Origin of the sequence: Anaerotalea alkaliphila (assembly GCF_010179735.1) — a bacterium.
GTDB lineage: Bacteria > Bacillota > Clostridia > Lachnospirales > Vallitaleaceae > Anaerotalea > Anaerotalea alkaliphila.
In genome coordinates this window covers 1-56,159 of the sequence record NZ_JAAEEH010000014.1, presented here as the reverse complement: position 1 = coordinate 56,159, position 56,159 = coordinate 1, and the positions used below count along the sequence as shown (strand labels likewise).

The following is a 56,159-nucleotide window of genomic DNA, read 5'->3' as shown; positions in this document are numbered from 1 at the left end:
TCTGCACGGAGAGGGAGCTGGAGGCCCATGTGATCTACACCGCAGAGGGGAAGGAACAGATCCAGCAAAACCACAGCTACGACCTGATCGTGATGCAGGAAGGGGAGGCGGTCACGGTCTGCGGCAGCCGTGAAAGCTATCATGTGGACGGCATCCGAAGCCATCTGCTGGAGAAGGACAAGGGAGCGGGCAACAGGCTCCGCTTCCAGGTCCAGACGGAGGAAGAGGAGGTGGGGCCATGAGGAGGGCGTTGATGGTCCTATGGGCGGCTCTGCTGCTGGTCCTGTTCATGGTGGTCTACGGAGGCCTGGACCAGGTCCTTCCCAACACCCTGCAGGAGCAGTATGTGGCAAACTTCCAGGAAGATACGGGGGCCCGGAATGCGGTGACGGGGATCTATCTGGACTACCGCGTTTTCGACACCCTCTTCGAGGCGCTCATGCTTCTGGTGAGCGTCATCGGAATCATCCATTTTTCCGTGCATGAAGGGGAAGGAGGGGACAGGCATGGCTGAGGAATACAGGTCCAGGATCATATCCATCATCATCGGGGTGCTGTACCCCTTCATCCTGCTGTTCGGATTCTACATCATCCTGAACGGACACCTGACCCCCGGGGGAGGTTTCCAGGGAGGGGCCATCCTTTCCGCCGTCCTCATGAGCCGGTATCTGGTCAGCCCGAACCAGGACATCCGGCTGGACAGCCTGCAGATCGTGGAGAAGATGGCCTATGCCCTGATCGTCGCCGTGCCCCTGCTGTTCCTGCTGATGGGGGTCGGAGGAAGGCTGGACAAGACAGTCTACCTCGTCCTGATGAACGCGCTGATCGGCATCAAGGTCAGCTGCGGGCTCAGCATCGTGTTTTTCCGGTTCGTATTCTATGAAAGCAGGTGAGGCAATGGAGTGGATAACGGGGGAAACCGTCAGCATCCTCTTGTTTTTTATCGGATTGTTCGGCGTGGTTGGCCGAAGGAACATCATCAAGACCGTGGTTTCCATCGGAATCATGGAGACGGCCATCATCCTGTTCTTCCTGACCATCCAGGGGGAGGGGGAACGGGTGCCCCCCATTGTGCCCCTGGTGGGAGAGACGGTTGCGGATCCGCTTCCCCAAGCACTGATGATCACCGCCATCGTCATCGGGGTGGCCGTTACGGCGGTGAGCCTGACCATGTTCATCAGCCTGTACCACAAATACGGGACCACCAACTGGCACAAGGTGGAAGTGAAAAGGAGGGAACAAGACACATGATCGCACTGTACGCTTTCGTCCTCCTCCCCATCCTGTCCGCCACCCTGCTCTATCTGGCAGGAGGGAAACACGGCAAACATGCCGCCTTGCTGGTCCAGTCGCTGGCAGCAGGGGGATCCGTCTGGAACTTCCTGCAGGTGAAGGCCCATGGGCCGGTGGTGGAAGTCCTGGGGAGCTGGGAGCAGTCCGTGGGGATCGCCCTGCGGGCGGACCTGTTCTCCCTGGTGATGGTCATGCTGACCGCCTTCCTCTTTCTGGGGATGCTGCTGTTCAACTACAACAGCTACTACGTGGACAAGCTCTTCCTGTTCCTCCTGCTGGTCCTCCAAGCGCTGGTGATGGGGATCTTCCTTTCCAACGACCTGTTCAACATCTTCGTGCTGGTGGAGGTGTCCACCATCGTCGTCAGCATCCTGATCATGTTCAAGAAGGACAGCCGTTCCATTTATGACGGCATGGTCTACCTGCTGGTGAACATCCTGGCCATGACCTTCTTCCTCTTCGGGACCGCCTTCATGTACAAGATCTTCGGCAGCCTGGACCTTTACACCATCCGGAGCCGGATGCACCTGATCCAAAATCCGGCCACGCTGATCCTGCCCTACAGCTTCCTGATCACCGCCGTGGGGCTGAAATCGGCCCTGATGCCCTTGTTCAGCTGGCTCCCGAAGGCCCATGGAACCCCCAGCGCCCCTTCGGTGGTCTCCGCCATCCTCTCGGGCCTCTACGTGAAGGGAGGGATCTACCTTTTCATCCGGATCCAGGAGGTGTTCCAAGGAACCATGGACACCCAGGGATTCTTCCTCGGGATGGGGATCGTCACCGGGGTGGTGGGATTCTTTCTGGCCATTTCCCAGACGGACATCAAACTGCTGCTGGCCTACAGCACCATCTCCCAGATCGGCCTGATCATGGTGGGGGTCAGCCAGCCGGACGGGACGGCCTACTGGGGGGGCGTCTACCACATCATCAACCATGCGGTGTTCAAGTCCGCCCTGTTCCTGGGGGCCGGCATGGTCGTGGAGGAGTACGGCACCCGGAACCTCCTGGAGATCCGGGGGGTCTGGAAAAGGATGCCCCTGGTGGCGGTCACTTCCATCCTGGCCATCCTGGGAATCACGGGTGCTCCCCTCTTCAACGGAAGCATCTCGAAATACCTGATCCAGAGCGGCATGGGCGGCGGCCTCCTGGAGGCCGCCATCATCGGGATCAATCTGGGGACCGTCGTGGCCTTCTGGAAATACGCCAACATGTTCTGGAGCCCCAAGCCCCAGCGGCGGGTGCGCACGGACCCTTTCCGCAACGCCGTGCTGGCGGTGCTGGGGGTCGCTTGTTTCACCGGGGGCATCTGGGGGGCCGGTTTCATCGGATTCTTCTTCAACCACCGGATCCTCATCGACGGTGGAGCATACGGCCAGAAGGCCCTGGTCTACGTGGGAAGCCTACTGGCGGGGCTCCTGCTCTACAGGAAGGTGGTGGTGCCTTCCAAATTCCTCTCCCAGGTCAGGAAATTCGAACTGGACTTCAACAACATCGCGTTGACCATCACCGTTTTTTTCGGGATGATCACCACCTATCTGGCGTTAAAGTACATGTAGGGAAGATGGACCAAGGGAAGGCTGGAAAGCCTTCCCTTTTGGATTAGAAAAACAAAGAAAAAAAGAGGAAATGAATGAAAAAAAGAGGAAAAATGATTTTCAATCCAGAACAAAGTTAGCACTCACCCAAGGAGAGTGCTAACAGAAATTGAAAAAGGCGGGAAATGCTGGTATAAATAGAGGTGTAGAAGGGAACAAAAAGAATAGTGAAACATGGAGGTGTTACTATGTTCGGACTTACCCCTTATAGGAGAGGAAACGGTTATCTGACAAGCAACGGATTCTGGGATGTGGACAAATTCTTTGACGATTTCTTCAATGAACCTTCAATGAACGCGCCGGCTTTGAGCCCAGGACACATGCGTGTGGACATCAAGGAGACGGAGAACGCCTACCTGGTCTATGCGGACCTGCCGGGTGTGAAGAAAGAGGAGCTTTCCGTAGAGGTGGACAATGATGTCCTGTTCATCAGCGTCGAGAAGAAGGAAGAGATCGACGAGGAGAAGGAACAGTATGTGCGCAAGGAAAGAAGAAGCATGAACCTGAAACGCAGCTTCCGCCTGGAGGGCGTGGACGCGGAAGGCATCCAAGCCAAGCTGGAGGAAGGCGTCCTGACACTGGAGCTTCCGAAGAAGGAACCGGAACAACCCAAAAAGAAGAGCATCGATATCCAATAAATGCAGGAATCGGAAAGGGACGGCCCTAGGGCCGTCCCTTTCCACGTTGTCGGGAAGGTGGAAAAACAGGTTGACAGGAAACCCAAGGATGCGTAAAATTAGGGGTAAACATCCATATATCGAAATCTATGGATGCGCGCGGAGAAATCAAACAGGTGTAAAGGTGGAATAAAGGAGAATTTGGAAATGAGGAAGCGGCGGATCCATCCAAAGGCATGGACCTACACCTTCGACACGCTGAAGGAATGGGAGACCCATGTGCATGTGCTGGAAGGACGGGGGACCATCTACGTGGTCGACACCTTCTGCGGACCGGCAGGGATGGAGGAGGTCAGGAACGCCGGGGACTTGGATTGGGGCGGGAAGAAGGTGGTGGTCTTCAACACCCACTTCCACTGGGACCATGTCTGGGGGAACGGATTCTTCAACGGGGCCTGGATTGTGGCCCATGCCTCCTGCCGGAAGCGGCTGGAAGAGGAATGGGACAGCCAGATCCGGATGAACGGGGAGCACAGGATGGGCCTGGTGGAGAAGGTGCTGCCGGACCTGACCTTTGGGGAGAGCCTTTTTTTTCCGGAGGACGGATTGGAGGTCTTCCACTCCCCGGGACACACGGCGGACAGCATCTCCCTCTTCGACCGTCCCAGGGGGATCCTGTATGTGGGGGACAACCTGGAGCGGCCCCTTCCCTATGTGGAGGACAGGGACTTGGACCGGTATGTGGCCACCCTGGAAAGGTACCGAAAGCTCAGGCCCCGGCGGATCCTGGCGGGACATAGCCTGGAGCTGGACCTGGAGGACCTGGAGGGGACCATCCGCTACCTGCGCGGGCTGCAGTCCGGCGGGGACCTGGAGGTCCGGGGGGAGGCCGCGATGGAAACACACCGACGGAACCTGGAGTTCCTGGGTTGAGGGGAGGCGATGCGGATGTTGGATGACCACAAGCAGTTCACCGTATACATGAAAGCCCTGTCCGATGAAACGAGGCTTCGGATCTATTCCATGCTGGCGGGGGAGGAGCTTTGCGCATGCAACCTGCTGGAGGCCTTCAGGATCACCCAGCCCACCCTTTCCTACCACATGAAGATCCTGTGCGGGAGCGGGCTGGTGGATGTCAGGAAAGACGGCGTCTGGATGCGGTATTCCGTCAACCGGGAGAAGGCGGCCCTGCTGGGCGCCTTTTTCCAGGAGGTGGAGGCGGCAAGTCCCGGGGAGGGGCAACGCTGCAAACAGTGCTGACAGGGAAGGGAACGGGAGGAGAAGGTATGTCTGGGTTGTTTAGCCCTTTTAAGATCAAAAACGTGGAGTTGAAGAACAGAATCGTGATGCCGCCCATGTGCATGGTGCAGGCGGTGGACGGATTCGTGGAGGATTGGCATCGGATCCATTACGCCACCCGAGCCATCGGGGGCGTGGGACTGATTGTGGTGGAGGCTACGGCGGTTTCCCCCGAGGGAAGGATCCTGGACGGGGACCTGGGGATCTGGTCGGACGAGCATGTCCCGGGACTGAAGGAAGTGGCGGACCTGATCCACAAGTACGGAGCCAAGGCGGCCATCCAGCTGGGACATGCGGGACGGAAGGCCAAGCTGTCGGTGGAGCACTGCATGGCACCCAGTCCGGTCCGGTTTGACGAGGATTTCCAGGTGCCCCATGCCATGACCCTGGAGGACATCGGTCGGGTGGTGGAGGATTTCCGCCAGGGGGCCAGGAGGGCCCGGGAGGCGGGGTTCGACATCATCGAGATCCATGGCGCCCACGGCTACCTCATCAACCAGTTCATGACGCCGCTGTGCAACAAGCGGGAGGACGCCTACGGCGGAAGCATGGAGAACAGGGGAAGGTTCCTGTGGGAGGTGACCAGGGCGGTGCGGCAGGAATGGCCGGAGGAGAACCCGCTGATGCTCCGGGTTTCCAGCAAGGAGTACCACGCGGAGGGGAACACGGAATCGGATGTGGCGGGAATCATCAACCACTGCAAGCAGGAAGGCATCGACATGATCCATGTGAGCACGGGAGGCGTGCTGCCTTCCGCCGTCCTCAGCTATCCGGGATACCAGATCGAAACCGGGAAGCTGATGAAGGAGGGAACGGGGCTGCCTGTCATCGTGGGAGGCCTGGTGACGGAGCCGGGAATGGCGGACGAGATCATCTGGAACGGCCGGGGGGACCTGGTGTTCCTGGGAAGGGAGCTGCTGCGCAACCCCTACTGGCCCCTCCAGGCGGCCAGAAAGCTGAAGGTGGACATCCCCTGGCCCGCCCCCTATGTACGGAGCAAATAGAAGGAGAAACGATATGATTTCAGAGCAAATGAAAACCCTGGTGGCCAACAGCTCGGTCATCCGGGCCATGTTCGAAGAAGGGAAACGGCTGGCGGAAATCCATGGACTGGAGAACGTATACGACTTCAGCCTGGGGAATCCCAACGTCCAGCCTCCGGCCAGGGTGAAGGAAGCCATCCTGGACATCCTGGACCAGGAAGAACCCATGGCGGTCCACGGGTACATGAACAACTCCGGTTTTGAGGACGTCCGGGAGGGGATCGCCCGCCATCTGGACCAGAAGTACGGCCTGGCCCTGGGCGGGGAAAGCATCATCATGACCTGCGGCGCCGCCGGCGGCCTGAACATCACCTTCAAGTCCCTGCTGAATCCCGGGGACGAGGTGGTGGTCTTCGCCCCCTTCTTCGGGGAGTACCGGAACTATGCGGCCAACTACAACGCCAAGCTGGTGGTGGTCCCTGCGGACACCAAGACCTTCCAGCCGGATGTGGAGGGCCTGCGCCGGGCCATCACGGCTAGGACCAAGGTGGTGATCGTGAATTCCCCCAACAACCCCACCGGCGTCGTCTATACGGCGGGGACCATGGAACAGTTGGCGCAGGTCCTTAGGGAGAAGGAAGCGGAGCATGGGACGGACATCTTCCTGGTCTCCGACGAGCCCTACAGGGAGTTGACCTATGACGGGGCAGAGGTGCCTTATCTGCTCAAGTACCACAAGAACAGCATCATCGGCTATTCCTACAGCAAATCCCTGTCCCTCCCCGGGGAAAGGATTGGCTATCTGGTGGTGAATCCGGAGGCGGCCGATTTTCAGGAGCTGATGGGTGCGTTGAACGTGGCGAACCGGATCCTGGGCTTCGTGAACGCCCCCTCCCTGTTCCAGAAGGTGGTGGCCAGGAGCCTGGATGCGGAGGTGGATGTGGACTACTACAAGCGGAATAGGGACATGCTCTACGGGCATCTGACCGCCATCGGCATTTCCTGCGTGAAGCCGGAGGGCGCATTCTACCTCTTCCCCAAGTCCCCCATCCAGGATGACGTCAAGTTCTGCGAAGACGCGAAAAGGTACAACATCCTGATGGTGCCGGGAAGCGCCTTCGGCTGTCCGGGGCATGTGCGGATCGCCTACTGCATCTCCCGGGAGCGGGTGGAAAACTCCCTGGACGCCTTCACCAAGCTGATGGAGAACTACAAATGAAAGAAGCGGCTCCCGATGGGGGCCGCTTCTTTCATTTGGTTTGGAATCCGGATCCCTATAGGGAAGTCCGGCTGTTGCAGTATTCGCACTTGTAGGCCTTCGTGGCCGCATCCACCAGGAGGAAGGTGGTCTCCACATGGGGTTCCACCGAGGTGATGCAGCGGGGGTTCTTGCACTGGAGGATTCCGGTGACAGCCTTTGGAAGGGCCAGTTTGATCTTCTTCACCACCTGCTCGTTTTCGATGATGCAGATGGTCAGGTCCGGGTCGATCAGGCCCAGGACATCCAGGTCCAGGTCGATCTCGTTATCGATTTTGATCAGGTCCTTGGTGCCCAGTTTGTCGGAGGGTGCATTCTTGATCAGTGCCGTGGTGTAGTCCACCTCGTCCAGCTTCAGTTCCCGGAAGATCTTGAAGCCCAGGCCCGGCTTGATGTGGTCGATGACGATGCCCCGCTTGATTCCGTTGATGTTCAACACGCTATTCACCTCCCAATCCCAGAAGCTCCATGATCAGAGCCATCCGGATGTACATGCCGAATTTTGCCTGCTGGAAGTAGACGGCCCTGGGGTCCCTGTCCACCTCTGGGGCGATCTCGTCCACCCTGGGAAGGGGATGCATGACGATCATGTCCTCCTTGGCCAGTTCCATCTTCTCGGCGTCCAGGATATAGTAGCCTTTCAACCGCAGGTATTCCTCCTCGTTGAAGAAGCGCTCCCGCTGGATGCGGGTCATGTAGAGGATGTCCAGCTTGCCCATGACGGCTTCCAGGTCGTTGGTCTGCTCATAGGTGTTGGAGCCCAGTTCCTCCAGGATGTAGGGGGGGATGGTGAGTTCCGGAGGGGAGATGAAGACGAAGTGGAGGTTATCGTATTGGGCCAGGGCGTTCACCAGGGAGTGGACCGTGCGGCCGAACATCAGGTCCCCGCAAAGGCCGATGGTCTTGTTGGAAATGTCTCCCTTCAGGCGGCGGATGGTCAGCAGGTCCGTCAAGGTCTGGGTGGGATGCTGGTGTCCCCCGTCACCGGCGTTGATCACGGGGATGCTGCTGAATTTGGAGGCCAGCCGGGGGGCGCCCTCCTTGGGATGGCGCATGACGGCCGCATCCGCGTAGCAGCCCACGGTACGGATGGTGTCGCCGATGCTTTCCCCCTTGGCGGCGGAAGAGGAGCCGGGTTCGGAGAAGCCGATGACCTGGCCGCCCAGCCGCAGCATGGCCGCCTCGAAGCTGAAGCGGGTGCGGGTGGAGGGTTCGTAGAACAGGGTTGCAAGGATTTTGCCTCTGCCGCGGTCCGAAAACCGCTGGGGAGCCTCCACGATCCGCTCCGCCAGCTGGAAGAGGGATTCCAGTTCTTCCAGGGACAAGTCGGTTGATTCGATGATATGTCTGCCTTTTAGCATTCGATCTCCTTTTTTCTATAGGTTTGGAAAAGGTGGGTGGAAGAGGTCCCGGGTCAGATGATGGTGTAGTTCAGGAGCAGGTACAGGCCGTAGAGGGACAGCATGACGACGCCCTCCCTCCTGCCCAGGTGCATCTTCTTGGCCTTGCAGAAGATCCGGAAAAGGAGCACGATCAGCAGCATGGCCGGAATCTGGAGCTTGTAGAATTCCAGGGGGACCACCAGGCCGGCGGGGGTTGCGGCTGCCGCGGCGCCCACCACGAACAGCACGTTCAAGATATCGGCGCCGATGATGTTCCCGATGGCCAATTCCCCATGGCCCTTCCGGGCGGCGGTGATGGCGGTCATCAGCTCGGGCAGGCTGGTGCCGAAGGCCACCAGGGTGGCGGCGATGACGCTCTGGGGAATCCCAACCCGCACGGCCGCCAGCTCCACACTGGGAATCAGGAGCTTGGAGGAGAGGATCACCAGGGCGCCGCCGCCGATGAGTTTGGCCAGCATCAGGAAGAGGGGGGATTGGTCCGCCTCCAGTTCGGTGCTGGTGTGGGAACTGCGGGCCCAATGGATGGAGGTGAAGATGTAGGCCGCCAGCAGGGCCAGCAGCAGGAAGCCCAGCCATTGGTGGATCCGGCCGTTGGCCTCTCCCAGGGAGAAGAAGGGGAGGCTGATGACGGAGAGCAGCAGCACCGCTCCGATCTGGACCCGCCCCTGGTGGTTGATGGAGACGGGATCCACATACAGCTTGCCCAGCATGGCGGCGACTCCGATGATCAGGGCGGAGTCGGCGATGATGGAACCGATGGCGTTGCCCAGGGCAAGGTCCGCATTTCCGTTGATGGCTGCCAGGACCGATACGGAAGCTTCCGGAAGGGTGGTCCCCAGGGAAACGATGGTGGCGCCTACAATCATTTTGGGGATCCCCCACTTGAGGGAGAGGCTGACGGCCTCGTCCACCAGCAGGTCGGCACCTTTGGAAAGGGCGAGCAGGGTGGCGAAGATGATCAAAAAGAGCCAGAAAGTGGAAAGGGGCTCCAGGGTGTGCAGGATCCATGCGTCCATTGTGTTCCTCCTTGGGTGTGATTTCTTTTACCATTATAGGGACTATTGGGTGTGCTGTCAACGGAGGGCGTTGACAGCGGTGGAAAAGAATGATAATATCAACATATGAACAAGTGTTCATATGAATGGAGGTCCATGGATGAAAGAGAAAGATAAACGGGCGGAATCAGCCAGCTGCAGTTGCAACGTAATCCACCAGGAGGTGGTCGACCAGGCAAGGGCGGCCATGCCCAAGGAGGAGATTCTCTACGACTTGGCGGAAGTGTTCAAGGTGTTCGGGGATTCCACCCGGATCAAGTTGCTCTGGGCACTGCTGGGGCAGGAGATGTGCGTCTGCGACCTGGCAGTCCTGCTGCAGATGACCCCGTCCGCGGTCTCCCACCAGCTGCGGATCCTGAAGCAAGCCCGCCTGGTGAAGTGCCGGAAGGAAGGGAAGGTCGTCCATTATTCCCTGGACGATGCCCATGTGCAGGGCATCATCGACCAGGGGCTGCTGCATATTCTGGAAGTTTAGGAGGTGTTCCCGATGGATAGGAACCAAAGGACGGAACTGGTCCTGGAGGGATTGGACTGCGCCCATTGCGCGGTGAAGATCGAGGAAAAGGCGAAGGGGCTGGAAGGGGTGCGGATGGCTTCCCTGAACTTCGCCACGAAAAAACTGGTGATCGAGGCGGACGGGGAAGGGCTTCTGGAAGGGCTGGTGGCCCAGGCCAGCGCCATCGTGAAGGAACTGGAACCCCATGTGCAAGTCCGCGACGCGGCGGAAGGAAGGCGGAGCGGGGAGCCTTCGGACACGTCGTTGGGCTGGAAGCGCTTCCTGGCCGGCGTCCTGCTCTTCGTCTGGGCGGTCCTCTGGAAGGAAGGCGTGGGGGGGATGGATCCCGGCTTCCGTGGAGGGATTCCCCTGCTTGCCGTCTTCCTGGGCGCGTATTTCCTGCTGGGACAGGAGATCCTGGGCACGGCCCTGGGGAACCTCCGGAAAGGGCGGGTGTTCGACGAGAACTTCCTCATGTCCATCGCCACCCTGGGCGCCTTTCTGATCGGCGAATATCCGGAGGCGGTGGCGGTCATGCTTTTCTACCGGATCGGAGAATGGTTCCAGGACCGGGCGGTCAACCATTCCCGGCGGTCCATCGCCAAGCTGATGGACATCAAGCCGGAAGTGGCCTGGCTCCAGGAAGAGGGAGGCTTCCGGAAGGTGGATCCCCGGACCGTGGACGTAGGGGCCAGGATCCTGGTCAAGCCGGGAGAGCGGGTGCCTTTGGACGGTTCGGTCCTGAGCCCCAGGGGAGAAGTGGACACCAGCGCCCTGACGGGAGAATCCATGCCCCGGGCGTTGGTGGGGGGGGACCTGGTGCTCTCCGGAAGCATAAATCTGGATGCGCCCCTGGAAGTGGAAGTGGTCAAGTCCTATGGGGATTCCACCGTGCAGAAGGTTTTGGAGCTGGTGGAGAACGCCGCGGGCAACAAGGCCAAGACGGAACAGTTCATCACCCGGTTCGCCAAGGTCTACACCCCCGCGGTGGTGGGAACGGCGGCCTTGCTGGCCGTGCTGCCGCCCCTGTTCCTGGGGATGGAGGCCGGCCATAGTCCCCAACTGTTCGGGGAGTGGTTCAGGCGCTCCCTCATCTTCCTGGTGGTCTCCTGTCCCTGCGCCCTGGTGGTGTCCATCCCCCTGGGCTTCTTCGGCGGCATCGGTGCGGCTTCCCGGCACGGGATCCTGATCAAGGGCGGCCAGTTCCTGGAAGCGCTGCATGGGGTCCGGCACATCGCCTTCGACAAGACGGGCACCCTGACGGAAGGGAAGTTCTCCGTGGAGGAGGTCCACGGAGGTTTGGAATGGGACAGGGGATCCCTGCTCCGCCTGGCGGCATCGGCGGAAGCCTATTCCAACCATCCCATCGCCAAGTCCATCCAGGAGGCCTACGGGTCCCCGGAGTTGGATCCGGTCACCCTCCTAAAGGAGATTCCGGGTTCGGGTCTGAAGGCTTCCCGGAGGGGACCCTTAGGAGAGGAGGTCCTCCATCTGGGGCATGGCGGCTGGTTCCAGGAACTGGGCATCCGGATTCCGCCCCAGCAGGATTCCAAAAGGGAAGACGGCGCCAGGACCCGCCTCCACATGGCCCTGCAGGGGGAGTGGATCGGCACCGTGGTCCTTGGGGACAAGGTGAAGGAAGGGGCCAGGGACATGGTCCAGGCACTGCGGAAGGAAGGCATCCGGACGAGCATGCTCTCCGGAGACCATCCGGAAGTGGCGGCCCAGGTGGGGAAGGAAATCGGCGTGGACGAGGTCTATGGAGGGCTGCTCCCCCAAGGCAAGCTTGAGCGGCTGGAGCGGATCCTGAAGGACAGGAAAGGTTCCGGTGCTGTTGCCTTTGTGGGGGACGGCATCAACGACGCCGCCGTCCTGGCCCGGGCGGACGTGGGCATCGCCATGGGCGGCCGGGGCCAGGACGTCGCCATCGAATCGGCGGACGTGGTGCTGATGACCGACGAGCCCCAGAAGGTCCTCCAGGCAATCCGGATCGCCAGACGCACCCGGGGGATCGTATGGCAGAACATCGGCTTCGCCCTGGGGGTGAAAGGGCTGGTCCTGCTCCTGGGAGCCTTCGGGTTCGCAGGCATGTGGGAGGCCGTGTTCGCGGACGTGGGTGTGGCCCTGCTGGCGGTGCTGAACGCCATGCGGGTCATGAAGTGAATTGCCTGGAATACGAAAAGGGCTGGAACGGAAGCGTGCTTCCGTTCCAGCCCTTTTGGCTGTCTGTCACATGTTACTTCTTGAGGATCTTCTCCACCATGGGAGCCCTCAGGCGGTGGGCTGTGGGATAGTTGGTTCCCAACAGGGGACGCAGGTAGTTCTTGAATGCGTCCGTCACGTTGTTGCCGCGGGCGTTCAGGAACTCTGCGGGCATGGTCTTCGTCTTGCCGGCGATTTCGGCGATGTCCACCAGGCGGTAGTCCACCGCATAGTCTCCAACCCTGTCCATGACGACGGAACCGTCCCTGTTGTACAGGAGGGCGTATTGCGCCGCTTTCTCGCCGACCTCACGGGCCTCGATCTGGTCGACGTTGGAGATGCTGCCGATGAAGTTGCGCTGCGCATAACCCAGCGTATCCGCACGCACGCGGCCGATGCCAAGACGCTCTTTGATCAGGTTGGAGAGCATGTCGCCCAGGGCGCCGCTTCCGGAGAGCTGGATGTTTCCGTGAGCGTCCACTTCCACGTTCTTGCTCAGCTTGGCTGCGATGGAAACATGGTTTTCGTCCTCGATCCCTTCGGAAACGGCGATGACGCAGCGTCCATGTTTCTCGTACTGCTCCTTGACGTCCGCAAGGAAGTCGTCGACGATGAAGGGTCTCTCGGGCACATAAATCAGGTGCGGGCCGTCATCCTCATATTTCTTCGCCATGGAAGCTGCGGCTGTCAGGAAACCTGCATGCCTTCCCATGATGACGGCGATGTAGACGCCGGGCAGGGCGCGGGTGTCCTGGTTGATGCCGATGAAGGCTTCGGACACGTATCTGGCTGCGGAACCGTAACCGGGGGTATGGTCGTTCAGCATCAGGTCGTTGTCGATGGTCTTGGGAATGTGGATCGCGCGGAAATCATAATGGGAAGCCTTGGCGTAATCGTTGACGATCCGAACGGTGTCGGAAGAGTCGTTGCCGCCGATATAGAAGAAGTAGCGCACGTCATGGGCCTTCATGACTTTGAAGATTTCTTCACAATATTTTTCGTCCGGTTTCACCCTTGTGGACAAAAGACCGGAAGCGGGTGTGGCCGCCACCTTCTCCAAATTGTTGGTGGTTTCCTGGGAAAGGTCCATGAACTGCTCGTTGACGATTCCTTCCACACCATTGATTGCGCCGTATACCCTTGTGATTTGGGGGAACTTCCTGGATTCCAGAACAGCTCCCACCATGCTCTGGTTGATGACGGCGGTTGGGCCGCCACCTTGGGCGATGACTACTTTACCTGTTAACTGCATACCTTACCTCCTGCTTTTATACATCGTGTTTTTGACATTTTTTGAACACTTCTTTCATTATAACACTTTGGTAAGATGTTGCAAGATGTTATCAGCGGAAATGGAGCGAAATGCCAAAAAAATACAGAATACAGTATACGCATTTGACAGGGGGACGGAGGATGGCATACAATGGAGTGGAAGAAAGACAGGAGGTGCTCGACATGGAAATCAAACTGGTGATTTTCGACCTGGACGGCACCCTGGTGGATTCCCTGCCGGGGCTTGCCCATGCCATGAACCTGGTGCTGGCGGAGGAAGGGTATCCCCTCCACCCGGAGGAAAGCTACAGGCATTTCGTGGGCCATGGGATCAAGAACCTGGTCTTTAAGGCGCTGCCGGAAGAGGCGGCTCGGGAGGAAGCCCTGCTGGAGGCGTGCCATGGCAAGATGCTTGGGACCTACGGCCGGGACTGGGACCATGCCCTGCGCCTCTACGAGGGGATCCCCTCCCTGCTGGACGCCCTAAAGGAAAGGGGAATCCGGATGGCTGTCAACACCAACAAGGACCAGGCCATCACCAGGAAGATCATGGAGACCGCCGGCACCCAGCCGGAAGAGACCCTGTATGTGGGGGACACCCTTGTGGACGTGGAGACCGCAAGAAACAGCGGCGCTTTCTGCGCCGCTGTGACCTGGGGGTTCAGGACCCGGGAGGAACTGGAGGAGGGGGGGGTGGGGTGGATGGTGGACCGTCCCCTGGAACTGCTGGAAATCCTGGAAGGCCGTAAAAAAACCCCCTAGGATTTGGGGGGTACGACCTTGACCTGCTTCACCAGATGGGCGTCCATGGAATAGACTTCATACAGCACTCCGTCCAGGACCACCGAGAATCCCGGACGGAGCTTGACATTGTTCTTGCGGGCCGCGTTCACCACGATGCCGCCTACGGTGTTGCCCAAGGCGGGATCCACCTTCCGGTGCAGGAGGTCCTCCAGTTCCTGGATGGAGTTGCCGGCATTCAGGATCAGGTCGTCCTGGTAGGTGACGTGGGCAGGGCTGGAAAGGAAGGCCCGGATGGAGAAAAGGATGGCGATGGCCACAACCCCGATCAGCACGTCCGTCATGTCCGGATGGCTGGTGATCAGCTGCCGGGAGATGGCGAAGACCAGCACCTCCACGGCGCTGCTGGGGGTGTGCTTCACCAGCATCTTGATGAACTCGATGCCGATGACCAGCTCCAGGGAATGGGCAAGGAAGATTTCCGTGCTGAGCATCTTCTCCGGGGAGCCCACATGGGTTACGATCAGATAGACGTCGTGGATGACCCGGGCGGAGAGGAAGATGGTGCCGATCAGGATGAGGATGGAAACGGCAATCTCGATGCTGCTGGCGCTGGTGCTGACATAGTTGCGGACAAGCTGTTTGCTGATTTTTTTCATAAATCCCTCCAATGGTGTTTTTCTTTTGTATACATTATACAAGCAGAAAGGCGTTCCTGTAAAGCGGGAATGGAGGGAGAATCCACGGTTATCGGTTGAAGCCTGGTCGGGAATGTGGCATAATCAAGGAAAGAGAAGACGGGAGGTCATCGAATGGACAAGAAAATTGCGGCTTTGGGAGGGATTCCCTTGGTTTTGGCGGTCGTGCTGGCGTTTCTGCTGGCCCAGAGCAACCAGAAGCTGGAAAGCAAGGCGTCGGAGAGCGACCAAACGGCCAAAGCCCTGGAGGCGCTGCAGGCGGCCCATGGGGAGCTGGAAAAGGAGCACGGGGAACTGAAGGGGAAATACCAGGCCCTTGCCATGGAGCATGAGGAGCTGCTCCAGGCCTATGCGGTCTTCGAGGAGGCCATGGATTCCCTGGGAGGGGATTCCCTGCTGGACCCCTTTGAACTGCAGCAGATCAAGAGGGCGGGAATACAGGATGTGGACCAACTGGTGCAGGACCTGAAGGACCATCCGGAAGTCATCGGCATGGAAGCGGTGCTGGGTGGGACGATGTTCTTCACCAAAATCGTGGTCCTGAACGACAAATGGGTGTTCGGCGCCTTTGAGGACGGACACGTGATGGGATACGGCATCTACACCTGGACCGCGGATGGAGCCAGCGCCATCACCTGGGAAGAGCTGTTCAGGCAAGAGCTGTAAGGGAAAGGAATGGAAATGGCGAGAGAATACCTGCAGGCCCTGCTTTTCATATTCGCAGCGGAGATGGGGGACAAGACACAAATCCTGGCGATGATGTTCGCCACCCGGTTCCCCCTGTCCAGGGTGTTGCTGGGAATCTTCATCGGCTCCGCCCTGAACCATGGGTTCGCCGTGGCTTTCGGAAGCCTGGTGGGGCAGTGGGTTCCTGTCCACTGGCTGCAGATGGTGGCCGGCGCCGCCTTCATCGGCTTCGCCATTTGGACCTTGAGCGCCTCCGGGGAAGACGGGGAGGAAGCAGCCGGGGCGGGAAGGGACAGAGGTGCGGTTGCGACCGTAGCCTCTGCTTTTTTTGTGGGTGAGCTGGGGGACAAGACCCAGTTGACCGCCATCACCCTGGCCGTGGACGCGGCCTTCCCCCTGGTGGTCCTGCTGGGCACGGTCAGCGGAATGCTGGCGACCAGCAGCATCGGGATCTTCGTGGGCAGCAAGCTGGGGGACCGGATTCCGGAAGAGTGGATCAAGGTCCTGTCCGGCACCGTCTTTCTGGTGTTCGGAGCCTTGAAGCTGGCGGGAGCGGCTCCACGGTCGCTCTTGGTCCCGCCGGCGGTCCTGGCATACGGGCTCTTGGTGGGAGCGGGAATCCTGCTCCTGGCCAGGGCGGTTGGGACGGCCCTGGCGGGGGGCGTGCGTAGGACGGCCTACCGCCGGGCGGCGGAAGCCCTCCGTGCCTATGCCCTCCAGATGGAACATTCGGTGGAGCGCATCTGCAGGGGAGTGGAGCACTGCGGAAAATGCAAGGGGGAGCGCTGTGCCATCGGATACATGCGCGGGCTGGTCCGGGAGATGATGAAGGAGCGGCCGGAGCTGGAGGAATCCTTCCTCCGGGAGAACATGGAGTTCATCCAGGGAAAGTTCGACAGGGACCTTCTGTCCCTCAGTCTGTCAAGGACCCTGTCCTACATGGAGACCCTGGAAGATGCCAAGGGGGTGGACGCCATCCGGAGGGTGCTGGAAATCCTGCTTTTCGACCGGACCTATCCATGGAAGGGAAACGCCCGGGAGCATGTGGGGGTCATCATCCTGGATTTCCCCGGTTTCGAAAAGGAATGGGAGGAAGCGCATGAAGCGGAAGAACGGTCATGGGGAGCCCCATGACACCAATCCCAAGCCGGTCATCGCCATTTCCAGGGTGGCCCAGATCCGCGTGGATGACTAGGAACTAGGAGGTATGGATAGATGGAATTGATGGATGCGCTGTCGTATGGCCTTCTGGCCGCCAATCTGGCAAGTTTCCTGCTCTATGGGACCGACAAATGGAAAGCCCGCCGGGGGGCATGGCGGATTCCGGAGTCCAGGCTCCTGCAAGCGGCCTTCCTGGCCCCCTTCGGTGCGTCAACAGGCATGCTGCTGTTCAGGCACAAGATCAGGAACAGGAAATTCCTTTTCCTGGTTCCTGCATTTACCCTTCTGCAGCTTATGATATTTTACTATTTCTTCTAAAAAACAACAGCTACCCTTCTTGCCAAATGCAGCAAAGGTTAAAAAACCCCCGTAAAAAGAGTATAATGAAGGTATGGAAGCAGCCAGGCGTCTCCACAGGAGGTGTGTGGCTTTACCGTCTTTTCGGCGGTTGGACCAGAAAGGAGGACCGTCATGCATGAAGCCATGTACTACGAAAAAACCACAGGAGGGGTCCGATGCCTGCTTTGCCCCCACCGGTGCAGGATTCCGGAAGGGAAAAACGGACTTTGTGGTGTCCGCAGGGCCGAAGGGGGCAGCCTGTACACCCTCAACTACGGAAAGCTGAGCGCCATCCATGTGGATCCCATAGAGAAGAAACCCTTGGCCTGCTGGCGTCCCGGAAGCATGATCTTCTCCGTGGGAAGCTTCGGGTGCAACATGGCCTGCCCCTTCTGCCAGAACCATGAGATCAGCAAGGGACGGCCCCGTACAAGCTACCACACCCCGGACGGCATAGTGGCCACAATCCGGGGACTGGACCTCGACTCCATCGCCTACACCTACAACGAACCCACGGTTTACTACGAATGGATGCTGGACACCGCAAGGGCGGCGAAGCAGGCGGGCATCGCCAACGTGATGGTGACCAACGGCCTGATCTGCAGCGAACCCTTGCAGGAAATCCTGCCGCTGATGGATGCCTTCAACATCGACCTGAAGACATGGAGCGACGGCCTTTACAGGAAACTGGGGGGGACCACGGTGGAGGACGTGCTGCAGACCATCGGCACCGCTGCCGCCGCCAGCCATGTGGAGGTTACCCTCCTGATCGTTCCCGGATTCTACTACGATCCCGCCAAAGGGCCCCGGGACCAGCAGCCCGCCCTGGAGGCCATTGAAGGCTTGTTGGAACGCTTGCGGCAGGCGGCTCCGGACGTGGTGCTCCACATCACCCGGTATTTTCCCTGCTACCACATGGAGGAGCCGGCCACGGATGTGGGCTACATGCTCCAGGTGCAGGAGACCGCAAGGAAGTATTTCGATACCGTACTGCTGGGAAATGTGAGGTGACCCATTATGAAGAATCTTACCGTGTTCCTGATGCCCCACCCCCCCATCGTCCTTCCGGAAATCGGAGAGGGCAGGGAGCGGGAAGCCCAAGACACCGTCGACGCCATGGACCGGTTGGGCCGGATTGCGGCGGAAGGCAGACCCAAGACCATCCTGTGCATCTCCCCCCATGGGAATTGCTTCAGCAACGGAACCTGCCTGCTGGACGCCCCGGTGCTGGCGGGATCCTTCGCCATGTTCGGGCATCCGGAGGTCTCCATGGAAAAAAGGGTGGACAGGGAATTGGCTGCGAAGATCGATGAAGCCCTGGAGGCAGACGGACATACCAGCATCCTCATGGATGAGAAGATGGCCGAAAGTTATGGGGCTTCCATGGCGCTCGACCATGGGGCCATGGTCCCCCTGTACTTCATCGAACGTTACTGGAAGGAGTACAGGATCGTCCATCTGGCGCCGGGATTCACTTCCCTGCTGGAAAGCTACCAGATCGGAAAGTGCATGGCAAGGGTGCTGGGTCCGGACACCCTGGTCCTCTGCAGCGGCGACCTGTCCCATGCCTTGAAGAGCGATGGACCTTACTCCTATGATCCCATGGGCCCGCTGTTCGACGAAAAGGTGCAGAAAGCCATCCGGGAGAAGGATCCCATGGAGCTGCTGCTCCTGGAGGAAAAGTTCGTGGAGCATGCCGCGCAATGCGGCCTCCGGTCCGTCCTGATGGGTTTCGGATGCATGGACGGATACGGATATGCGTCCCGGATCCACAGCTACGAAGGTCCCTTTGGGGTCGGCTACCTGACGGCCGTCCTGGAAAGGGAGGAGGGCCCCGGGGTGGAATCCCTGGTGGACAGCTACAGGAAGCTCCAGCACAAGAACAAGGTGATCCGGGCAGCCAGGGAGGACGACCTTGTCCGGTTGGCCAGAAAGACCATTGAACACCATGTCCGTACGGGCAAGATCCTGTCCCATGCCCAGATGGAGGCCGTCGTCTCCGAGGAGACGCTCCGGTCCAAGGGGAGGCTTCGGGCGGGCACCTTCGTCTCCCTCCACAAGCAGGGGAAGCTGCGGGGGTGCATCGGTACCATCCAACCCACCAAGGACTCCCTGCTGGAGGAGATCGTGCACAACGCCATCAGCGCCTGCAGCCAGGACCCGCGTTTCGAACCGGTGGCCGTGGAGGAGTTGGACCTGCTTTCCATCCATGTGGACATCCTGGGAGAGGCGGAGGAGATCCCTTCCGCTGAATGGCTGGACCCCAAGCGCTATGGGGTGATTGTGGAAAAAGGGTTCAAACGGGGGCTCCTGTTGCCGGACCTGGATGGGGTCGACACCGTGGAACAGCAGGTTTCCATCGCTTTGCAGAAAGCGGGGATCCATGGGGAAGAAGGGGTCAGATACTACCGGTTCCAGGTGGAAAGGCACGGGCTGGAAGAGGATTAAAAATTTTTAATTCACATACCTCCTGTTTTTTGTTATAATTAGTAGGATTGCTTTGAGAAAGGTCATCAATCCCCAGGGCAAGAAACAGGAGGTATGGTATGTCTGAAAGACCTTCCGCCGGCGGAAACCGACCGGTGGAACAAAAGAATAGAACCACAAGCGACAAGGCCGGAAAGGGCGGGGACACCGCCAGGACCAGGCACCAGAAGAAGAAGGAAAACAAGAAGAAATGGGGCAAGGCGTTCAAGGTGCTTTTTTGGACCCTGCTGGCCACCGGCATCCTATTGGTGGCGGGAGCCGCCTGGTTCGTCAAGGGCATCATCGACGACGCCCCTGCGATCACTTTTCTGGACGTACAGCCGGAAGGCTATACGACCATCCTTTACGACCAGGAAGGGAACGAAATCCAGCAGCTCCATGGAGAGGATGCGAACCGGATCTATGTGGAGCTGGACCAGATTCCCGTGCATGTGCAGGATGCGTTCATCGCCATCGAGGATGAACGGTTTTGGAGCCATAATGGCGTGGACGTCCGCGGGATCTTCCGGGCCGTCGTGCGCAACATCCAGGCCAACAACCTGACGGCCTCCGGTGCCAGCACCTTGACGCAGCAGCTGATCAAGAACAACGTGCTGGACAGCGAAAAACGCTGGGAGCGGAAGATCCAGGAACAGTACCTGGCCATCCAGCTGGAGAGGCAGATTTCCAAGGAACTGATCCTGGAGTACTACCTGAACACCATCCATCTGGGCAAAGGCAACAACGGCGTCCAGGCGGCCGCCAACGCCTACTTCAACAAGGAGATCTGGGAGCTGACGGTGGCGGAAGGCGCTGTCCTGGCGGCCATCACCCAACGGCCGGCAGCCCTGGAGCCGGTGGCGAATCCGGAGGCGAACCGTACAAGACAGCAGGCCGTGCTGGCCAAGATGCTGGAATTGGGATTCATCGACCAGGCCACCCACGACCAAGCCCTTTCGGAGGACGTCCACAAGAACATCCAGTATGTCCGGGAACAGATTGCGGAAAGTTCGGATTACAGCTATTTCGTGGACGCCACCATCCAGCAGTTGTCCAAGGACCTGCAGGAAGCCAAAGGGTTCACGGAAACCCAGGCCTTCAACATGATCTACAGGGGAGGTCTGCGGGTCCACATCACCCAGGACCTGAAGATGCAGGAGGCCATGGACGGCATCCTGAACGATGACGCCAATTATCCTCCGGAGAACGAAGATTATGCCATCAAAGTGATGTTCAGCCTTTCCGTGGAAGGGAAGGACGGAACCGAACACAAATACAAGGAAGGGGAATTCAAGACCCGGGAGAAGGCGGAATCCTTTGTGGAGGAGCTGAAGGCGGAATGGACAGCGGACGGGGGGAAAATCCTGGCCGAGAAGGTCCTGTATGTGCCCCAGCCCCAGGCGGCCATGGCGGTATTGGACTACCGGACCGGCCATGTGAAGGCCATCAGCGGCGGCAGGGGAGTGAAGGTGGGCAACCAGACCTTCAACCGGGCCACCCAGGCCAAGCGGCAGCCGGGCTCCACCTTCAAGACGCTGGCGGCCTATGTGCCGGCCATCGATGCCCGGGGTTACACCCTGGCCACCGTCATGGACGACGTGCCCTTCACCTACCAGGGCTACAGCCCCAAGAACTGGTACAGCACCTTCAAGGGGATTTCCACCGTCCGGGAGGGACTGGAGCAATCCATGAACATCCTGGCGGTAAAGGCCATGGTGGACGTGACACCGGACCTGGCGTTCCAATATCTGGAAGATATGGGATTTTCCACATTGGTGGATAGGAAGACCATCGACGGCAAGGTCTACACGGACAAGACCATGGCCTTGCCTCTGGGCGGGTTGACCGAAGGGGTGACGGTGCTGGAATTGACCGTGGCCTATGGGTCCATCGCCAACCAAGGGGTTTATGTGGAGCCGATCCTCTATACCAAGGTCCTGAACCACGATGGAAGCATCCTGCTGGACAACCAGCCGGAAACCCGTACGGTCATGAAGGACAGCACGGCTTTCCTGGTCACCAACGCACTGCAGACGGCGGTGGAAGTGGGTACAGGCCGGGAAGTCATTTTCAAAAACACGAAGATGCCGGTGGCCGGGAAGACCGGAACCACCACCGACAACATCGACTTGATTTTTGCGGGGTATACCCCTTATTACGCCGCCGCCATCTGGATGGGCTATGACCAGCCGAAAAGGATGGCCTACCAGCGGGGCTACCACAAGTTCATTTGGCGGGATGTGATGGACAAGATCCACGAAGGTCTTCCCTACAAGGAGTTCACCATGCCCGGATCCGTCGTGCAGGCAAGGATCTGCACGGAATCGGGACTGCTGGCGGTGGAAGGGCTCTGCGACGCGGACCCCAGGGGATCCACGGTGCGGTACGAGTACTTCGCCCAAGGGACGGTTCCCACCCAAACCTGCGATGTCCATATTGCGGTTCCCCTCTGCGCCCTTTCCAACCTTCTGGCGACGGAATATTGTCCGGAGGAGGTCGTGGGAAGCAAGGTGTTCATCCAAAGGCCGGCCAGGCTGCTATCGGACAAGTGGTCGACGGAATACAGCGGAAACATCGCCGACTGGATCTACCAGCTGCCGGCAAACCTGGAAGGGGAGTACTGCAACATCCACGGTCCCCAAAGCCGGGAACCCTTCGAGGAAGAATCCCGGGAAGGGGAGAACGGGGAAGGGACAGGCATCGTGATCGGCCGGGAGAAGCCCGGACGGGGACGGCAGAACGAGACGGAAGAGACGGATGAGACGCACCGGAACGAGGAAAACTAGAGAAAGAATGGAGAATGGCATGGATAGGAAGATGGAGCAAGGACAGCAGCATCAGGAGATGCTGGATACATGGAGCCAAATGGCGGTCTCCTGCAACCAAATCAACCCGGACCTGTACGCCCGCTATGACGTGAAGCGCGGCCTGCGGGACATCAACGGCAAGGGGGTCCTGGCGGGGCTCACCACCATCGGCGAGGTGCATTCCTACATCATCGACGAGGGGGAAATGGTGCCCGTGCCCGGCAGGCTGATCTACCGGGGGTACGACATCGAGGACCTGGTGCAGGGGTTCCAGAAGGACGGCCGATTCGGTTTTGAGGAGACCGCCTACCTGTTGCTGTTCGGGGACCTTCCGGACAAGGCCCACTTGGAGAGCTTCAACAAGGAGCTGTACTCCATGCGGAAGCTGCCGGAAGATTTCGTCCGGGACATGATCATGAAGGCGCCCAGCAGGGACATGATGAACGTGTTGGCCAGAAGCGTCCTTGCCCTCTATAGCTTCGACGAAAGGGCAGACGACTGCAGCATCCCCAATGTGCTGCGCCAGAGCATGCAGCTGATCGCCACCTTCCCCTTGTTGGCGGTCTACGGCTATCAGGCCTACCAGCACTACCACGAGAACAGGAGCCTGTTCATCCACCCGCCCCATGCGGAGCTTTCCACCGCGGAGAACATCCTGCACATGCTCCGCCCCGACAACCAGTACACCCAGCTGGAGGCGGACCTTCTGGACATGGCACTGGTGCTCCATGCGGAGCACGGAGGAGGGAACAACTCCACCTTCACCACCCGGGTGATCACATCCTCCATGACGGACACCTATTCCGCCATCGCCGCGGCCCTGGGATCCCTGAAGGGCCCCAGGCACGGGGGAGCCAACATCAAGGTGGTGGAGATGCTGGAGGACATCAAGTCCAACGTGCAGCATTGGGAGGACGAAGGGGAGCTCCAGGCATATCTGGAGAAGATCCTGAACAAGGAGGCCTTCGACCGGTCCGGACTGATCTACGGAATCGGGCATGCGGTCTATTCCATCTCCGACCCCAGGGCTGTGATCTTCAAAAGGTCGGTGGAGGAGCTGGCCAAGGCCAAGGGACTGTCCGAGGAGTTCGAGCTGTTCGCCCGGGTGGAGCGGCTGGCCCCGGAGGCCATCGCACAGGTCCGGAAGATGTACAAGGGTGTCAGCGCCAATGTGGACTTCTACTCCGGTTTCGTCTACAGGATGCTGGGAATCCCGGACGAGCTCTTCACCCCCATCTTCGCCATCGCCCGGATTGCCGGGTGGTCCGCCCACCGGATCGAGGAGCTCGTGGGCAACGGCAAGATCATACGCCCCGCCTACAAGAGCGTGGTGCGAAAGAAAGCCTATGTCCCGTTGGAACAGCGATGAAGGGATGAGCCGGGAAGTCCTCCAGGAGACCTTGTCCATCAATGGACAGTTCTATGTGGAGTACATCATCTACGCCCTGGAGGGCTCCCGCCGCTATGAGGAGGTCCACCACACCCATCCCAGTCTGGAACTGTCCATGATCCGGGAAGGACGAGGCCACTATCGGATCGGGGGGCGGGAATACGATGTGGGGCCTGGGGACGTGTTCATCATCAACAACACGGAGAGCCACGGATTGGAGATGGCCAGAGAGGAGTCCCTCACCAACGTCGTCATCCATTTCGAGCCCCGGTTCGTGTGGTCGGAACCCAACCATTTCGACGGCCGCTTCCTGGATGTATTTTTTGAAAGGAACCAACAGTTCAGCCACCGGCTGGATCCGGAGAATCCGGTGACGGAGGAGATCCGGCGGCTGTTCGGTGAAATCGGGGACGAATTTGGGGGAAAGCGGCCCGCCTACGAGCTGATGGTGAAGGTGAAGCTGCTGAACATCCTGGTGCTGCTCATCCGCCACTACGGCTATGTGCGCAAGGACGAAAGCCCCGCCCATCTACAGGAGCTGGCCATCATACGGAAGGTCACGGACTACATCGACAACCGGTATGTGGAAGAGATTTCCCTGGGGGACCTGGCGGCCATCGCCAACATGAACCCCTCCTATTTCTCCACCTTTTTCAAGAGGTACAACGGCATGTCCCCCTCGGAATACATCCTCCGGAAGCGGATCACCCACGCCATGTCCTACATCAGGGCCACGGACGGGACCATCCTGGAGATCGCTTTGAAGAGCGGGTTCAACACGGTGGCCAACTTCAACAAGCAATTCAAGAAAGTGACGGGGATGTCCCCCACACTGTTTCGAAACAGCCAAAATCCGTCAGGGCATGCCCAAAAATAGTATGAGATTGTGAAAAGGAAAACCTCTATAATGGGAGACAGCAGGGAAGTTCCCCTGCGGACTCGACCGTTATGGAGGTTTTTAGCATGGAGAAGAACAGGAAATTGAGGGTGGGAATCATCGGCTGCGGAGGAATCGGAACCAACAAGCACATGCCCAGCCTGGCAAAGATTGAAGAGGTAGAGATGACGGCGTTTTGCGACCTGGACCTGGAGAAGGCGGACAAGGCGGCCCGGGATTTCGGGACGGCAAACGCAGGTGTCTACACGGACTATAGGGAGATGCTGGAGAAGGAAGGGTTGGAGGTGGTCCATGTCTGCACACCAAACAGTTCCCATGCCCCCATCAGCATCGCCGCCATGGAGGCAGGATGCCATGTGATGTGCGAGAAGCCCATGGCCAAGACGACGGCGGAAGCCAAAAGCATGGTGGAGGCGGCCGAGAGGACCGGCAGGAAGCTGACCATCGGCTACCAGAACCGGTTCCGCACGGACTCCATGTTCCTGCAGCAGGCCTGCCGCCGAGGGGATTTGGGAGAGGTCTATTTCGCCAAGGCCCATGCCATCCGGCGCAGGGCGGTTCCCACCTGGGGGGTGTTCCTGGATGCGGAAGCCCAGGGAGGCGGTCCGCTGATCGACATCGGCACCCATGCCTTGGACCTGACCCTCTGGTGCATGGACAACTATGCGCCAGCCAGAGTGACCGGCAGCGTATACCGGAAGTTGGGGGACCAGAAGGACACGGGAAACGCCTGGGGGGACTGGGACCCCGCGGAATACACGGTGGAGGACTCCGCATTCGCCTTCATCACCATGCAGGATGGGGCCACCATCGTCCTGGAGTCCAGCTGGGCCCTGAACACCCTGGAGACGGGGGAGGCAAAGACCACCCTCTGCGGCACCAAGGCAGGGGCGGACATGAAGGAAGGCCTTAGGATCAATGGTGCGGACTTCGGCAAGCTGTATGTGAAGAAGCCCAACCTGGATGCGGCGGGCGTGGACTTCTACGAAGGGGACGAGGAGAAGCCGGCGGACGTGGAGGCCCGTTCCTGGATCGACTGCATCCTGAACGACACGGAGCCGGTGGTGAAACCGGAAGAGGCACTGAAGGTAACGGAAATACTGGAAGCTGTCTACCTGTCCGCGGCAACGGGCAAAACCATTGAATTCAATTAGGAGGAAACGACGATGAAATTAGGCGTATTCAGCGTGTTGCTGGCGGACCGAAGCTTGGACGAAGCCCTTGGCCATCTGGCAGGGCTGGGTGTGGAAATGGTGGAGATCGGCACCGCCGGCTATCCGGGCAACGCCCATGCCAATCCCGAAGTCCTTTTGAACGACGACAAGGCCCTGGAAGAATTCAAGGCCACCCTGGAAAGGCACAAGATCCAAATCTCCGCACTCAGCTGCCACGGGAACCCCGTGCATCCCCAAAAGGCCCTGGCCGAAGAGTTCCACAAGGGATTCGAGCAGACCATCCTGCTGGCGGAAAAGCTGGGCATCACCCAGATCAACACGTTCTCCGGTTGCCCCGGGGATTCGGAGGGGTCCAAATACCCCAACTGGGTGACCTGCTCCTGGCCCGACGACTACATGACCATACTGGAGTACCAATGGAACGAGGTCCTGATCCCCTACTGGAAAAAGGCGGCCGCATTCGCCAAGGCCCATGGGGTGGACAAGATCGCCATCGAGATGCATCCGGGATTCTGCGTCTACAATCCGGACACCCTGCTGCGCCTCAGGAATGCGGTGGGACAAGAGATCGGCGCGAACTTCGACCCCAGCCACCTGTACTGGCAGGGGATGGACCCGGTGGCCGCCATCGAGGCCCTGGGGGAGGCCATCTTCCACTTCCATGCCAAGGACACGAAGATCCACCCCTACAATGTGGCCAAAAGCGGCGTCCTGGACATCAAGCACTACAGCGAGACCAACAAGCGCTCCTGGCTCTTCAGGACAGTGGGCTACGGCCACGACGCCCTGGCCTGGAAGGGCATCATGAGCGCCCTGCGCAGCGTGGGCTACGACTATGCCATCAGCATAGAGCATGAGGACAGCATGATGGGCATCGAGGAAGGCTTGGAAAGCGCCGTGCGCTTCCTGCAGGGGGTCCTGTTGAAGGAAAAGCCGTCCGCCATGTGGTGGGCTTAAGGAGGAGAACATGAAGAAATTCAGGGTCGGCATCATCGGATGCGGAAACATCTTTCCCATGCACGCCTATCCCGTGGCCCATGGGGAGCGGACGGAGCTTGTGGCTGTCTGCGACGTGAAGGAGGACCGGCTGCGGGAGAAGGCGGAGGCCTTCGGCTGCAGGGGCTACACGGACTACAGGGAGATGCTGGAAAAGGAATCCCTGGACGTGGTCCACCTGTGCACCCCCCACCATCTCCATGCGCCCATGGCCATCCGGGCCATGGAGATGGGATGCCATGTGCTGACGGAAAAGCCCATGGCCATCCGTCTCGAGGATGCGGAAGCCATGGTGGAGACCGCCCGAAGGACGGGGAAGACGCTGGGGGTCATCTTCCAGAACCGATACAATCCCGGCTCGGTCCTGATCAAGGAGACATTGGAGTCCGGAGCCCTGGGAAAGGTCCGTACCGCCCGGGCCATGGTGACCTGGGACCGTTCGGACGAATACTATTCCAAGAGCGACTGGAAAGGCACCTGGGAGATGGAGGGCGGAGGGGTCCTCATCGACCAGGCCATCCATACCATGGACCTGATGCGCTGGTTCATCGATGCGCCCATCACGAAGATCTTCGCCAACCTTTCCAACCGGGCCCATGACAGGATCGAGGTGGAGGATGTGGCGGAAGGTGTGCTGCATTTCGAAAACGGCGCCGTAGCAGGATTCTACGCCATAAATTATTATGGATACGACGCCCCGGTGGAGATCGAGCTGGTCTGTGAAAAGGGCATCGCCAAGCTGGTGGCGGACAATGCCACCGTCGATTTCGGGGACGGAAGGAAGCTGGAGGCGGGACCCAACCCCCACGAGAGCTTTTCCTACGGGAATGTGAAGTCCTACTGGGGCGTCAGCCATGTGAAGCAGATCGGGGAATTCTACGATGCCCTGGAACAGGGGCGCAAGCCGGCCGTCGACGGCGGCGAGGCGCTGAAGACACAAAGGATGATTTGCGGGATTTACGACCAGAGATAGAGACGGGTCGGAATAGAAAGAAAGAACCCCACGGCTCCGGTCGCATGCGACAGGATGCCAAGGGGTTCTTTGCGTTTGCTGCGGTCATTCCCTGTGGAGGGCCCGTTCGTTCAGGAAGCGTTCCAGCTCCTCCCTGACGGCTTCCGGGTCGGGTACGAGGAAGTCCCCCTGGTGGATGCCGCTCTGGCTGCGGAGGGTCAGGACCCGGGTGTCCCCGGCCAGGATCCGCAGGGGCCAGTTCCTGGTGTTGTCGGTCACTTCCACATGCAGGGGCTCCTCCGTCATGCTTCCCTTGAAGGGAAGGTCCTGGGTGAACTGCTTGTTGGGCTGGAAGTAGTAGGTGTCCCCGTTGAAGATCAGGTTCCCCAGCCGGACCTTGTCGAGCCGCTGTCCCATGGCGCAGGGCAGGAACCAGGCGTCTGCGAATTCCGGGTCCGTCACCGACTCCAGCTCGTGGGACTGCTTGACGGAGCGGTAGACCATCATGCGCATGATGTAGTAGAGGGCGACGCCGATGACAATCCCCCGGAAAAAAGAGTTGGAGAAGAGCATGGGGGTGAACAGGTCCTGGGTGCTGCGGGTCCTCACCAGCTGCATCAGGACAGGAAGGAAATAGGTGAAGAGGAAGGTTACGATGATGAGCAGCAGAGGGAACTTGTACATCCGCCTGTCCAGCATGCTCTCATACTTGGATTTCTCGATGACCGGTTTCATGATGATGGAACCTCCGTTTCGTTGTGGTTTGCCATGACAGGAATTATACCACAGAATCCCTGCAAAGGCCAGAGAATCCTGTTGACAGGCGGATTCCTGCGTGGTATTGTGGAATGGAAAGTGATAGAGGGAGTAACAGCCTGGATTCCAGGACCCCGCATCGTCATGACGGCCGAAAGGCCCGGTGCCGGGAACAGCTTCGTTATGTGAGACTCTACCGATCCCCCAAGGGAGCGGAGGGTCTTTTTTTGATGGGACGGGAAGTTCGTCCAAGCGCGTCCGAGGACGGCGGAAAGGGAAAGGGATGGAAAAACAGTACAAGTGGAGCAGGGAAGAGGCGTACGAAAGGATGGGAACGGCGGAAAGGGGCCTGGACCCGGGTGAAGTGGAAGGGAGCAGGAACGCCCATGGAGCCAACCGGCTGCCGGAAGCGAAAAGGCCATCGGTTGCGGTGGTGTTCCTTTCCCAGTTCAAGGATTTCCTGGTGTGGATCCTGTTGGTGGCGGCGGGGATTTCGGCAGCCATGGGCAAGATGGAAAGCACCCTGGTCATCGTGGCGGTGGTCATCCTGAATGCGGTGCTGGGAACGGTCCAGCACGTGAAGGCGGAGAAGTCCATACAGAGCCTGAAGGCCTTGTCCTCCCCCAACGCCAAGGTCCTGCGGGAAGGGCTGAAACAGGAGATCCCCTCTGCGGAGGTGGTGGTGGGGGATCTGCTCCTGCTGGAAGCGGGGGATTTTGTGGGCGCTGACGGCCGGGTGGTGGAGAGCAACAGCCTCCAGGTGAACGAAAGCGCCCTCACCGGCGAATCCGTGAGCGTGGAGAAATCCGTGGAGGCCTTGGACGGAGGTAGGGAGGAGGTCTCCTTGGGAGACCGGGTGAACATGGCCTTTTCCGGCAGCCACGTGACCTATGGAAGGGGAATGGTGCTGGTCACAGGGGTGGGGGAAAAGACGGAAATCGGAAAGATAGCCCTTCTCCTGGAGCAGGCGAAGGAAAAGGAAACGCCCCTCCAGCGGAACCTGGATGCCTTCGGCAAGAAGCTGGCGTTCCTGATCCTGCTGATTTCGGGGCTGGTGTTCGGGCTCAGCCTGTACCGGGGGAATCCCCTGATGGACGCCCTGCTGTTCGCCATCTCCCTGGCGGTGGCGGCCATACCGGAGGCTCTGAGCTCCATCGTGACCATCGTGCTGTCCCTTGGGACGCGGAAGCTGGCCCAAGAGAACGCCATCGTCCGGAAGCTGCATTCGGTGGAAAGTCTGGGAAGCGTGTCCGTCATCTGCTCGGACAAGACGGGAACCCTGACACAGAACAAGATGACGGTGCAGAAGCTGTATTTCGACGGCAGGATGGTGGAGGCGGGCGGGCTGGACCTGGCCCGGGAGCTGGAGCGGAAGCTGCTGCTCTCCTCCATCCTTTGCAACGACGCCGTCAGCGACGAGGGGAAGCAGATCGGGGACCCCACGGAGATCGCCCTGGTGCACCTGGGGGACCTTTACGGAATGGACGAGCTGGAGGCAAGGAAGCGCCATGTGCGGCTGGCGGAGCTTCCCTTCGACAGCGACAGGAAACTGATGAGCACCTTGAACCAGGTGGACGACAGGCGGGTCCTGTTCACCAAGGGGGCTTTGGATGTGATGCTCCAGCGGGCCACCCATGTGCAGGTGCGGGAAAGGATCCGTCCCATCGGTCCGGACGACCTGCGGGCCATGGAGGAAGCCAACCACAGCCTTTCGGACCAGGGTCTGCGGGTGCTGGCTTTCGCCTGCCGGGAATTTCCGGAGCAGGGCGCACCGGCCCTGGAGGACGAGGATGGCCTGACCCTCCTGGGGCTGGTGGCCATGATGGACCCGCCCCGGTTGGAATCCGCCCAGGCGGTTGCGGATTGCGTCAGGGCGGGAATCAAGCCGGTCATGATCACAGGCGACCACAAGGTGACGGCTTCCGCCATCGCCCGGCAGATCGGCATCCTGCGGGAAGGGGACAAGGCTGTGGAAGGGGCGGAAATCGAGCACCTGACGGACCAGGAGCTGCGGGAGCGGGTGCCGGAAATCAGTGTCTATGCCCGGGTCTCCCCGGAGCACAAGATCCGGATCGTGCAGGCGTGGCAGGACCTGGGGCATGTGGTGGCCATGACCGGTGACGGGGTCAACGACGCTCCCGCCCTGAAAAGGGCCGACATCGGCATCGCCATGGGCATCGCGGGAACGGAAGTGGCCAAGGACGCCGCCTCCATGGTGCTGATGGACGACAACTTTTCCACCATCGTCAAAGCCATAGGGAACGGGAGGAGTATCTACGGGAACATCAAGAATGCGGTCAAATTCCTGCTGTCCGGAAATACGGCGGGGATCTTGACTGTGCTTGCGGCATCCCTGGCGGGCCTCCCGGCCCCCTTCGCTCCGGTGCACCTGCTCTTCATCAACCTCCTGACGGACAGCCTGCCGGCCATCGCCATCGGTCTGGAGCCGGCCCACGGGCACCTGATGGAAGCCCCTCCCAGGGACGCGAAAAAGCCCATCCTGGACAGGGCCTTCGGGATGGAGGTCCTGCTGGAGGGGCTTGTGATCGGGGCTGTGACCCTGGCCGCCTATGGGGTCGGATTGTCCACGGGGAGCCATGGGGTAGCCATGACCATGGCCTTCGCCACCTTGAGCCTGTCCCGCTTGGTGCATGGGTTCAACTGCAGGATGGACCCGCCGCTGGGACTGCGGCAGTTCTTTGGGAACGCCTACAGCCTGCTGGCGGTGGGGCTGGGTGTCCTGCTCCTTTTGGGGGTCCTGCAGGTCGGTTTCCTGCGGAGGATGTTCGAGGTGGCGGACCTTTCCGGCGGCCAGTATCTGCTGGTGGCCGGCCTCTCCCTCCTGCCCCTGCTGGTGGTCCAGGCGGGAAAGCGGCTCCGGAACCTGTTCGGCTGGTCCTAGATCAGCTGGAAGGATTTCAAGAGGAGCACCCCGATGAACAGGGTGATTCCGGAGCCCATGGTGGTAAGGACCACAATCTGGCCGGTGAGTTCGGCGTCGCTGGCCATGTTTTTCGCCATGATGAAGCTGGTGATGGCCGTGGGGGAGGAGAAGAGGACGAACAGGGCCCCCAGCTCCGGTCCCCGGAATCCCGCCAGGACGGCCAGGGAGGTGATGAGGAGGGGGAGCAGCACGATCCGCAGGGCCGTAGCGGCGAGCGCCAGCCGCAGCTTGCCTTCCAGGGACTGGAACTTGAACTGGCCTCCCAGGAGCAGCAGCGCCAGGGGGGTGGCCAGCTTGCCGATGTCGGTGGCGGTTGTGCGGACGAAAGGAGGCAGGGGCACCTGGGCCAGGGAGAGGGCCATGGCCAAGAGGGAAGCGTCCAGCAGGGGGTTCTTCACCAGTTCCAGGCCCAGTTGGCGGATGGAGATCCTGGGAGGCTCCAGGGAAGACTGTTCCAGGGCGGGGGCCGCATAGTAGGTCAGGAGGACCACGGCGATCAGGTTGTAGAGGGGAATCACCACCGGCAGCAGCATGGAGGCGGGGGCGGTCCCCTCCACTCCGAACAGGTTGTTGGCAAGGGCCAGCCCCAGAAGGAGGAAGTTCCCCCGGAACACGGCCTGGATGAAGGCCCCCCGCTGGGCCCGGCTGTGGATGAAGCGGGGCGCCAGCAGCAGGGTGGCGAACACCACCGCGAACACCATGGTGATGGCGAAGCCCAGCAGGGCAGGGTTGAAGTCCTGCTGGAAGTCGATTTCGTAGATGTTCTTGAACAGCTGTACGGGGAAGGCCACCTTGAAGCACAGGATGTTGGCCTTGTTCACGAAGTGGTCGTCGATGATGCCCACCCGCTGGAGGATGTATCCCAGGGCCACGATGAGGATCAAAGGGGAGATGGCGTTGAAGGAAAAGAGAAGCAGGTCCATAGGGGGCTCCTTGTGGTCGGCTGATGTTCCCCTGCCATGCATGCGGGCAAGTTCGTGTTGGAAATCCAGTATATCATTTATTGGCGGATCCGGCCACCATGGCTTGTGCGGTGAAGACAGGAAATGCTATACTTGTATCCGGGACCGGATTCCAGGCGAAATGGAGAGGGAGGTTGCAAACGACATGAAAATCATGGGAAAAGCGGATCCGTTCAAGGGGAACGGCGGCGCTCTGGCCGCCTTTAGGCCCCTGGTCCCCAGGGACCTGCCGGAGGTGCTGGAGCTCTACAACCAGTATGTGCGGACCTCCACCGCCACCTTCAGCATCGAGCCGGTGGAGCTTGCGGAAATGGAGGGGATGGTCCTGGGGGGGGACCGGCGCTACGCCTCCTTTGCGGTCCTGGTGGAGGAGGCGCTGGCCGGATACGTGCTCCTGGCCAGGTACAAGAACCGGGAAGCCTACGACACCACAGCGGAAGTCACGCTGTATCTAAAGGAAGAGGCCGCAGGGAGGGGGATCGGCACCCAGGCGCTGGACTTTATCGAAGGGCATGCGAAAAGCCACGGGTTCCGGGCCTTGCTGGCGGTCATCTGCGAGGAGAACCAAGCCAGCATCGCCCTTTTCCGAAAGATGGGATACTTCCAATGCGCCCATTTCCGGGAGGTGGGCCGAAAGTTCGACCGGATGCTGGATGTGGTGGTGTATGAAAAGCTGGTCTGAAGACGCCGGAAAGGGACGTCCCGCGGGGTGCGGAGCGTCCCTTTCCAGTTGGTGCGGAATCAATGGACCTTTTCCCATTTTGCCGAGGTGCCCGAGGCGAACAGGGCGTCCATGACCTTCATGTTCTGCAGGCTGTCCTCCAGGGGGATGGGAACCGGCTGGTCTTCCCGGATGGCCTTGGCGAATGCCTCGAATTCCAGGCGGTATTGGTTCACCGGATGGAAGCGGACCGAACGGGTGCCCAGTCCGTTCTGCACCAGCAGCTCTCCGGAGCTGTCGTAATGGTCGTTGAAAGGGACGGTGACCGTCAGGGACCCGCCGGTGCCGTAGACCTTCACCTCCTGCTGGGGATGGGTGGCCGTTCCTACGGTGAAAAGGCAGCGGGCATCGGGGAACTCCATGATGCCGGAGGTCAGGGTGTCCACCTGGAAGTCCATGTCCGCCTCCATAAGGGACAGGACCCGGACCGGCTCCTGCCCCAGCAAGAAGCGGGCGGAACTGACCGCATAGCAGCCGATGTCGTAGAGGGCGCCGCCGCCGTATTCCTGGATGTTGCGGATGTTCGCCTTGTCCCGGTTGTTGTAGGTGAAGATGGTGTGGATGGCGGTGACGTCGCCGATCTCGCCGAAGCGGATGATCTCCCGGGCCCTTTCCCATTTGGGGTGGAAGCGGTACATGAAGGCCTCCATGACCTTGACGGGGGTTTCCTTGGAATAGGCCAGCAGGTCCGCAACCTGGGCGGCGTCCATGGCCAACGGTTTCTCGCAGATCACGTGCTTGCCCGCGTCCATGGCTTTCTTGGCCCACTCCAGGTGCATGTGGTTGGGGAGGGGGATGTAGACCGCCTCCAGTTCCTTGTCCTGGAGCATTTCCTCGTAGGAGCCGAAAGCCTTTTGTATTCCCCAGGTCTTTGCTGCATTGGACGCGTTCAGCAGGTCCCTGGAAGCGATTCCGTAGAGCTCCACTTGGGGCGTCTGTGTCAGCGGGAGCACGATCCGTGTGATGAAGTGCTTGGAAACGCCTAATATACCCAATCGCAATGGTTTCATAAGAAATCCTCCTTTTCTTGATAATATTATAGCACATCCAGGGAAAAATGGAAAAGCAGTCACAATTTTCTTGAGGAACAGGTATTTTTATGGTACTATGGATGCACCTGGGTACAGCTCCGGTCCACAAGGTAGGGTGGTTCCGGGGGAGGTAGACAACCATACGGATGTCCGGAAATCTCCGGAGATCTCAAATTATACAATTCAGGAGGTAACAATATGTTGGTATCAGCAGAGCAAATGTTGATCAAGGCAAGGGAAGGCAAGTATGCGGTAGGACAATTCAACATCAACAACCTGGAGTGGACAAAAGCGATCCTCACAACAGCGCAAGAGCTCAACTCCCCTGTAATCCTCGGCGTATCCGAAGGTGCGGGCAAATACATGGGCGGCTACGAGACAGTGGTTGGCATGGTCAACGGCATGATCAAGAGCATGAACATCACGGTTCCTGTTGCGCTGCATCTGGACCACGGCAGCTATGAGCATGCACTGAAGGTCATCGAAGCCGGATTCTCTTCCGTAATGTTCGACGGATCCCATTACGCCATTGAAGAGAACGTTGAGAAGACAATGGAAATCGTCCGGATCGCCAAAGAAAAGGGCCTTTCCGTGGAAGCGGAAGTGGGCTCCATCGGTGGCGAGGAAGACGGTGTCATAGGAACAGGCGAAGTGGCCGATCCCCAAGAGTGCGCAAAGATTGCAGGCCTGGGCGTGACCATGCTGGCCGCCGGCATCGGCAACATCCATGGAAAATATCCCGCAAACTGGCAGGGGCTGAACTTCGACGTTCTGGCCAAAATCCAGGCGGTCACAAACAACATCCCCTTGGTTCTGCATGGTGGAACAGGCATTCCTGAAGACATGATCAAGCAGGCCATCTCCCTGGGCGTAGCCAAAATCAACGTGAACACCGAGTGCCAGCTGGTGTTCGCGGAAGCGACACGCAAGTACATCGAGGCAGGCAAAGACCTGACAGGAAAAGGCTTCGACCCCAGAAAACTGTTGCAGCCCGGATATGAGGCGATCAAGGCAACAGTCAAGGAAAAGATGGAACTTTTCGGTTCCGTGAACCAGGCATAAGAAAATTTCAAAAACCCCTTGACAAGTCCGGTGGTTTTGTAATATCATTATTACAAATTCAAGGACGGATTCAGATTGATCCATGGGCAACGGAGTCCATAGAATATGACAACATATTCTATGGGCTTTTTTTGTTTATTTGGAAGGTTCGGCCAGGCTTGCGGCCGCCCCCCTTCCAAGCGAATGGTGCGTACGCGCGCGGTACGCACGCTTGGTTCCCAGGACCAGCCGCCTTGACAAAACCTTAAGGAGGAAATGGAATGGATACAATGGTATTGAACACGATGTGGGTCCTGATCGCCAGCGTTTTTGTGTTTCTGATGCATGCGGGCTTTGCGATGGTGGAGGTCGGCTTCACCCAGTCCAAGAATGCGGTCAACATCATCATGAAGAACTTCGTAACGGTGGCCATCGGTGTGTTGGGGTATTACTTCCTGGGATACGGCCTGATGTACGGGAACGACCTGGGCGGCATCCTGGGAACCAGCAACTTCGTGCTGGCGGGCGTGCCCACGGAGGTTGCGGGAATTTCTTTTGAAGCGTTTTTCTTTTTCCAGGCGATTTTTGCCGCAACATGTGCTACCATAGTATCAGGTGCCATGGCGGAACGCACCAAGTTCACCTCCTATGTGGTCTTTTGCCTCGCGGCCACCACCCTGATCTACCCCACGGTGGGCCATTGGATCTGGGGGGGCGGCTTCCTGGCTGAACGGTTCGGCTTCCTGGATTTTGCCGGTGGAACAGCCGTCCATGCGGTGGGCGGATTCTGCGCCCTTGTGGGGGCCATCATGGTGGGACCCCGGAAAGGGAAGTACAAGAACGGGGTCGCCCGGGCCATTCCGGGACACAACATTCCTTTGGCGGCTTTGGGCGTGCTGATCCTCTGGTTCGGATGGTTCGGATTCAATCCGGGAAGCACCCTGGACATCACCTCCCCTGCGACCGCCCATGCGGCGGTGACCACCCTGCTGAGCGGAGCCGCAGCCACGGCGGCGGCCATGCTGGTCAGCAGCTGGAAGTACACCAAGCCTGACGCAGGCCTGACCCTCAATGGCGCCCTGGCCGGGTTGGTGGGAATCACCGCCGGAGCCAATGTCATTTCCTTTGGCGGAGCGGTGGTCGTTGGAATCTTGAGCGGAATCCTGATGCTGTTCGCGGTGGAATTTGTGGACATCAAGCTGAAGGTGGACGACCCGGTGGGTGCCATCTCCGTCCATGGCGTGTGCGGTGTGTTCGGCACCCTGATGGTGGGCGTTTTCGCAATGGAAGGCGGCCTGTTGTACGGTGGCGGCGTTTCCCTTCTGGTGTCACAGTTGATCGGGGTTGCGGTGGTCGGCATCGTGACCGTGGCTTTGGCCGTTGTGGTCTTCAGCGTCATCCAGAAGCTGATGGGACTCCGTGTGGAGGAGCATATCGAAGTCAACGGGCTGGACACCATCGAACATGGAATTTCCGCATACATGGACCTGTAGGAAAGGAGACGAGCATATGGACAAAATGACAAAGATTGAAATCATCACACGTCCCGAGAAGATGAGCGACCTGAAAGAGGCAATGAATGAGATCGGCATCACAGGCATGACGGTCAGCCATGTACTGGGATGTGGAATGCAAAAGGGAAAGACGGAAATGTATCGTGGGGTTCCCTATGAAATCAGTTTGCTCCCTAAAGTGAAATTCGAAATCATCGTATGCGAGGTCCCGGTGGACCTGGTGGTGACCAAGGCCAAAGCGGTCCTGAAGACGGGAAACATCGGCGACGGCAAGATCTTCATCTACCCTGTGGAAAATGTCATAAAAATCCGTACCGGCGAGGAAGGGGTCAAGGCCCTGTAGGGAACGGAAAGGAAAAGAGGACGGCTTCGCCCATGCCCTGTAGAGGGGGATGGGCGAAGCCGTCCTCTTTTCCTTATGCCCGCTGGCGTCCGCACAATATAATTTAGTAAAATAAGAGAGGTGAGACCGAATGATTTTGGTAAAATATGGAAATGCCTCTTGAAAAACAAGGAGAATCCTGATAAAGTAACAACTATAGAGCGGCAGGGTGAAGTTAATTTAGTAAAACAAGAAAGGGGAACGCATGGTTACGATGAAGGATGTGGCAAGGCATGCGAACATATCGGAGGCGACGGTGTCCCGGGTGCTCAATGGGGACAAGACATTCTCCGTTTCCGACGAGACCAGGCAAAGGATCCATGAAGCGGTGGCCGCCTTGGGCTACAAGCCCATCCGGCGAAGGAAGAAAAACGCACCCCAGAAAGGCGGGGAAGGGGCGGAAGCGAAAGACTGGAAGGTGGGGCTGCTTCTGACCAGCAGCCAGGAAGACGAGCTGAACGACCCCTACTTCATGGCCATCCGGCTGGGAATCGAAAAATACTGCAGCCTGGAGAGCTTGGAAATCCGGACGGTGGTCCGGACGGTGGGGCAGCTGGAGGAAGATGTCTTCGCGGGCTTGGACGGAATCCTGGTGGTGGGAGGAGTGAATACGGCTGGAATTCCCGAGGTCTACGGGGAAGGTCCGGTAGTGGTCATCAACAACATGATGGAGTATGACGAACGGTATGACAAGGTCACGTCGGACCTGGACAGGGCGGTGGAGAAGATGGTGGACTATCTGACCGAGCTTGGGCACCAGCGGATCGGATTCATCGGAGGGGAGGAATGCCTGACGGAAATACCCGAGGAGAGGTGGAGCGTGGTCAAGGACGTGCGGCATGCTGCGTTCGAGAGGAAAATGCAGCTCCTGGGACGCTACAATCCGGAAGATGTCTACATCGGGGAGTGGAGCGCGGCGGACGGGAACCGGCTCATGCAGGAGGCCATAGCCAAGGGCACCTTGCCTACGGCGTTCCTGGTGGGAAGCGACCCCATGAGCATCGGCGTGATCCATGCCCTTAGGGCCGCGGGGTTGCGGGTGCCGGAAGATGTGGGGATCCTCAGCTTCGACGACATCGAAGCGGCCCAGTTCGTGAACCCGCCGTTGTCCACCGTACGGATCGACACGGAGGAAATGGCCCGATGGGCGGTGCTGCTGCTCAAGGACAGGCTGGAGGGAAGGACCCATGCGGTCAAGGTGGTGGTGCCGTCCCAGCTCCTGGTCAGAAGCAGTTGTGGAGGAAGGAATGGGGATTGATCCCAAGCGTATGAAAAACAAGAGGACACAGGAGGAATGCATGGAAATGAACAGGGCAATCACATACGAACCGGAAGAAAGGATCTTCCATATTGCAGGCAAAACCTTCAGCTACATCCTGCAGATATACAGGGAAGGGTATCTGGCGCATATCCATTGGGGAAGGAAAATCAGGAGCTACAATGGGACCAAGGGCCTGCGGTTCATGGACAGGGGCTTTTCACCCAATCCGGACCCGGAAGACAGGACGTTCTCCCTGGACACGCTCCCCCAGGAGTATCCCGCCTACGGGAACACGGATTTCCGTGTCCCCGCCTTCCGGGTGGAATTCCCCGACGGAAGCACCGTCACGGACCTGCGCTACAAGGGGCATGCCATCTTCGCGGGAAAGAAAGCCCTGGAAGGGCTGCCGGCCTTGTATGCGGAGGAAGGGGACCACGTGGAGACACTGGAAGTCACGATGGAGGACACCCTCCTCCCGTTGCGGGTGGTCCTCTCCTATACGGTGTTCAAGGACCATGACGTCCTGACGCGTTCCGCCCGGATTGTGAACGGATCCGGGGAAACCCTCAAGCTCCTGGACGCCCTCAGTGTGAACGTGGACTTCAGGAAGGACGGCTTCGACATGCTCCAGTTCTCCGGGGCCCATATCAGGGAGAGACACCTGGTGCGGCGCAGCCTGGAAATGGGCCAGACCTCCATCGAAAGCCGTAGGGGGGCCAGCAGCCACCAGCAGAACCCCTTCCTGGTGCTGGTGGAGAAGGGAACTACGGAAACCCAGGGGGAAGCTTATGGTATCAACCTGGTCTATTCGGGGAACTTCATCGGGCAGGCGGAGGTGGACCAGTTCCATACCACCAGGGTCTCCATGGGGATCAACCCGTTCGAATTCTCCTGGATGCTGGAGCCGGGGGAGGCGTTCCAGACGCCGGAGGCGGTCCTGGCCTATTCCGGGGAAGGGTTGGGGGCCCTGTCCAGAACCCTGCACAAGGCATACAGGCAAAGGCTGGCCAGGGGGAGGTTCCGGGACAAGGAGCGGCCCGTGCTGGTCAACAACTGGGAAGCCACCTACTTCGACTTCGACCAGGAGAAGATCTACGAAATCGCCAAGATGGCAGCGTCCACCGGCATCGAGCTGATGGTCCTGGATGACGGATGGTTCGGAAAAAGGGACGACGACCGGCGGGCCTTGGGCGACTGGACCGTGAATGGAGAGAAGCTGCAGGGTGGATTGGACGCCCTGGCCCGCAGGGTGCGGGACGAAGGGGTCCAGTTTGGCCTCTGGTTCGAGCCGGAGATGGTTTCCGAGGACAGCGACCTGTACAGGGACCATCCGGACTGGTGCATCCATGTGCCTTCCAGGAACCGCTCCACGGGACGCAGCCAGCTTGTGCTGGACCTGACCAGGAAGGAGGTCAGGGAGAACGTGGTGGAGCAGGTCCGCAGGATCCTTGCGGGCGCCCCCATCACCTATGTGAAATGGGACATGAACAGGCACATGACAGAGGTGCATTCCCTCTCCCAGCCTCCGGATAGGCAGAAGGAAACCGCCCACAGGTACATGCTGGGGCTGTACGAGATGATGGAGGTCCTGACAGGGGAATTCCCCCACATCCTCTTCGAGAGCTGTTCCGGGGGCGGCGGGCGCTTCGATCCGGGCATGCTCCATTACATGCCCCAGACATGGACCAGCGACGACACCGATGCGGTGGAACGGCTGAAGATCCAGTACGGGACCAGCATGGCCTATCCTGCGGTCAGCATGGGGGCCCATGTGTCGGAAGTCCCCAACCACCAGGTCCACAGGACCACCTCCATGAAGATGCGGGGGGATGTGGCCATGGCGGGCAACCTAGGTTACGAGCTGGACATCACCAAATCCTCGGAAGCCGACCTGGAGGCCATCCGGGAGCAGGTGTCCTTCTACAAGGGCATCCGTGGACTGGTCCAGTTCGGAGACCTGTACCGCCTGGCCAGTCCCTTCGAGGGCAACGAGACCGCGTGGATGTTCGTCTCCGAGGACAAGCGGGCGGCCTGCGTCTTCTGGTACAAGGTGCTGGGGGCACCCCAGGAACCCTTCAGGAACCTCCGGCTGGAGGGACTGGAGGAAGGGGCGGACTACACCGTGACGGCCAGCGGAGGCGAAATGCCCCCGCTGCGGGCCGGAGGCGACGAGCTGATGGGCGTCGGCATCCCCTTGCCCATGCTGGAGGGGGACTTCAAAAGCTGCGCGTTCCTGCTGGAGGCTAAAGCTTGAAGAGGATCCAGCGGCAGCTGTCCAAGTCGTACCGGAGTTCGCAGACCTTTTCGGTCCCGTCCACGACGATGCCGCAGACGAATTTGAGGACCTTGTTTCCGGCGACCCGGTCCGGTTCGGTGCTGTGAAGGCCCAGGATCCGGAAGACCCGGCAAGCGCCTCCTTCCTCTTCGACCTTGAAGCGCAAAGGATGGATCCGGCCGTCGGATTCCGTCCAGCTGATCATTTGGATGGGTTTGGCCAGTGTCTTCAAGGGGGTTCTCCTTTCCTTCCGTGAGGAATCGCTGCGCAAACGTGGGGGAGGCGGCCTAGAGGAGGGAGGACATGGAGGGGCATTCCGCATCCCAAGTGCCTCCGGAGTGGGGGGGGAGGCCGCTGTGGAGGAAAGAGGCGCGGATGACCGCGGCATTGCCGTAGCGGGAACGCAAGAGGTCCACCGCCTGTTCTGCGGCCCGTTGCTTCTCCCCGGTGGGCGGTTCGAAGAGGGAGGTCTGGTGGATGCGGCCCTCCTGGAGGGCCGAAACATGGATTCCCAATTTGCGCAAGGGAGCCCCGTCCCACAGCTCTTCCAAAAGATTCCAGGCAACGGAGTGGAGTTCCCGGGTGGTGTCGATGCTTCCCGGCAGCTTCCGCTGCCGGGAAGCATGGAGGAAATCCGCATAGGTGAGGGAAACGGCCACCAGTCCGGCGCGCATGCCCGCCTTGCGCAGGCGCATGCCCAGGGTTTCCGCCAGGGACAGGAGGACCTGGCGGGCCTCTTCGGGCCGCTCCATGTCGAAGGGGGCGGTGGTGGAATTGCCCATCCCCTTCATGGGGACGCCCCCTCCCGGGAGGACCGGGGAGCCGTCGATCCCCCGGGCATAACGCTGGAGGAGGAGGCCGTGGCTCTTCAGGTGGGAATGGAGCATGGCGGAATCGGCAAGGGCCACATCCCCGATGGTGCACAGCCCCAGCCTCCGCAGCTTCCTTTCCGTCCGGGAACCGACCATGAACAGGTCCCCGGCGGGAAGGGGCCACATCTTCCGGGGGACGTCCTCCGGAAACAGCAGATGGGTGCGGTCCGGCTTCTGGAAGTCGGAAGCCATCTTGGCCAGGAGCTTGTTGGAGGAAATGCCGATGTTGACCGTGAACCCCAGTTCCCCTGCCATCCGTGCGCGGATCCTGTCCGCCGCCGCCAGAGGGGGAAGGTGGGAGCCGGCGGGGTATTCCAGAAAGCACTCGTCGATGCTGAAGGGCTGGACCAGGGGGGAATGTTCCAGCAGCAGGTCCGTCATGGCGGCGCTTGCCTTCAGGTAAAGGCCGTAGTCTGGAGGAACCACCACCAGGCCCGGACAGCGCCTTCTGGCATCCGCCAGAGGCATGCCGGTCTGGATCCCATAGGCCTTGGCCGGTGTGGACTTGGCCAGGACGATGCCGTGCCGGGACTTTTCGCTCCCCCCCACCACCGCTGGAATGGTGCGGAGGTCCGTGGGGCACCCCTGCTGAAGGGCGTGGGCGGCCGACCAGCTGAGGTAAGCGGCGTTCGCGTCGATATGGAAAATGGTGCGGGCAGGGGTGGAACCGTGGGGCATGGCGGCCGCCTCCTTTCCTTCAAAAAAAGAACATGTGTTCCCTGGTGGAGACAGCATAACACGGAACATGTGTTCCTGTCAAGGGGAGTGAAAAAACAAGAAATTGACGGAACGGACTGTCAATTTTTGGAAAATATGTTATAATGGATAAGGGTTGGGGCATAACAATGATTACAGATGGGCTCCGGCCATGAAGGACATGCAAAGAGATGGAGGAGGTTTCTTATGAGTAAAATGAAGGGTACAAAAACAGCCGAGAACCTTTTGAAAGCATTCGCTGGGGAATCCCAAGCCAGGAACCGCTACACATTCTACGCTTCGGTGGCGGACAAGGAAGGTTACAAGCAGATCAGGAATCTTTTCCTTGAGACTGCGGACAATGAGAAAGAGCATGCGAAGAGGTTCTACAACCTGCTCCGCGAAGGTCTGGCAGGAGAGCTGCCCATGGCGGTTGAAATCCAGGCGGCCTATCCCGTTGCCCAAGGCTGCACCTACGACAACCTGATGGCTGCGGCGGCAGGGGAGAACGAGGAATGGACGGAGCTTTATCCGGCCTTTGCGATGGTGGCGGACGAGGAGGGCTTCAAGGAAGTGGGCGCCGCTTTCCGCATGATCGCAAAAGTGGAAGAGAAGCATGAGGCAAGATACAAGAAGTTGGCCGCAAACGTGGACCAGGGAAAGGTCTTCCAGAAGGATGCACCTGTCCTTTGGAAGTGCGGAAACTGCGGATACATCATGGAAGGCGTGCTGGCCCCGGAGAAATGCCCCGCATGTGTGCACCCCCAGTCCCATTTCGAAGTGTTCTGCGAAACCTATTAAGGGAAGCCGCAAAAAAAGAAGAGGCGCGTGTCCGCGCGCCTCTTCTTTTTTTGCGGCGGGGATGGACTACCCCCAAAGGTTTTGGATCTCTTCCAGCTCGGACAGGAAGACAACATAGACATCCCCGGGGATGTCGTAATAGGTGCGCTCCGTGAGGATGCGCAGGACCCTGTCCCCGGTCTTCACATGGCCGGTTTGAAGAAGCTGCTTGAATTTCTCCGGTCCCATTTCCCCCTCGTGGAGGATCGTGTCGTGCAGCATGAATTGTATTTTGAAAATTTCCATCATTCCACCCCTTTCTTGCTTATCATTATATAGTAGAAACACGGGGAAGTGAAGAAAAAAGTTTTTTGGTGTCCGTATTGACCGGGAGGGATGGTTTTGCTATACTATAGTTTGGTATTTGGCGCCCGGAGAACGGAATCCGGGATAAAAAGGCAGGAAAACACGGCATAGGAGGATCATCGGAAATGGATCAAAGAAAGATTGTGGTAGCGGACCCCACCCCCTTGGGGCTTTTTGGGTTGGCAATGGTTACGTTGGTGGCTTCTTCCCAGAAGCTGGGATGGACGGACGGGGTCGCCCTGGTTCTCCCCTGGGCGATTTTCCTTGGGGCGTCGGCGCAGTTGTACGCCTGCATCCAAGATGCAAAGAAAAACAACATGTTCGGAGCGACGGCTTTTGGAGGCTACGCATTTTTCTGGTATGGCGTGGGCATGACCTGGATGGTCCAAAACGGCATTTTCGGCGAGAAGCTGGCGGCCCAGGCGGATGTGCAGCAGCTGGGCGTGGCTTTTGTGGGCTACTTGATCTTCACCCTGTACATGACCATAGGCTCCATGGCCACAAACAAGGTCCTATTTTTCATTTTCGTGCTGATCGATTTCCTTTTCATCGGCTTGGCCTTCAGCACCTTGGGGATCGCCAAGGAAGCCATGCATGGGCTGGCCGCCTGGTCGGAGCTGCTCATCGCCCTGCTTTCCTTCTATGGCTCGGCTGCGATCATCATCAACCACCAGATGGGGAAAGTTATCCTGCCTTTGGGCAAAGCTGTGGTGGAAAAAGCGAAGTAATCGCGTTATAATTGAATGAAGAACAAGGAAACATCGGAGCGGGCTCCCCTGTTTCACCTTGACAAAAACCGGAATAAAGGGACTTGGGTCCGGACGGTATCGGGTGAATCACGGGGGCCTTCCCTATTGGACGAAGGGTGGTGCAGGATATTGAAAAAGAAGAATTTGGTGCTGTTGTTCGGGGGGCAGTCTTCGGAACACGACATTTCCAGGATTTCCGCCACGACCATCGCCACACATGTGGATAAAAGGGCGTATGCGGTCATTCCTGTAGGAATCACCAGGGAAGGCAGCTGGCTTCTGTATGAAGGCGCGCTGGAAAACATCAAGGATCCGGACTGGATGGAAGGATGTCCCAAAGCGGTGCTGAGCCCGGACGGGGTCGACAAGGCCCTTCTGGTGGAACGGGAAGGGCGATGGGATAAGGTTCCGGTGGATGTGGTCTTTCCCGTCCTGCACGGACTGTATGGAGAAGATGGCAGCGTCCAGGGCCTGCTGGAGCTCGCCCGGATTCCCTATGTGGGTTGCGGGATCCTTGCCTCCAGCATTTCCATGGACAAGCTGTACACGAAAATCGTGGTGGAAAACCTGGGGATCCGCCAGGCCAGATATGTGAAGGCCGCATTGGAAGATGTGGTGGACGTGGCGGACCTGGTGGAGGAAGTGGAGGAAAAGCTTGGCTACCCCGTGTTTGTGAAGCCTGCAAACGCAGGCTCGTCCATGGGCGTCTCCAAGGCGGAGGACGAAGACAGCCTTCAGGAGGCCATCGCCGTGGCCTTCGAGCATGACAGGAAGATCCTGATCGAAGAGCGGATCGTGGGACGTGAAATCGAATGCGCCGTGCTGGGGAACTACAACCCAAAGGCCAGCGGCGTGGGGGAGATCCTGGCGGCAGCCGATTTTTACGATTTCGACGCGAAATACAACAACGCCCAATCCCAAACCGTCATTTCACCCAAACTTCCGGAGGATGTGGAGGAAACTGTACGGGAGAGCGCGGTGTCCATCTTCAAGGCGGTGGATGGAACGGGCCTGGCCAGGGTGGATTTCTTCCTGGAGCAAGGCAGCAACGAGCTGGTCTTCAATGAAATCAACACGATGCCCGGCTTCACAGGCATCAGCATGTATCCCATGCTTTGGAAGGCCCAAGGAGTGGAGCTCAGGGAACTGGTGGAGACGCTTTTGAACCTGGCGTTCCAAAGAATGGACAGGAATGGAAGATAAGGGAATGGATGAAAGAAAAGTAAGGATCAGCATCAAAGGGATGCAGTCGGGCTTGGGCGATTCCGGCCAGGAGGAACGGCTGGAAATGGTCGTCATCGGAAAGAGCTACGAGAAGAACGGAAAGACCTACATCGTGTTCGATGACCTGGAACTGGACAGGGAAAAACCCACCAAGACCACGGTCAAGGTGGAAGCGGGGCTGGTTTCGGTCCTGCGGTTCGGAGCTGCCAGCACCCATCTGCTGTTCAAGGAAGGGGAGCAGCACATCGCCCCCTACGAAACCCCCATGGGAATGCTGGAGATCCTGTCCAAGACCCGGTCCGTGGACTTCAGGAAGACAGACCGGGGAATCGACCTGAAGGTGGTCTATTACCTGGAAGTGAACCAGATGAGCATGGGAAACAGCACATTCAGCATGGTGGCGGAGTACATCTGAGGCCCTGTGCGGGAAGGGAGCCAAAATGGAAAGAAGCTTGCGAAAAGTGTTGACGGCCCTGCTTGTCACGGCCCTGCTGCTGCCGCATCCGGCAGCGGCCCAATCCAGATTGGAGGCGGAGGACTATGCGGCCACTTTCCAATATGTGATGGAGTTCGTGGAACAGAACTCCCTGACACCCGATTTGGACCAGCAGAAATTGTTTGAAGCGGCCATGGAAGGAATGTTCCAGATTCTGGATCCCTATTCCGAATTCTTCACCAGGGAAGAGGCGGAACAGTTCGACAACATCGTGTCCAGAAAGTACGTGGGCATCGGGGTGGAAATGCGGGAGACCCCGCTGGGCATCGCGGTCACAAAGGTCTTCCGGGGAAGTCCGGCGGAGGATCAGGGCGTGATGGCGGGAGACATGGTCCTGTCCGTGGATGGAAAGCAGGTGGCGGACCTGGGGGTCGGCGATGTGGCGGCACTGGTCCTGGGGGAAGAGGGTACCCGGGTGGGGATCGTGTTCCAACGGGGTCTGGAACTTCTGGAAAAGAGCTTTTCCAGAAGGCTGGTGAGCATTCCCACAGTGGAAGAGATCCCTTTGGCGGGAATGGATCCGGTCCGGGCCCAAAAGACCATGCGGATTGTCCTAAGCGGCTTTGCGGAGGATACGGAGGAAGAATTCAAGACCCTGCTGGAAACGGCCGGGACCCGGGGGGTCACCCACCTTGTGCTGGACCTTAGGGACAACAGCGGCGGCTATGTGGATGCGGCGGTGGCCATCGGCCAGATGCTGGTTCCCGCCGGCCCGCTGGTATATTTCGAGAACAAGGAAGGACGGCGGAAGGTGTATGGGAGCACCCTGGAGCGGGCGCCCTTCCGGATGACGGTGCTGGTGAACGGACACAGCGCCTCCGCCACGGAGTTCCTGGCCGCGGCCATACAGGACGCCGGCGCGGGAGTCCTGGTGGGGGAGACCACCTATGGAAAAGGGGTGGCCCAGTATCTTTTCGGCATCGAGGAGGAGTACAAGCTCAAGTTGACCATGGAAGAATTCTTCAGCCGGAACGGAAACAAGATCAACGGCGTGGGCGTGGTTCCGGACCATGTGGTGGAGGTGCCGGACCTGCTTTCCAGCGACCGCCGTTTGTATCCGGGGGACGTCAGGCCGGAAGTCCTGGAACTGAAGAAGGTGCTGGCGTATCTGGGATACTTCCAAGGTGCCCGCGACAACAGCTATGACACCTTGGCGGTGGAGGGGGTCATGGCCTTCCAACGGGATGCGGGGCTCCATGTCTATGGGACCTGTGATTTCACCACACAGAAGCGTTTGAACCAGGCTCTGGCGGACCGGCTTTCCAAAGAGGACAAGCCTTTGGAGAAGGCGCTGGAAGTCTTGTGGAACAGGCCTTGACTTGCAGTGCCTGTTCCCCTAGAATAGTAGAAGTTGCAACCGGTCCGTGTTTTCCCACAGGGCCAGGACATGTTTGAACAAGTGACGAGGTGAAGGAATGCAGACGAAGTATATATTTGTAACCGGAGGGGTCGTATCGGGGCTGGGAAAAGGGATCACGGCGGCTTCGCTGGGAAGGTTGTTGAAGGGAAGGGGATACAAGGTCACCTTGCAGAAATTCGACCCCTACATCAACATCGATCCCGGAACCATGAGCCCCTACCAGCATGGAGAGGTCTTCGTTACGGAAGACGGTGCGGAGACGGACCTGGACCTGGGCCATTACGAGCGGTTCGTGGATGAGAAGCTGAGCCAGTACAGCAACATCACCACAGGCAAGATCTACTGGTCCATCCTGAACAAGGAGAGGAAGGGCGAATTCCTGGGAGCCACCGTGCAGGTCATCCCCCACATCACCAACGCCATCAAGGAACGGGTCTACCGTGTGGGCAAGAGCAACCAGTCCAATGTGGTGATTACGGAAATCGGAGGCACCGTCGGGGACATCGAAAGCCTTCCCTTCCTGGAGGCCATCCGCCAGGTGGCCTCGGATGTGGGCAAGGAGAACGTGCTGTACATCCATGTCACCCTCATCCCCTACCTGTCCAAATCCCAGGAGATGAAATCCAAGCCCACCCAGCACTCCGTGAAGGAGCTCCGCTCCATCGGAATACAGCCGGACATCCTGGTCTGCCGTACGGAACAGGAGATTCCCCAGGAGATGAAGGAAAAGATGGCCCTGTTCTGCAACGTGGAACAGGACTGCGTCATCCAGAACCTGGATGCGGAAAGCCTTTACCAGATTCCCCTGATGCTGGAGGAGGAGGGACTGGCCAACATCACCTGCCGGAAGCTGGGACTGCCCAACCCCACGCCGGACCTGTCCGAATGGACGGCCATCGTGGACAAGGAAAAGCATATGGAGGACAAGGTGGAAATCGCCTTGGTGGGCAAGTACGTGGAGCTGCACGACGCCTACATCTCCATCGTGGAATCCTTGAAGCATGCGGGCATCCATCATGGCAGGAACGTGGAGATCCGTTGGGTCAATTCCGAAGAGGTGGAGCACTCCGACCTCTCCCGGACATTCGCCGGAGTGGACGGGATCCTGGTGCCGGGGGGCTTCGGGGACCGGGGAGTGGAAGGCAAGCTCCGGGCGGTACAATACGCCCGGGAAAACAAGGTTCCCTTCCTGGGGATCTGCCTGGGCATGCAGTGCGCCGTCATCGAATATGCAAGGAACGTGCTGGGGTTGACCGACGCCCACAGTTCCGAGCTGAATCCCGAGACCCCCAATCCGGTCATCGACCTGATGCCGGAACAGAAGGATGTGGACGAAATGGGCGGAACCATGCGTCTGGGCGCCTATCCCTGCAAGGTGGCGGAAGGCAGCAAGGCCTACGAGGCCTACCAGGACGAGCTGGTCTACGAGCGGCACAGGCACCGCTACGAGTACAACAACGAGTACAGGGAAACCTTGAGCAAGGCGGGGCTCCTGATTTCGGGGCTTTCCCCGGACGACCGGCTGGTGGAGATTGTGGAGGTTCCCGCACACCCCTGGTTCGTGGGTGTGCAGTTCCATCCGGAGTTCAAGTCCAGACCCAACCGCGTCCATCCCCTGTTCAGGGACTTCGTGGGAGCGGCCATGGGGCATAAGCAAGCGGAATGAAGAGGGACAAGGAAAAGGCGAAGGGAGTGCCACGGCACTCCCTTCGCCTTTTCCGATATGCTTCTTTGCAAGTGGATCCTATTTCTTTGTGCCTTTGATGGCTACGATGTAGATGCCGGCCAGGTCGACCTTGACCATCTTCTTCACGGGCAATTCCTTGAAGACTTTCTCGTCGCACATGAAGGTGGTGATTTTGGGTCCGATCTTCGCTTTGACCAGAGGCATCTTGCGCAATTTAAGATAGAAAGGAACCTGGTCTTGGACCATCTGGGGCAGGTTGGCGTCCTTCATGCGCATCTTCTTCTTGTCGATTACCAGAATGGAGGTGGTCACCTTCGACTGTTCGATCAAGGACTGCTGCGTATTGACCTTTTCCTGCATCTTCTTTCCGTAAAAGTACAGAAAGGCCAACACGAGGACAACGACGGCCAATACGATCAATAGGGCTGTTAACCATCCGGGCATAAAAAACCTCCTAAAACAATGTCATTACTATCATTCTAACATCAAAACGGGAAAAAGCAAGGGAATTCAGCGTTACTGGGCCTTGGACATGCAGCATTGCTTGTATTTGCGTCCGCTGCCGCAAGGACAGGGGTCGTTCCTGCCGATTTTCTTGTCCTTGACCACCGTGCGGGTGCTGTTGTAGGTCTTCTTGATCTCCGCCCGCTTCTCCTGTGTCAGAAGTGCGTCCCATCCGGCCAGGTTGTACAGCCAGTCCGCTTTGGCGGCCAGCATGTTGTAGTACAGCTTTTCGTAATCTATGGCCAGGACCACTTCCGTGTCGCCGGTGACGGCATCCAGGTCGATTTCCTCCGCCAGGCTGGTGTTGATGCCGTCCAGGAAACCTACGAAGGTGACCAGCTCCATCTGGAACTTGTCCGCCAGGGCCTGGACCGTTCCGGTGCAGGTCTCGTCCGCATGGCTCAGGAGATATTCGTAGTTCTTTTGCTCCTTGGGCAGGTAGTCCCCCCAAAATGCGTTGTAGTCCGCTTCGTTGCGCTCGACATAGGCAAGGTCTTGCCATTTCTTCAATAAAGACATGTTCGTTTCCTTTCTAAAAAACCCGAGGGATATTACGTACGCCGGGAAATTTGGTTAATCTTCCATATTATAGCACAGTCTGCAGGGGTTGTGAAGTTGGAAGTTGAGGGAGGGAGGGGGAGGGCGAAAGAAGATGAGAACAATTATCAAAAAGTACTGGATTTCCGGCGAGACATGTGGTATCGTATACCATATCAGAAAGAAAACAATAATTCGCTAAGGAGTCTTTCATATGGAGAAAAGAGCATGGGTAGGGGAACTGAAACGATACGCCAGAGCGGATTGGAGGAAATCCCTGTGGCAGATGGTGAACACGCTGGTGCCGTATCTGGGGGTGAACGTGCTGATGGCCATACTGGTGATGGAGGGCGTCCCGCTGCCGGCGCTGCTGCCCCTGGCGCTGCTGGGGGCCGGCCTGCTGGTCAGGACCTTCATCATCTTCCATGACTGCACCCACCAGTCCTTCTTCAATTCCGCCGCGGCCAACCGGGCGGTGGGCTTCCTCACCGGCGTCCTCACCTACACGGCCTACACGGACTGGCAGCGTTGCCACATGATCCACCACGGCACGGTGGCCAACCTGGAAAAAAGGGGCGTGGGGGACATCTGGACCATGACGGTGGAGGAATACAGGGAAAGCCCCTGGCATCTGCGCATCGTCTACCGGTTCTTCAGGAATCCGGTGGTCCTGTTCGTCATCTCCCCGGTGGTCCTGTTCGTGCTGGTGAACCGCTTCCCCTCCCGGGTCTCCCGGAAGGGGGAGAAGGCCAGCACCCTGCTGACGGACCTGGCCCTTCTGGGAATCGTCCTGCTGGCCCATGCCACCATCGGCCTGGGGGTCCTGGCGGCGGTCCAGCTTCCGATCATCTTCTTCGCCAGCATCTTCGGGGTCTGGATGTTCTATGTGCAGCACCAGTTCGAGGAGGTCTACTGGGCCGGCCAGGAAGGGTGGGACCACTACAGGGCCGCCATGGAAGGCAGCTCCTACTACAGGCTCCCCCTGGTGCTCCATTGGTTCACCGGGAACATCGGATTCCACAACATCCACCACTTGAACTCCAGGATTCCCAACTACCACCTGCGGACCTGTCTGGACCTGATCCCCGAGGGGGAGCCTGTGAAGGCCATCGGCTTCAGGGAGAGCCTCCGTACGGTGGGTTTCCAGCTCTATGACCCGAAGGGCGGCAGGATGGTGGGATTTGGGGATCTGGGTAAGCGGGACGCCCTTGTGCATGTGCCGAAAAAAGTGTAGAATGTATAGGAAAACAATAGGGCAGTCAGGACAAGGAGGTACACATGTCTATTTTGGAACCGGCATTGGCCCAAAAATTCATAGAAAAGACGGCGCACCATCTGGAGTACAACATCAACATCATGAATGACAAGGGGATCATCATTGCCAGCAAGGACGCGTCCAGGATTGGAGACTTCCACGAGGTCGCGTTCGGAATGCTGAATGGAAGCCTGGATACCGGGATTGTCCAGGAGGACCAGAAATACTTGGGGACCAAGCCGGGAGTGAACCTGTTCATCGACTACAAGAACAAGCATGTGGGCGTCATCTGCGTCACTGGAAACCCTGAATCGGTCAATGCGTTTGCGGCCCTGGTGAAAACCTCCATGGAAGCCATGCTGGAGTACGAGCTCCAGATGGAAACGGAACGGAAGCGCAAGAACAAGGCGGAACAATTCCTGTACTATGTGCTTTTTGAGGAGAACGTGGAGGCTTCCGTGGCGGCAAACATGGCCGAAGATTTGGGATTGGACAAGGACCTGCTGCGGGTATGCATCATCCTCCATGCCCGTCAGGAGATTCCGTCCCAAGCGGTCATTGCGGCCTTGCTGGCGGCGGAAGGGCATTCCCGGCAAGACATCGTGACAATCGCAAGGAACGACGACGTGATCCTTTTCAAGAGCCTTGGAGCGCCTCGGGGAAATGTCGTCCGGGATTATCGGAAAGGACTGGACGAATATCTGGAGGCGGTCGCCGAACAGCTTCCGGGGGAGAGTCCCATCCATAGGGTCGCTTTTTTCATAGGTTCCCTCCAGGGCAGTGTGCTGAAGTACAGGGCATCCTATCTGCACGCCCAGGAATTGCGGCTGAAAATCAAGGAGAAGAGCGGCGTCTTCTTCTTCCAGGACCACGTCCTGGATTATTTCAGAAGCCTGGTCACCATCAAGGAGTACGACAACATCTTCAACACCTATGTGTCCCTTTTCGATGAGGAGGAGAAGCAGCTGGTATGGGAGACGGTGGAGGCACTGCGTCAAAACAACTACAATGTCGTAAACAGCGCAAAATCCCTGTTTGTCCATAGGAACACCCTGTTGTTCAGGCTGAACAAGATCAAGGATGTCCTTAACATCGACCCGATCGCCAATGCCAAAGACAGGGACTTCCTGAACGAATTGGCCTACTATTTCCATAAGAAATAAGGGGACCCGCAAGAAATCCCCTATGCAGAGTGTTTTTGTTCTCGGGAAAGGAAAACGGATCCTTGTACAAACTGTACAAGGATCCGTTTTTTTTTAATACAGGCCGGACATGTCAATTCCAGGAAAAATTCGTTATAATGATATCAATGAAACAGAGAGGCAATGCACAGGTGCCGTTGCCGGGAAAAGGAGGATTGGAAGGTGTGCCTGGTGATTATCCAAGTATAGCAGGAGGTAAAGTTATGAAATTCAGCAAGTACGCAAACCTCATATTCGGGTGTTTGGTCTTGGCGTTTGCCGCATTCTATTTCTTCCAGACGACCCAGATGGTCGTCGGCGGCGTAAAGGATGCAGTGGTGGACGCACAGTTTGTGCCCTATGTGCTTTCGGTGCTCATGTTCGTCCTGGGCGGGTTGCAGGTGGTGTTCGGGATCAGGGACAGCGCCCGGTTCAACGAAGGGGCCTATGTCCCGGAGAAGTCGGATTACAAAACGGTGGTCAGGATCCTGTTGTTGATTGTGGTGTACATCGCCTTGCTGGTGCCCGTGGGATTCCTGTTCACAACCATGGCGTTCCTCTTCCTGGCATTCAGCATCCTCTCTCCGGCGGGTCAAAAGAGAAAGTATGTCCAGTATGTCATCATTGCTTTGGTCACTTCCACATCCCTGTACTTTGCGTTTAGAAGCGGCTTGGACCTGATGCTCCCCCAAGGCATCCTGCCATTTTAGGAGGTTAATGTTATGGAACATGTAATTCAAGCGTTGGGTTCTGTGTTTGCAATCCAGACCCTTCTGTTCATCTTCATCGGCGTGGCTGTGGGGATCCTGTTCGGTGCGGTCCCCGGGCTGACGGCGGTCATGGCCGTTGCCCTGTTCCTTCCGGTCACCTATGGGATGTCTCCCGGAGTGGGGATTTCCATCCTGATTGCCCTGTACATCGGAGCCACGTCCGGGGGATTGATTTCCGCAATCCTGCTGAAGATTCCGGGAACACCCAGCTCGGTGGCCACCTGCTTTGACGGCCATCCCATGATGGAAAAAGGAGAAGGGCCGAAAGCCCTTGGCGTGGGCATCGTGTTCTCCTTCGTGGGAACGATCCTGAGCATCCTGGCCCTGATGCTGGTCGCCCCCAACCTGGCGAAGGTCGCCATCAAGTTCGGCCCCCATGAATACTTCGCAATCGCCATCTTTTCGCTGACGCTGATTGCGGCCCTCTCCGGAAAATCCATGATCAAGGGGATTTTTGCCGGAGTGTTGGGAATCGCCTTCGGCACCGTGGGCATCGCTCCGGTGGATGCGGCCGTACGGTTCACTTTCGGAACGAATGAGCTGAAGGGCGGCTTCAACACCCTGACGGTCCTGGTGGGACTGTTCGCCATCTCGGAGGTCATCAAGACTGCGGAGAAGATTAAGAGCGCTTCCAAGGATGAAGTGGCCCAGGTCAGCATGAAGTCCATCAAGGGCTTCGGGTTCTCCTGGAAAGAGTTCAGGGAACAGCTGCCCAACTGCGGGCTGTCCTCCCTCCTGGGCGTCTGCATCGGCATCCTGCCGGGAATAGGTGCGGCCACTTCAAACATCGTCGCGTATACGGTATCCAAAAAGCGCTCGAAAAGGGGACATCTGTACGGAACGGGAGTGATTGACGGAATCGTGGCCTCCGAATCCGCCAACAATGCAGGTATCGGTGGTGCGCTGATCCCCCTGATGACCCTGGGGATTCCAGGGGATGCGGTGACGGCCATCCTGCTGGGAGGATTCATGCTCCACGGCATCCAGCCGGGTCCGCTGCTGTTCACCAACAATGCCACCCTGGTGTACACCATCTTCATTGCGATGATCGTATCCTCGGTAGCCATGCTGATCCTGGAATTCTATGGACTGCGGATCTTCTCCCAACTGCTGAACGTGCCCAAGCACCTGCTGCTTCCAATCATCCTCGTGCTTTGCGTGGTGGGCGCCTTCGGAATCAACAGCCGGGTGTTCGACGTATGGACCATCCTTGTGTTCGGTCTGGTGGGATACCTGTTCGTCAAATTCAAGGCGCCCCATGCGCCCTTCATCATGGGCTTCATTCTGGGACCCATGGCGGAAACCAATCTGCGCAGGGGACTGATGTTCTCGGAAGGGAAGTTCTCGGGCTTCCTGACGAACCCGATCTCGGGAACCTTCCTGGTCCTCGCCCTAGCATCCATCGTCTGGTCGGCGGCCAGCCACTACAGGAACAGCAGGAGGGACCAGGAGATGCTGGTCGTGGAGGATGAAGAATAAAATGGAGGAAAAAATCGGTATGAACACACAAGGAACCCCGGTCATCACGGAGATGCAGGTGATTCCCGTAGCGGGATACGACAGCATGCTGCTGACCCTCAGCGGCTGCCATGGACCCTTCTTCACACGGAACATCGTCATCCTGACGGACAGCACAGGCAACACCGGACTTGGAGAAGTCCATGGCGGGGAACACATAACCCAGGCGCTGGAAGCGTACAAGCCTTTTGTGGTGGGACAGGAAATAGGGAACTACCGGAAGGTCATCCAAATCCTGCGGGGAGGCACCGACACCTCCAATGACAACGGCGAAGGTCTGCAAGGCCTCGACCTGAAAAACCTGAAGTTCGTGGTCCATGCGGAAACGGCGGTGGAATCCGCCATGCTGGACCTGCTGGGAAAATACATGAACCTGCCGGTGGCGGCACTGCTGGGAGACGGCCAGCAGAGGGACAAGGTGCTGATCCTGGGCTACCTGTTCTACATCGCGGACAGGACCAAGGTGGCCCTTCCTTATCTGGATGAAAGCGCAAGCAGCGACCCCTGGTTCAGGAACAGGCGGCAGGTGGCCCTCACCAGTCAAGCCATCGTGGAGCAGGCCCAGGCCGCAAAGGAAAGGTACGGCTTCAAGGACTTCAAGCTGAAGGCGGGAGTCTTGGAAGGGGAAAAGGAGATGGAAACCATCCTCGCCCTTCACAAAGCCTTCCCCGACGCAAGGGTCAACATCGACCCCAACGGCGCCTGGTCCCTCCAGGAAGCCATCTCCCTCTGCAAGGGCATGCGCCATGCGCTGAGCTATGCGGAAGACCCCTGCGGTCCGGAAAAAGGGTATTCCGGGCGGGAAATCATGTCGGAATTCAAAATGGCCACCGGCCTCTTCACCGCCACCAACATGGTGGCGACGGACTGGCGCCAGTTCCACCACTCCATCGTGTCCAAGGCCGTGGACATCCCCTTGGCGGACCCCCACTTCTGGACCATGAGCGGTTCCGTAAGGGTCGCCCAGGTGTGCAACGACTGGGGGATGACCTGGGGATCCCATTCCAACAACCATTTCGACATTTCCCTGGCCATCTTCGCCCATTGCGCGGCGGCGGCCCCTGGAGAAATCACAGCCATGGACACCCATTGGATCTGGCAGGACGGACAGTATCTGACCAAGAATCCCATGGAAATCAGGAACGGCCACATCACAATTCCGGACGCTCCGGGACTGGGCATCGAAATCGACATGGAGAAGGTGATGGAGGCCCACGCGTTGTACAAGAAGCTGGACAATGCGGACAGGGACGACTCCATCGCCATGCAGCACCTGATTCCAGGCTGGAAATTCGACAGCAAAAAACCCTGTATGGTACGCTGACCGCCCACCGGCGGCTCGGATTCGATTCCATAAAAAAAACAAAAAGACTTGTGGTAATAAGTCAATATGAAGTTTTATAATTATTTTACGTATTTTCTTAAAGAAGGCAACACTTAACAAACCCAATTGGATTAGTTGTTTGAAAGGATATGCGCATCGATCATTTCGTC

At 58.7% G+C, this 56,159-nt stretch carries 55 protein-coding genes (1 of these 55 running past the window's edge); 42 read left to right on the top strand and 13 right to left on the bottom strand.

Going from position 1 to position 56,159, the window contains the following annotated elements; translation table 11 throughout:
* The 10 genes from GXN74_RS06670 to GXN74_RS06625 form a co-directional block, all read left to right on the top strand.
* A protein-coding gene (locus GXN74_RS06670; protein ID WP_162370148.1) for a Na(+)/H(+) antiporter subunit B crosses the window boundary here: on the top strand, positions 1-242 show its 3' end. The gene continues 310 nt to the left of window position 1, outside the view; the window shows 242 of its 552 coding nt (coding positions 311-552); its start codon lies off the left edge, out of view; the stop codon is at positions 240-242.
* The gene (locus tag GXN74_RS06665; protein ID WP_162370147.1) at positions 239-514 is read left to right on the top strand and encodes a Na(+)/H(+) antiporter subunit B; all 276 of its coding nucleotides are present in this window, start codon (positions 239-241) and stop codon (positions 512-514) included. The genes GXN74_RS06670 and GXN74_RS06665 overlap by 4 nt, the downstream gene beginning before the upstream one ends.
* Positions 507-893 (top strand): MnhB domain-containing protein, encoded by a 387-nt coding sequence (locus GXN74_RS06660; RefSeq protein WP_162370146.1) that lies wholly within the window; start codon positions 507-509, stop codon positions 891-893. Before GXN74_RS06665 ends, GXN74_RS06660 begins: the two co-directional genes overlap by 8 nt.
* 4 nt (positions 894-897) lie before the next feature.
* Positions 898-1,251: a sodium:proton antiporter gene (locus tag GXN74_RS06655; RefSeq protein ID WP_162370145.1), complete on the top strand. Its 354-nt coding sequence runs from the start codon at positions 898-900 to the stop codon at positions 1,249-1,251.
* Complete coding sequence (locus tag GXN74_RS06650; protein ID WP_162370144.1) at positions 1,248-2,849, top strand: complex I subunit 5 family protein; 1,602 nt, start codon at positions 1,248-1,250, stop codon at positions 2,847-2,849. Before GXN74_RS06655 ends, GXN74_RS06650 begins: the two co-directional genes overlap by 4 nt.
* 227 nt (positions 2,850-3,076) lie before the next feature.
* A complete protein-coding gene (locus GXN74_RS06645) occupies positions 3,077-3,526 on the top strand; it encodes an Hsp20/alpha crystallin family protein (protein WP_162370143.1) in 450 nt (149 codons plus the stop codon).
* Positions 3,527-3,712: 186 nt separating this feature from the next.
* Positions 3,713-4,438, top strand: a complete 726-nt coding sequence (locus GXN74_RS06640) for an MBL fold metallo-hydrolase (protein WP_162370142.1) — start codon at positions 3,713-3,715, stop codon at positions 4,436-4,438.
* Between the two features lie 15 nt (positions 4,439-4,453).
* Positions 4,454-4,765, top strand: a complete 312-nt coding sequence (locus GXN74_RS06635) for an ArsR/SmtB family transcription factor (protein WP_162370141.1) — start codon at positions 4,454-4,456, stop codon at positions 4,763-4,765.
* Between the two features lie 26 nt (positions 4,766-4,791).
* Positions 4,792-5,808, top strand: a complete 1,017-nt coding sequence (namA, locus tag GXN74_RS06630) for an NADPH dehydrogenase NamA (RefSeq protein WP_162370140.1) — start codon at positions 4,792-4,794, stop codon at positions 5,806-5,808.
* Positions 5,809-5,821: 13 nt separating this feature from the next.
* Entirely contained in the window at positions 5,822-7,006 is a 1,185-nt protein-coding gene (locus tag GXN74_RS06625) for a pyridoxal phosphate-dependent aminotransferase (protein ID WP_162370139.1), read from the top strand.
* A gap of 55 nt (positions 7,007-7,061) precedes the next feature.
* On the opposite strand, the gene GXN74_RS06620 is transcribed toward GXN74_RS06625, so the two are convergent.
* From GXN74_RS06620 to GXN74_RS06610, 3 genes are read right to left on the bottom strand one after another with little or no spacing between them, the layout of a single operon-like run.
* Positions 7,062-7,484: an aspartate carbamoyltransferase regulatory subunit gene (locus GXN74_RS06620; protein WP_162370138.1), complete on the bottom strand. Its 423-nt coding sequence runs from the start codon at positions 7,482-7,484 to the stop codon at positions 7,062-7,064.
* A 1-nt stretch (position 7,485) separates the two neighbouring features.
* Positions 7,486-8,406 (bottom strand): aspartate carbamoyltransferase, encoded by a 921-nt coding sequence (pyrB, locus tag GXN74_RS06615; protein ID WP_162370137.1) that lies wholly within the window; start codon positions 8,404-8,406, stop codon positions 7,486-7,488.
* A 53-nt stretch (positions 8,407-8,459) separates the two neighbouring features.
* Complete coding sequence (locus GXN74_RS06610) at positions 8,460-9,464, bottom strand: sodium:calcium antiporter (protein ID WP_162370136.1); 1,005 nt, start codon at positions 9,462-9,464, stop codon at positions 8,460-8,462.
* Positions 9,465-9,603: 139 nt separating this feature from the next.
* Between GXN74_RS06610 and GXN74_RS06605 the strand changes: the two genes are divergently transcribed.
* Positions 9,604-9,978, top strand: a complete 375-nt coding sequence (locus GXN74_RS06605) for an ArsR/SmtB family transcription factor (protein ID WP_162370135.1) — start codon at positions 9,604-9,606, stop codon at positions 9,976-9,978.
* Between the two features lie 12 nt (positions 9,979-9,990).
* Positions 9,991-12,162: a heavy metal translocating P-type ATPase gene (locus GXN74_RS06600; protein WP_162370134.1), complete on the top strand. Its 2,172-nt coding sequence runs from the start codon at positions 9,991-9,993 to the stop codon at positions 12,160-12,162.
* Positions 12,163-12,235: 73 nt separating this feature from the next.
* Here the strand turns inward: GXN74_RS06600 and GXN74_RS06595 are convergent, their stop codons facing one another.
* Positions 12,236-13,453 carry a 6-phosphofructokinase gene (locus tag GXN74_RS06595; protein WP_162370133.1) on the bottom strand — a complete coding sequence of 406 codons (1,218 nt, stop codon included), beginning with the start codon at positions 13,451-13,453 and terminating at the stop codon, positions 12,236-12,238.
* Positions 13,454-13,656: 203 nt separating this feature from the next.
* Here GXN74_RS06595 and GXN74_RS06590 point away from each other — a divergent pair, with 203 nt between their 5' ends.
* Positions 13,657-14,235, top strand: a complete 579-nt coding sequence (locus GXN74_RS06590; RefSeq protein ID WP_162370132.1) for an HAD family hydrolase — start codon at positions 13,657-13,659, stop codon at positions 14,233-14,235.
* Here GXN74_RS06590 and GXN74_RS06585 read toward each other — a convergent pair.
* On the bottom strand, positions 14,232-14,873 hold the full coding sequence (locus GXN74_RS06585) for a transporter (RefSeq protein ID WP_162370131.1): 642 nt from the start codon (positions 14,871-14,873) through the stop codon (positions 14,232-14,234). The two genes, GXN74_RS06590 and GXN74_RS06585, sit on opposite strands and share 4 nt — an antisense overlap.
* 153 nt (positions 14,874-15,026) lie before the next feature.
* On the opposite strand from GXN74_RS06585, the gene GXN74_RS06580 reads away from it, so the two are divergent.
* The 11 genes from GXN74_RS06580 to GXN74_RS06530 all read left to right on the top strand — a co-directional run bounded on the left by GXN74_RS06580 (position 15,027) and on the right by GXN74_RS06530 (position 27,804).
* Positions 15,027-15,578 (top strand): hypothetical protein, encoded by a 552-nt coding sequence (locus GXN74_RS06580; protein ID WP_162370130.1) that lies wholly within the window; start codon positions 15,027-15,029, stop codon positions 15,576-15,578.
* Between the two features lie 15 nt (positions 15,579-15,593).
* Entirely contained in the window at positions 15,594-16,733 is a 1,140-nt protein-coding gene (locus tag GXN74_RS06575) for a TMEM165/GDT1 family protein (protein ID WP_162370129.1), read from the top strand.
* 81 nt (positions 16,734-16,814) lie between these two features.
* Positions 16,815-17,078, top strand: coding sequence for a DUF1294 domain-containing protein (locus tag GXN74_RS06570; RefSeq protein WP_212505728.1), 264 nt, complete (start codon positions 16,815-16,817; stop codon positions 17,076-17,078).
* 153 nt (positions 17,079-17,231) lie between these two features.
* A complete protein-coding gene (locus tag GXN74_RS06565) occupies positions 17,232-18,110 on the top strand; it encodes a radical SAM protein (protein WP_162370128.1) in 879 nt (292 codons plus the stop codon).
* A gap of 6 nt (positions 18,111-18,116) precedes the next feature.
* Positions 18,117-19,547, top strand: coding sequence for an AmmeMemoRadiSam system protein A (gene amrA, locus GXN74_RS06560; protein ID WP_162370127.1), 1,431 nt, complete (start codon positions 18,117-18,119; stop codon positions 19,545-19,547).
* A gap of 98 nt (positions 19,548-19,645) precedes the next feature.
* Positions 19,646-22,351 (top strand): transglycosylase domain-containing protein, encoded by a 2,706-nt coding sequence (locus GXN74_RS06555; RefSeq protein ID WP_162370126.1) that lies wholly within the window; start codon positions 19,646-19,648, stop codon positions 22,349-22,351.
* 19 nt (positions 22,352-22,370) lie between these two features.
* Positions 22,371-23,741: a citrate/2-methylcitrate synthase gene (locus tag GXN74_RS06550; protein ID WP_425481830.1), complete on the top strand. Its 1,371-nt coding sequence runs from the start codon at positions 22,371-22,373 to the stop codon at positions 23,739-23,741.
* Complete coding sequence (locus GXN74_RS06545; RefSeq protein WP_162370125.1) at positions 23,719-24,639, top strand: helix-turn-helix domain-containing protein; 921 nt, start codon at positions 23,719-23,721, stop codon at positions 24,637-24,639. The genes GXN74_RS06550 and GXN74_RS06545 overlap by 23 nt, the downstream gene beginning before the upstream one ends.
* Positions 24,640-24,725: 86 nt before the next feature.
* The gene (locus GXN74_RS06540; protein ID WP_162370124.1) at positions 24,726-25,814 is read left to right on the top strand and encodes a Gfo/Idh/MocA family protein; all 1,089 of its coding nucleotides are present in this window, start codon (positions 24,726-24,728) and stop codon (positions 25,812-25,814) included.
* Between the two features lie 12 nt (positions 25,815-25,826).
* On the top strand, positions 25,827-26,792 hold the full coding sequence (locus GXN74_RS06535) for a sugar phosphate isomerase/epimerase family protein (RefSeq protein ID WP_162370123.1): 966 nt from the start codon (positions 25,827-25,829) through the stop codon (positions 26,790-26,792).
* 10 nt (positions 26,793-26,802) lie between these two features.
* Complete coding sequence (locus tag GXN74_RS06530; RefSeq protein WP_162370122.1) at positions 26,803-27,804, top strand: Gfo/Idh/MocA family protein; 1,002 nt, start codon at positions 26,803-26,805, stop codon at positions 27,802-27,804.
* A gap of 84 nt (positions 27,805-27,888) precedes the next feature.
* Here GXN74_RS06530 and GXN74_RS06525 read toward each other — a convergent pair whose 3' ends face one another.
* Complete coding sequence (locus GXN74_RS06525) at positions 27,889-28,518, bottom strand: hypothetical protein (RefSeq protein WP_162370121.1); 630 nt, start codon at positions 28,516-28,518, stop codon at positions 27,889-27,891.
* A 304-nt stretch (positions 28,519-28,822) separates the two neighbouring features.
* Between GXN74_RS06525 and GXN74_RS06520 the strand changes: the two genes are divergently transcribed.
* Positions 28,823-31,441, top strand: coding sequence for a cation-translocating P-type ATPase (locus GXN74_RS06520; protein ID WP_162370120.1), 2,619 nt, complete (start codon positions 28,823-28,825; stop codon positions 31,439-31,441).
* Here the strand turns inward: GXN74_RS06520 and GXN74_RS06515 are convergent.
* Complete coding sequence (locus GXN74_RS06515; protein WP_162370119.1) at positions 31,438-32,406, bottom strand: AEC family transporter; 969 nt, start codon at positions 32,404-32,406, stop codon at positions 31,438-31,440. The two genes, GXN74_RS06520 and GXN74_RS06515, sit on opposite strands and share 4 nt — an antisense overlap.
* A gap of 184 nt (positions 32,407-32,590) precedes the next feature.
* Here GXN74_RS06515 and GXN74_RS06510 point away from each other — a divergent pair, with 184 nt between their 5' ends.
* Complete coding sequence (locus tag GXN74_RS06510; RefSeq protein WP_212505727.1) at positions 32,591-33,127, top strand: GNAT family N-acetyltransferase; 537 nt, start codon at positions 32,591-32,593, stop codon at positions 33,125-33,127.
* A gap of 59 nt (positions 33,128-33,186) precedes the next feature.
* Here GXN74_RS06510 and GXN74_RS06505 read toward each other — a convergent pair whose 3' ends face one another.
* Complete coding sequence (locus tag GXN74_RS06505; protein WP_162370118.1) at positions 33,187-34,176, bottom strand: Gfo/Idh/MocA family protein; 990 nt, start codon at positions 34,174-34,176, stop codon at positions 33,187-33,189.
* A gap of 219 nt (positions 34,177-34,395) precedes the next feature.
* On the opposite strand from GXN74_RS06505, the gene fba reads away from it, so the two are divergent.
* The 5 genes from fba to GXN74_RS06480 all read left to right on the top strand — a co-directional run bounded on the left by fba (position 34,396) and on the right by GXN74_RS06480 (position 40,649).
* On the top strand, positions 34,396-35,259 hold the full coding sequence (gene fba, locus GXN74_RS06500) for a class II fructose-1,6-bisphosphate aldolase (protein ID WP_162370117.1): 864 nt from the start codon (positions 34,396-34,398) through the stop codon (positions 35,257-35,259).
* A 260-nt stretch (positions 35,260-35,519) separates the two neighbouring features.
* Positions 35,520-36,731: an ammonium transporter gene (locus GXN74_RS06495; RefSeq protein WP_162370116.1), complete on the top strand. Its 1,212-nt coding sequence runs from the start codon at positions 35,520-35,522 to the stop codon at positions 36,729-36,731.
* Between the two features lie 16 nt (positions 36,732-36,747).
* Positions 36,748-37,095 carry a P-II family nitrogen regulator gene (locus GXN74_RS06490; RefSeq protein ID WP_162370115.1) on the top strand — a complete coding sequence of 116 codons (348 nt, stop codon included), beginning with the start codon at positions 36,748-36,750 and terminating at the stop codon, positions 37,093-37,095.
* Positions 37,096-37,339: 244 nt separating this feature from the next.
* Positions 37,340-38,392, top strand: coding sequence for a LacI family DNA-binding transcriptional regulator (locus GXN74_RS06485; RefSeq protein WP_162370114.1), 1,053 nt, complete (start codon positions 37,340-37,342; stop codon positions 38,390-38,392).
* A 40-nt stretch (positions 38,393-38,432) separates the two neighbouring features.
* Positions 38,433-40,649 carry an alpha-galactosidase gene (locus GXN74_RS06480; protein WP_246208625.1) on the top strand — a complete coding sequence of 739 codons (2,217 nt, stop codon included), beginning with the start codon at positions 38,433-38,435 and terminating at the stop codon, positions 40,647-40,649.
* Here the strand turns inward: GXN74_RS06480 and GXN74_RS06475 are convergent.
* Positions 40,639-40,902 (bottom strand): hypothetical protein, encoded by a 264-nt coding sequence (locus GXN74_RS06475; RefSeq protein WP_162370113.1) that lies wholly within the window; start codon positions 40,900-40,902, stop codon positions 40,639-40,641. The genes GXN74_RS06480 and GXN74_RS06475 overlap by 11 nt on opposite strands.
* Positions 40,903-40,957: 55 nt before the next feature.
* Positions 40,958-42,220 (bottom strand): DNA polymerase Y family protein, encoded by a 1,263-nt coding sequence (locus GXN74_RS06470; RefSeq protein WP_162370112.1) that lies wholly within the window; start codon positions 42,218-42,220, stop codon positions 40,958-40,960.
* A gap of 225 nt (positions 42,221-42,445) precedes the next feature.
* On the opposite strand from GXN74_RS06470, the gene rbr reads away from it, so the two are divergent.
* Complete coding sequence (gene rbr / locus GXN74_RS06465; protein ID WP_162370111.1) at positions 42,446-43,039, top strand: rubrerythrin; 594 nt, start codon at positions 42,446-42,448, stop codon at positions 43,037-43,039.
* A gap of 66 nt (positions 43,040-43,105) precedes the next feature.
* On the opposite strand, the gene GXN74_RS06460 is transcribed toward rbr, so the two are convergent.
* Positions 43,106-43,327 (bottom strand): hypothetical protein, encoded by a 222-nt coding sequence (locus GXN74_RS06460; protein WP_162370110.1) that lies wholly within the window; start codon positions 43,325-43,327, stop codon positions 43,106-43,108.
* A gap of 182 nt (positions 43,328-43,509) precedes the next feature.
* On the opposite strand from GXN74_RS06460, the gene GXN74_RS06455 reads away from it, so the two are divergent.
* The 5 genes from GXN74_RS06455 to pyrG all read left to right on the top strand — a co-directional run bounded on the left by GXN74_RS06455 (position 43,510) and on the right by pyrG (position 48,879).
* Positions 43,510-44,112 (top strand): acetate uptake transporter, encoded by a 603-nt coding sequence (locus GXN74_RS06455; protein ID WP_162370109.1) that lies wholly within the window; start codon positions 43,510-43,512, stop codon positions 44,110-44,112.
* Between the two features lie 150 nt (positions 44,113-44,262).
* Positions 44,263-45,336 (top strand): D-alanine--D-alanine ligase family protein, encoded by a 1,074-nt coding sequence (locus tag GXN74_RS06450; protein WP_246208624.1) that lies wholly within the window; start codon positions 44,263-44,265, stop codon positions 45,334-45,336.
* A 4-nt stretch (positions 45,337-45,340) separates the two neighbouring features.
* Positions 45,341-45,772 (top strand): YwiB family protein, encoded by a 432-nt coding sequence (locus tag GXN74_RS06445; protein ID WP_162370107.1) that lies wholly within the window; start codon positions 45,341-45,343, stop codon positions 45,770-45,772.
* Between the two features lie 25 nt (positions 45,773-45,797).
* Complete coding sequence (locus tag GXN74_RS06440) at positions 45,798-47,171, top strand: S41 family peptidase (protein ID WP_162370106.1); 1,374 nt, start codon at positions 45,798-45,800, stop codon at positions 47,169-47,171.
* Between the two features lie 97 nt (positions 47,172-47,268).
* Positions 47,269-48,879 carry a CTP synthase gene (gene pyrG / locus GXN74_RS06435; protein WP_162370105.1) on the top strand — a complete coding sequence of 537 codons (1,611 nt, stop codon included), beginning with the start codon at positions 47,269-47,271 and terminating at the stop codon, positions 48,877-48,879.
* A gap of 78 nt (positions 48,880-48,957) precedes the next feature.
* On the opposite strand, the gene GXN74_RS06430 is transcribed toward pyrG, so the two are convergent.
* Both GXN74_RS06430 and GXN74_RS06425 read right to left on the bottom strand, forming a co-directional pair.
* Complete coding sequence (locus GXN74_RS06430; RefSeq protein WP_162370104.1) at positions 48,958-49,344, bottom strand: hypothetical protein; 387 nt, start codon at positions 49,342-49,344, stop codon at positions 48,958-48,960.
* Positions 49,345-49,416: 72 nt separating this feature from the next.
* Positions 49,417-49,923 carry an SEC-C metal-binding domain-containing protein gene (locus tag GXN74_RS06425; RefSeq protein ID WP_162370103.1) on the bottom strand — a complete coding sequence of 169 codons (507 nt, stop codon included), beginning with the start codon at positions 49,921-49,923 and terminating at the stop codon, positions 49,417-49,419.
* A 232-nt stretch (positions 49,924-50,155) separates the two neighbouring features.
* Here GXN74_RS06425 and GXN74_RS06420 point away from each other — a divergent pair, with 232 nt between their 5' ends.
* The 5 genes from GXN74_RS06420 (at position 50,156) to GXN74_RS06400 (ending at position 55,989) form a co-directional block, all read left to right on the top strand.
* Positions 50,156-51,175 (top strand): fatty acid desaturase, encoded by a 1,020-nt coding sequence (locus GXN74_RS06420; protein WP_162370102.1) that lies wholly within the window; start codon positions 50,156-50,158, stop codon positions 51,173-51,175.
* Between the two features lie 44 nt (positions 51,176-51,219).
* A complete protein-coding gene (locus GXN74_RS06415; protein WP_162370101.1) occupies positions 51,220-52,359 on the top strand; it encodes a CdaR family transcriptional regulator in 1,140 nt (379 codons plus the stop codon).
* Between the two features lie 242 nt (positions 52,360-52,601).
* Positions 52,602-53,087, top strand: coding sequence for a tripartite tricarboxylate transporter TctB family protein (locus GXN74_RS06410; protein WP_162370100.1), 486 nt, complete (start codon positions 52,602-52,604; stop codon positions 53,085-53,087).
* Positions 53,088-53,099: 12 nt separating this feature from the next.
* On the top strand, positions 53,100-54,626 hold the full coding sequence (locus tag GXN74_RS06405; RefSeq protein WP_162370099.1) for a tripartite tricarboxylate transporter permease: 1,527 nt from the start codon (positions 53,100-53,102) through the stop codon (positions 54,624-54,626).
* A gap of 19 nt (positions 54,627-54,645) precedes the next feature.
* Positions 54,646-55,989, top strand: coding sequence for an enolase C-terminal domain-like protein (locus GXN74_RS06400; protein WP_162370098.1), 1,344 nt, complete (start codon positions 54,646-54,648; stop codon positions 55,987-55,989).
* Positions 55,990-56,159 lie beyond the last annotated feature (170 nt).

Bases quoted from the DNA above. Each gene is read 5' to 3' on its own strand.
- GXN74_RS06665 (WP_162370147.1), top strand. From the start codon at position 239: ATGAGGAGGGCGTTGATGGTCCTATGGGCGGCTCTGCTGCTGGTCCTG.
- GXN74_RS06660 (WP_162370146.1), top strand. From the start codon at position 507: ATGGCTGAGGAATACAGGTCCAGGATCATATCCATCATCATCGGGGTG.
- GXN74_RS06655 (WP_162370145.1), top strand. From the start codon at position 898: ATGGAGTGGATAACGGGGGAAACCGTCAGCATCCTCTTGTTTTTTATC.
- GXN74_RS06650 (WP_162370144.1), top strand. From the start codon at position 1,248: ATGATCGCACTGTACGCTTTCGTCCTCCTCCCCATCCTGTCCGCCACC.
- GXN74_RS06645 (WP_162370143.1), top strand. From the start codon at position 3,077: ATGTTCGGACTTACCCCTTATAGGAGAGGAAACGGTTATCTGACAAGC.
- GXN74_RS06640 (WP_162370142.1), top strand. From the start codon at position 3,713: ATGAGGAAGCGGCGGATCCATCCAAAGGCATGGACCTACACCTTCGAC.
- GXN74_RS06635 (WP_162370141.1), top strand. From the start codon at position 4,454: ATGTTGGATGACCACAAGCAGTTCACCGTATACATGAAAGCCCTGTCC.
- namA (WP_162370140.1), top strand. From the start codon at position 4,792: ATGTCTGGGTTGTTTAGCCCTTTTAAGATCAAAAACGTGGAGTTGAAG.
- GXN74_RS06625 (WP_162370139.1), top strand. From the start codon at position 5,822: ATGATTTCAGAGCAAATGAAAACCCTGGTGGCCAACAGCTCGGTCATC.
- pyrB (WP_162370137.1), bottom strand. From the start codon at position 8,406: ATGCTAAAAGGCAGACATATCATCGAATCAACCGACTTGTCCCTGGAA.
- GXN74_RS06610 (WP_162370136.1), bottom strand. From the start codon at position 9,464: ATGGACGCATGGATCCTGCACACCCTGGAGCCCCTTTCCACTTTCTGG.
- GXN74_RS06605 (WP_162370135.1), top strand. From the start codon at position 9,604: ATGAAAGAGAAAGATAAACGGGCGGAATCAGCCAGCTGCAGTTGCAAC.
- GXN74_RS06600 (WP_162370134.1), top strand. From the start codon at position 9,991: ATGGATAGGAACCAAAGGACGGAACTGGTCCTGGAGGGATTGGACTGC.
- GXN74_RS06595 (WP_162370133.1), bottom strand. From the start codon at position 13,453: ATGCAGTTAACAGGTAAAGTAGTCATCGCCCAAGGTGGCGGCCCAACC.
- GXN74_RS06590 (WP_162370132.1), top strand. From the start codon at position 13,657: ATGGAAATCAAACTGGTGATTTTCGACCTGGACGGCACCCTGGTGGAT.
- GXN74_RS06585 (WP_162370131.1), bottom strand. From the start codon at position 14,873: ATGAAAAAAATCAGCAAACAGCTTGTCCGCAACTATGTCAGCACCAGC.
- GXN74_RS06580 (WP_162370130.1), top strand. From the start codon at position 15,027: ATGGACAAGAAAATTGCGGCTTTGGGAGGGATTCCCTTGGTTTTGGCG.
- GXN74_RS06575 (WP_162370129.1), top strand. From the start codon at position 15,594: ATGGCGAGAGAATACCTGCAGGCCCTGCTTTTCATATTCGCAGCGGAG.
- GXN74_RS06570 (WP_212505728.1), top strand. From the start codon at position 16,815: ATGGAATTGATGGATGCGCTGTCGTATGGCCTTCTGGCCGCCAATCTG.
- GXN74_RS06565 (WP_162370128.1), top strand. From the start codon at position 17,232: ATGCATGAAGCCATGTACTACGAAAAAACCACAGGAGGGGTCCGATGC.
- amrA (WP_162370127.1), top strand. From the start codon at position 18,117: ATGAAGAATCTTACCGTGTTCCTGATGCCCCACCCCCCCATCGTCCTT.
- GXN74_RS06555 (WP_162370126.1), top strand. From the start codon at position 19,646: ATGTCTGAAAGACCTTCCGCCGGCGGAAACCGACCGGTGGAACAAAAG.
- GXN74_RS06550 (WP_425481830.1), top strand. From the start codon at position 22,371: ATGGATAGGAAGATGGAGCAAGGACAGCAGCATCAGGAGATGCTGGAT.
- GXN74_RS06545 (WP_162370125.1), top strand. From the start codon at position 23,719: ATGTCCCGTTGGAACAGCGATGAAGGGATGAGCCGGGAAGTCCTCCAG.
- GXN74_RS06540 (WP_162370124.1), top strand. From the start codon at position 24,726: ATGGAGAAGAACAGGAAATTGAGGGTGGGAATCATCGGCTGCGGAGGA.
- GXN74_RS06535 (WP_162370123.1), top strand. From the start codon at position 25,827: ATGAAATTAGGCGTATTCAGCGTGTTGCTGGCGGACCGAAGCTTGGAC.
- GXN74_RS06530 (WP_162370122.1), top strand. From the start codon at position 26,803: ATGAAGAAATTCAGGGTCGGCATCATCGGATGCGGAAACATCTTTCCC.
- GXN74_RS06525 (WP_162370121.1), bottom strand. From the start codon at position 28,518: ATGAAACCGGTCATCGAGAAATCCAAGTATGAGAGCATGCTGGACAGG.
- GXN74_RS06520 (WP_162370120.1), top strand. From the start codon at position 28,823: ATGGAAAAACAGTACAAGTGGAGCAGGGAAGAGGCGTACGAAAGGATG.
- GXN74_RS06515 (WP_162370119.1), bottom strand. From the start codon at position 32,406: ATGGACCTGCTTCTCTTTTCCTTCAACGCCATCTCCCCTTTGATCCTC.
- GXN74_RS06510 (WP_212505727.1), top strand. From the start codon at position 32,591: ATGAAAATCATGGGAAAAGCGGATCCGTTCAAGGGGAACGGCGGCGCT.
- GXN74_RS06505 (WP_162370118.1), bottom strand. From the start codon at position 34,176: ATGAAACCATTGCGATTGGGTATATTAGGCGTTTCCAAGCACTTCATC.
- fba (WP_162370117.1), top strand. From the start codon at position 34,396: ATGTTGGTATCAGCAGAGCAAATGTTGATCAAGGCAAGGGAAGGCAAG.
- GXN74_RS06495 (WP_162370116.1), top strand. From the start codon at position 35,520: ATGGATACAATGGTATTGAACACGATGTGGGTCCTGATCGCCAGCGTT.
- GXN74_RS06490 (WP_162370115.1), top strand. From the start codon at position 36,748: ATGGACAAAATGACAAAGATTGAAATCATCACACGTCCCGAGAAGATG.
- GXN74_RS06485 (WP_162370114.1), top strand. From the start codon at position 37,340: ATGGTTACGATGAAGGATGTGGCAAGGCATGCGAACATATCGGAGGCG.
- GXN74_RS06480 (WP_246208625.1), top strand. From the start codon at position 38,433: ATGGAAATGAACAGGGCAATCACATACGAACCGGAAGAAAGGATCTTC.
- GXN74_RS06470 (WP_162370112.1), bottom strand. From the start codon at position 42,220: ATGCCCCACGGTTCCACCCCTGCCCGCACCATTTTCCATATCGACGCG.
- rbr (WP_162370111.1), top strand. From the start codon at position 42,446: ATGAGTAAAATGAAGGGTACAAAAACAGCCGAGAACCTTTTGAAAGCA.
- GXN74_RS06460 (WP_162370110.1), bottom strand. From the start codon at position 43,327: ATGATGGAAATTTTCAAAATACAATTCATGCTGCACGACACGATCCTC.
- GXN74_RS06455 (WP_162370109.1), top strand. From the start codon at position 43,510: ATGGATCAAAGAAAGATTGTGGTAGCGGACCCCACCCCCTTGGGGCTT.
- GXN74_RS06445 (WP_162370107.1), top strand. From the start codon at position 45,341: ATGGATGAAAGAAAAGTAAGGATCAGCATCAAAGGGATGCAGTCGGGC.
- GXN74_RS06440 (WP_162370106.1), top strand. From the start codon at position 45,798: ATGGAAAGAAGCTTGCGAAAAGTGTTGACGGCCCTGCTTGTCACGGCC.
- pyrG (WP_162370105.1), top strand. From the start codon at position 47,269: ATGCAGACGAAGTATATATTTGTAACCGGAGGGGTCGTATCGGGGCTG.
- GXN74_RS06430 (WP_162370104.1), bottom strand. From the start codon at position 49,344: ATGCCCGGATGGTTAACAGCCCTATTGATCGTATTGGCCGTCGTTGTC.
- GXN74_RS06425 (WP_162370103.1), bottom strand. From the start codon at position 49,923: ATGTCTTTATTGAAGAAATGGCAAGACCTTGCCTATGTCGAGCGCAAC.
- GXN74_RS06420 (WP_162370102.1), top strand. From the start codon at position 50,156: ATGGAGAAAAGAGCATGGGTAGGGGAACTGAAACGATACGCCAGAGCG.
- GXN74_RS06415 (WP_162370101.1), top strand. From the start codon at position 51,220: ATGTCTATTTTGGAACCGGCATTGGCCCAAAAATTCATAGAAAAGACG.
- GXN74_RS06410 (WP_162370100.1), top strand. From the start codon at position 52,602: ATGAAATTCAGCAAGTACGCAAACCTCATATTCGGGTGTTTGGTCTTG.
- GXN74_RS06405 (WP_162370099.1), top strand. From the start codon at position 53,100: ATGGAACATGTAATTCAAGCGTTGGGTTCTGTGTTTGCAATCCAGACC.
- GXN74_RS06400 (WP_162370098.1), top strand. From the start codon at position 54,646: ATGAACACACAAGGAACCCCGGTCATCACGGAGATGCAGGTGATTCCC.